Annotated in this window: 58 protein-coding genes, 3 tRNA genes and 1 pseudogene; 46 read left to right on the forward strand and 16 right to left on the reverse strand. The window is 61.7% G+C overall.

Annotated elements, in window-relative coordinates; translation table 11 throughout:
* The 19 genes from B0E55_RS23010 to B0E55_RS23100 form a co-directional block, all read left to right on the forward strand.
* A partial coding sequence (locus B0E55_RS23010) for a Tox-REase-5 domain-containing protein (protein ID WP_241896126.1) occupies positions 1-1,901 on the forward strand: 1,901 nt, incomplete at its 5' end.
* A 3-nt stretch (positions 1,902-1,904) separates the two neighbouring features.
* Entirely contained in the window at positions 1,905-2,678 is a 774-nt protein-coding gene (locus tag B0E55_RS23015; RefSeq protein WP_020905821.1) for a hypothetical protein, read from the forward strand.
* 365 nt (positions 2,679-3,043) lie between these two features.
* A complete protein-coding gene (locus B0E55_RS32660; protein ID WP_080910531.1) occupies positions 3,044-3,262 on the forward strand; it encodes an HNH endonuclease signature motif containing protein in 219 nt (72 codons plus the stop codon).
* On the forward strand, positions 3,213-3,764 hold the full coding sequence (locus B0E55_RS23025; protein WP_133053432.1) for a hypothetical protein: 552 nt from the start codon (positions 3,213-3,215) through the stop codon (positions 3,762-3,764). The genes B0E55_RS32660 and B0E55_RS23025 overlap by 50 nt, the downstream gene beginning before the upstream one ends.
* Positions 3,765-4,102: 338 nt before the next feature.
* Positions 4,103-4,381 carry a hypothetical protein gene (locus B0E55_RS23030; protein ID WP_029254246.1) on the forward strand — a complete coding sequence of 93 codons (279 nt, stop codon included), beginning with the start codon at positions 4,103-4,105 and terminating at the stop codon, positions 4,379-4,381.
* A 280-nt stretch (positions 4,382-4,661) separates the two neighbouring features.
* Positions 4,662-5,483: a hypothetical protein gene (locus B0E55_RS23035; protein WP_133053433.1), complete on the forward strand. Its 822-nt coding sequence runs from the start codon at positions 4,662-4,664 to the stop codon at positions 5,481-5,483.
* Between the two features lie 60 nt (positions 5,484-5,543).
* Positions 5,544-5,963 carry a hypothetical protein gene (locus tag B0E55_RS23040; protein ID WP_080910532.1) on the forward strand — a complete coding sequence of 140 codons (420 nt, stop codon included), beginning with the start codon at positions 5,544-5,546 and terminating at the stop codon, positions 5,961-5,963.
* 216 nt (positions 5,964-6,179) lie between these two features.
* Positions 6,180-6,875 carry an Imm52 family immunity protein gene (locus tag B0E55_RS23045; RefSeq protein WP_241896127.1) on the forward strand — a complete coding sequence of 232 codons (696 nt, stop codon included), beginning with the start codon at positions 6,180-6,182 and terminating at the stop codon, positions 6,873-6,875.
* Positions 6,876-6,967: 92 nt separating this feature from the next.
* Complete coding sequence (locus B0E55_RS23050) at positions 6,968-7,963, forward strand: squalene cyclase (RefSeq protein ID WP_080910533.1); 996 nt, start codon at positions 6,968-6,970, stop codon at positions 7,961-7,963.
* 574 nt (positions 7,964-8,537) lie between these two features.
* A complete protein-coding gene (gene amt, locus B0E55_RS23055) occupies positions 8,538-10,217 on the forward strand; it encodes an ammonium transporter (protein ID WP_230091063.1) in 1,680 nt (559 codons plus the stop codon).
* A gap of 51 nt (positions 10,218-10,268) precedes the next feature.
* Positions 10,269-10,571: an urease subunit gamma gene (locus B0E55_RS23060; RefSeq protein ID WP_020905830.1), complete on the forward strand. Its 303-nt coding sequence runs from the start codon at positions 10,269-10,271 to the stop codon at positions 10,569-10,571.
* Positions 10,572-10,600: 29 nt separating this feature from the next.
* Positions 10,601-11,038, forward strand: coding sequence for an urease subunit beta (locus tag B0E55_RS23065; protein WP_080910534.1), 438 nt, complete (start codon positions 10,601-10,603; stop codon positions 11,036-11,038).
* Between the two features lie 35 nt (positions 11,039-11,073).
* Positions 11,074-12,792 carry an urease subunit alpha gene (locus B0E55_RS23070; protein ID WP_003943847.1) on the forward strand — a complete coding sequence of 573 codons (1,719 nt, stop codon included), beginning with the start codon at positions 11,074-11,076 and terminating at the stop codon, positions 12,790-12,792.
* 9 nt (positions 12,793-12,801) lie between these two features.
* Positions 12,802-13,449, forward strand: a complete 648-nt coding sequence (gene ureE / locus B0E55_RS23075; protein ID WP_007731715.1) for an urease accessory protein UreE — start codon at positions 12,802-12,804, stop codon at positions 13,447-13,449.
* On the forward strand, positions 13,433-14,146 hold the full coding sequence (locus B0E55_RS23080; RefSeq protein WP_060939555.1) for an urease accessory protein UreF: 714 nt from the start codon (positions 13,433-13,435) through the stop codon (positions 14,144-14,146). The genes ureE and B0E55_RS23080 overlap by 17 nt, the downstream gene beginning before the upstream one ends.
* A gap of 10 nt (positions 14,147-14,156) precedes the next feature.
* A complete protein-coding gene (gene ureG, locus B0E55_RS23085) occupies positions 14,157-14,798 on the forward strand; it encodes an urease accessory protein UreG (RefSeq protein ID WP_007731713.1) in 642 nt (213 codons plus the stop codon).
* Positions 14,795-15,742, forward strand: coding sequence for an urease accessory protein UreD (locus B0E55_RS23090; protein ID WP_080910535.1), 948 nt, complete (start codon positions 14,795-14,797; stop codon positions 15,740-15,742). Before ureG ends, B0E55_RS23090 begins: the two co-directional genes overlap by 4 nt.
* 34 nt (positions 15,743-15,776) lie before the next feature.
* On the forward strand, positions 15,777-16,820 hold the full coding sequence (gene yut, locus B0E55_RS23095; RefSeq protein ID WP_020905834.1) for an urea transporter: 1,044 nt from the start codon (positions 15,777-15,779) through the stop codon (positions 16,818-16,820).
* An 88-nt stretch (positions 16,821-16,908) separates the two neighbouring features.
* Entirely contained in the window at positions 16,909-17,835 is a 927-nt protein-coding gene (locus tag B0E55_RS23100; RefSeq protein ID WP_020968163.1) for a D-isomer specific 2-hydroxyacid dehydrogenase family protein, read from the forward strand.
* Here the strand turns inward: B0E55_RS23100 and B0E55_RS23105 are convergent.
* Both B0E55_RS23105 and B0E55_RS23110 read right to left on the reverse strand, forming a co-directional pair.
* Positions 17,829-18,236, reverse strand: a complete 408-nt coding sequence (locus B0E55_RS23105) for a DUF4259 domain-containing protein (RefSeq protein WP_020968164.1) — start codon at positions 18,234-18,236, stop codon at positions 17,829-17,831. The two genes, B0E55_RS23100 and B0E55_RS23105, sit on opposite strands and share 7 nt — an antisense overlap.
* Positions 18,237-18,261: 25 nt before the next feature.
* Positions 18,262-18,882: a LysE family translocator gene (locus tag B0E55_RS23110; RefSeq protein ID WP_007731691.1), complete on the reverse strand. Its 621-nt coding sequence runs from the start codon at positions 18,880-18,882 to the stop codon at positions 18,262-18,264.
* A gap of 399 nt (positions 18,883-19,281) precedes the next feature.
* On the opposite strand from B0E55_RS23110, the gene B0E55_RS23115 reads away from it, so the two are divergent.
* Positions 19,282-20,292: an alpha/beta hydrolase gene (locus B0E55_RS23115; RefSeq protein ID WP_020968165.1), complete on the forward strand. Its 1,011-nt coding sequence runs from the start codon at positions 19,282-19,284 to the stop codon at positions 20,290-20,292.
* 20 nt (positions 20,293-20,312) lie between these two features.
* Here the strand turns inward: B0E55_RS23115 and B0E55_RS23120 are convergent, their stop codons facing one another.
* From B0E55_RS23120 to hisC, 3 genes are all read right to left on the reverse strand, one after another.
* Complete coding sequence (locus B0E55_RS23120) at positions 20,313-21,182, reverse strand: MYG1 family protein (protein WP_080910536.1); 870 nt, start codon at positions 21,180-21,182, stop codon at positions 20,313-20,315.
* Positions 21,183-21,219: 37 nt separating this feature from the next.
* Positions 21,220-22,914 (reverse strand): bifunctional metallophosphatase/5'-nucleotidase, encoded by a 1,695-nt coding sequence (locus tag B0E55_RS23125; RefSeq protein WP_080910537.1) that lies wholly within the window; start codon positions 22,912-22,914, stop codon positions 21,220-21,222.
* A gap of 100 nt (positions 22,915-23,014) precedes the next feature.
* The gene (gene hisC, locus B0E55_RS23130) at positions 23,015-24,091 is read right to left on the reverse strand and encodes a histidinol-phosphate transaminase (RefSeq protein WP_029254256.1); all 1,077 of its coding nucleotides are present in this window, start codon (positions 24,089-24,091) and stop codon (positions 23,015-23,017) included.
* Positions 24,092-24,152: 61 nt separating this feature from the next.
* Between hisC and B0E55_RS23135 the strand changes: the two genes are divergently transcribed.
* The 10 genes from B0E55_RS23135 to B0E55_RS23180 all read left to right on the forward strand — a co-directional run bounded on the left by B0E55_RS23135 (position 24,153) and on the right by B0E55_RS23180 (position 32,110).
* Positions 24,153-24,872, forward strand: coding sequence for a dienelactone hydrolase family protein (locus B0E55_RS23135; RefSeq protein ID WP_080910538.1), 720 nt, complete (start codon positions 24,153-24,155; stop codon positions 24,870-24,872).
* 96 nt (positions 24,873-24,968) lie between these two features.
* Positions 24,969-25,060 (forward strand) — tRNA-Ser (locus tag B0E55_RS23140).
* Between the two features lie 82 nt (positions 25,061-25,142).
* Positions 25,143-25,215: transfer RNA gene (locus B0E55_RS23145), tRNA-Arg, on the forward strand.
* A 118-nt stretch (positions 25,216-25,333) separates the two neighbouring features.
* Positions 25,334-26,179, forward strand: coding sequence for a helix-turn-helix domain-containing protein (locus B0E55_RS23150; protein ID WP_232816815.1), 846 nt, complete (start codon positions 25,334-25,336; stop codon positions 26,177-26,179).
* A 156-nt stretch (positions 26,180-26,335) separates the two neighbouring features.
* Positions 26,336-27,370 (forward strand): iron-siderophore ABC transporter substrate-binding protein, encoded by a 1,035-nt coding sequence (locus B0E55_RS23155; protein ID WP_029254259.1) that lies wholly within the window; start codon positions 26,336-26,338, stop codon positions 27,368-27,370.
* Positions 27,367-28,410, forward strand: a complete 1,044-nt coding sequence (locus tag B0E55_RS23160; RefSeq protein ID WP_020968171.1) for a FecCD family ABC transporter permease — start codon at positions 27,367-27,369, stop codon at positions 28,408-28,410. Before B0E55_RS23155 ends, B0E55_RS23160 begins: the two co-directional genes overlap by 4 nt.
* Positions 28,407-29,459, forward strand: a complete 1,053-nt coding sequence (locus B0E55_RS23165; RefSeq protein WP_047888775.1) for a FecCD family ABC transporter permease — start codon at positions 28,407-28,409, stop codon at positions 29,457-29,459. Before B0E55_RS23160 ends, B0E55_RS23165 begins: the two co-directional genes overlap by 4 nt.
* Entirely contained in the window at positions 29,456-30,271 is an 816-nt protein-coding gene (locus B0E55_RS23170) for an ABC transporter ATP-binding protein (RefSeq protein ID WP_080910539.1), read from the forward strand. The genes B0E55_RS23165 and B0E55_RS23170 overlap by 4 nt, the downstream gene beginning before the upstream one ends.
* Positions 30,268-30,897, forward strand: coding sequence for a pyridoxamine 5'-phosphate oxidase family protein (locus B0E55_RS23175; protein WP_080910540.1), 630 nt, complete (start codon positions 30,268-30,270; stop codon positions 30,895-30,897). The genes B0E55_RS23170 and B0E55_RS23175 overlap by 4 nt, the downstream gene beginning before the upstream one ends.
* Before the next feature lie 34 nt (positions 30,898-30,931).
* Positions 30,932-32,110, forward strand: coding sequence for a cation:proton antiporter (locus B0E55_RS23180; protein ID WP_069146645.1), 1,179 nt, complete (start codon positions 30,932-30,934; stop codon positions 32,108-32,110).
* 1 nt (position 32,111) lies between these two features.
* On the opposite strand, the gene B0E55_RS23185 is transcribed toward B0E55_RS23180, so the two are convergent.
* From B0E55_RS23185 to B0E55_RS23205, 5 genes are all read right to left on the reverse strand, one after another.
* Positions 32,112-33,356 (reverse strand): alpha/beta hydrolase family protein, encoded by a 1,245-nt coding sequence (locus tag B0E55_RS23185; protein WP_060939669.1) that lies wholly within the window; start codon positions 33,354-33,356, stop codon positions 32,112-32,114.
* Positions 33,357-33,435: 79 nt separating this feature from the next.
* Complete coding sequence (locus tag B0E55_RS23190) at positions 33,436-34,125, reverse strand: DUF998 domain-containing protein (RefSeq protein WP_029254264.1); 690 nt, start codon at positions 34,123-34,125, stop codon at positions 33,436-33,438.
* Between the two features lie 10 nt (positions 34,126-34,135).
* Entirely contained in the window at positions 34,136-34,540 is a 405-nt protein-coding gene (locus B0E55_RS23195) for a very short patch repair endonuclease (RefSeq protein WP_080910541.1), read from the reverse strand.
* 10 nt (positions 34,541-34,550) lie between these two features.
* Positions 34,551-35,426 (reverse strand): hypothetical protein, encoded by an 876-nt coding sequence (locus tag B0E55_RS23200; protein WP_019746482.1) that lies wholly within the window; start codon positions 35,424-35,426, stop codon positions 34,551-34,553.
* Positions 35,423-36,568, reverse strand: coding sequence for a DNA cytosine methyltransferase (locus B0E55_RS23205; protein ID WP_174531793.1), 1,146 nt, complete (start codon positions 36,566-36,568; stop codon positions 35,423-35,425). The genes B0E55_RS23200 and B0E55_RS23205 overlap by 4 nt, the downstream gene beginning before the upstream one ends.
* A gap of 238 nt (positions 36,569-36,806) precedes the next feature.
* Between B0E55_RS23205 and B0E55_RS23210 the strand changes: the two genes are divergently transcribed.
* The gene (locus B0E55_RS23210) at positions 36,807-37,394 is read left to right on the forward strand and encodes a putative glycolipid-binding domain-containing protein (RefSeq protein WP_019746484.1); all 588 of its coding nucleotides are present in this window, start codon (positions 36,807-36,809) and stop codon (positions 37,392-37,394) included.
* A gap of 11 nt (positions 37,395-37,405) precedes the next feature.
* Here the strand turns inward: B0E55_RS23210 and B0E55_RS23215 are convergent, their stop codons facing one another.
* Positions 37,406-38,380, reverse strand: a complete 975-nt coding sequence (locus B0E55_RS23215) for a prephenate dehydrogenase (RefSeq protein ID WP_080910542.1) — start codon at positions 38,378-38,380, stop codon at positions 37,406-37,408.
* A gap of 48 nt (positions 38,381-38,428) precedes the next feature.
* Between B0E55_RS23215 and B0E55_RS23220 the strand changes: the two genes are divergently transcribed.
* The 4 genes from B0E55_RS23220 (at position 38,429) to B0E55_RS23235 (ending at position 39,908) form a co-directional block, all read left to right on the forward strand.
* Positions 38,429-38,968, forward strand: a complete 540-nt coding sequence (locus tag B0E55_RS23220; RefSeq protein ID WP_003943823.1) for a tRNA adenosine deaminase-associated protein — start codon at positions 38,429-38,431, stop codon at positions 38,966-38,968.
* Complete coding sequence (locus B0E55_RS23225) at positions 38,969-39,430, forward strand: nucleoside deaminase (protein WP_019746485.1); 462 nt, start codon at positions 38,969-38,971, stop codon at positions 39,428-39,430.
* Positions 39,431-39,569: 139 nt separating this feature from the next.
* Positions 39,570-39,761, forward strand: coding sequence for a CsbD family protein (locus tag B0E55_RS23230; protein ID WP_003943869.1), 192 nt, complete (start codon positions 39,570-39,572; stop codon positions 39,759-39,761).
* 56 nt (positions 39,762-39,817) lie between these two features.
* Positions 39,818-39,908, forward strand: a tRNA-Ser gene (locus B0E55_RS23235).
* Between the two features lie 15 nt (positions 39,909-39,923).
* Here the strand turns inward: B0E55_RS23235 and B0E55_RS23240 are convergent.
* A pseudogene (locus B0E55_RS23240) lies at positions 39,924-40,223 on the reverse strand (tyrosine-type recombinase/integrase); the annotation flags it as partial.
* Positions 40,224-40,662: 439 nt separating this feature from the next.
* On the opposite strand from B0E55_RS23240, the gene B0E55_RS23245 reads away from it, so the two are divergent.
* On the forward strand, positions 40,663-41,679 hold the full coding sequence (locus tag B0E55_RS23245) for an Abi family protein (protein ID WP_157902087.1): 1,017 nt from the start codon (positions 40,663-40,665) through the stop codon (positions 41,677-41,679).
* Positions 41,680-42,228: 549 nt separating this feature from the next.
* Here the strand turns inward: B0E55_RS23245 and B0E55_RS31945 are convergent.
* Positions 42,229-42,402 (reverse strand): hypothetical protein, encoded by a 174-nt coding sequence (locus B0E55_RS31945; protein WP_003943953.1) that lies wholly within the window; start codon positions 42,400-42,402, stop codon positions 42,229-42,231.
* A 244-nt stretch (positions 42,403-42,646) separates the two neighbouring features.
* Here B0E55_RS31945 and B0E55_RS23255 point away from each other — a divergent pair, with 244 nt between their 5' ends.
* The 3 genes from B0E55_RS23255 (at position 42,647) to B0E55_RS23265 (ending at position 44,143) form a co-directional block, all read left to right on the forward strand.
* Positions 42,647-43,330 (forward strand): YceI family protein, encoded by a 684-nt coding sequence (locus B0E55_RS23255; protein WP_019746487.1) that lies wholly within the window; start codon positions 42,647-42,649, stop codon positions 43,328-43,330.
* Positions 43,331-43,453: 123 nt separating this feature from the next.
* Entirely contained in the window at positions 43,454-43,804 is a 351-nt protein-coding gene (locus B0E55_RS23260) for a YidH family protein (RefSeq protein WP_029537421.1), read from the forward strand.
* Positions 43,805-44,143, forward strand: coding sequence for a DUF202 domain-containing protein (locus B0E55_RS23265; protein ID WP_080910544.1), 339 nt, complete (start codon positions 43,805-43,807; stop codon positions 44,141-44,143).
* Here the strand turns inward: B0E55_RS23265 and B0E55_RS23270 are convergent.
* The gene (locus B0E55_RS23270; protein ID WP_080910545.1) at positions 44,109-45,050 is read right to left on the reverse strand and encodes a sterol desaturase family protein; all 942 of its coding nucleotides are present in this window, start codon (positions 45,048-45,050) and stop codon (positions 44,109-44,111) included. The two genes, B0E55_RS23265 and B0E55_RS23270, sit on opposite strands and share 35 nt — an antisense overlap.
* 128 nt (positions 45,051-45,178) lie before the next feature.
* On the opposite strand from B0E55_RS23270, the gene B0E55_RS23275 reads away from it, so the two are divergent.
* Positions 45,179-45,634: an RrF2 family transcriptional regulator gene (locus B0E55_RS23275; RefSeq protein WP_003943908.1), complete on the forward strand. Its 456-nt coding sequence runs from the start codon at positions 45,179-45,181 to the stop codon at positions 45,632-45,634.
* Between the two features lie 12 nt (positions 45,635-45,646).
* On the opposite strand, the gene B0E55_RS23280 is transcribed toward B0E55_RS23275, so the two are convergent.
* A complete protein-coding gene (locus B0E55_RS23280) occupies positions 45,647-46,756 on the reverse strand; it encodes a GGDEF domain-containing protein (RefSeq protein WP_070796524.1) in 1,110 nt (369 codons plus the stop codon).
* Positions 46,757-47,006: 250 nt separating this feature from the next.
* Here B0E55_RS23280 and B0E55_RS23285 point away from each other — a divergent pair, with 250 nt between their 5' ends.
* The 6 genes from B0E55_RS23285 (at position 47,007) to tgt (ending at position 55,873) form a co-directional block, all read left to right on the forward strand.
* Positions 47,007-47,636 carry a TetR/AcrR family transcriptional regulator gene (locus tag B0E55_RS23285; protein ID WP_007731646.1) on the forward strand — a complete coding sequence of 210 codons (630 nt, stop codon included), beginning with the start codon at positions 47,007-47,009 and terminating at the stop codon, positions 47,634-47,636.
* A gap of 71 nt (positions 47,637-47,707) precedes the next feature.
* On the forward strand, positions 47,708-50,062 hold the full coding sequence (locus tag B0E55_RS23290; protein ID WP_080910546.1) for an MMPL family transporter: 2,355 nt from the start codon (positions 47,708-47,710) through the stop codon (positions 50,060-50,062).
* A 114-nt stretch (positions 50,063-50,176) separates the two neighbouring features.
* Positions 50,177-51,910, forward strand: a complete 1,734-nt coding sequence (locus B0E55_RS23295) for an ABC transporter ATP-binding protein (protein WP_021332868.1) — start codon at positions 50,177-50,179, stop codon at positions 51,908-51,910.
* A complete protein-coding gene (locus B0E55_RS23300; RefSeq protein ID WP_080910547.1) occupies positions 51,907-53,838 on the forward strand; it encodes an ABC transporter ATP-binding protein in 1,932 nt (643 codons plus the stop codon). Before B0E55_RS23295 ends, B0E55_RS23300 begins: the two co-directional genes overlap by 4 nt.
* 22 nt (positions 53,839-53,860) lie before the next feature.
* The gene (locus tag B0E55_RS23305; protein WP_157902088.1) at positions 53,861-54,529 is read left to right on the forward strand and encodes a GOLPH3/VPS74 family protein; all 669 of its coding nucleotides are present in this window, start codon (positions 53,861-53,863) and stop codon (positions 54,527-54,529) included.
* A gap of 54 nt (positions 54,530-54,583) precedes the next feature.
* Entirely contained in the window at positions 54,584-55,873 is a 1,290-nt protein-coding gene (gene tgt, locus B0E55_RS23310; RefSeq protein ID WP_029254273.1) for a tRNA guanosine(34) transglycosylase Tgt, read from the forward strand.
* On the opposite strand, the gene B0E55_RS23315 is transcribed toward tgt, so the two are convergent.
* Entirely contained in the window at positions 55,864-56,598 is a 735-nt protein-coding gene (locus B0E55_RS23315; RefSeq protein ID WP_019746509.1) for a queuosine precursor transporter, read from the reverse strand. The genes tgt and B0E55_RS23315 overlap by 10 nt on opposite strands.
* Between the last annotated feature and the right edge of the window lie 9 nt (positions 56,599-56,607).

Here is a 56,607-nt window from a genome sequence, read left to right on the forward strand (position 1 = left end):
CACCGGAAGAACGTGCTGCGCTCGAAGCGCAGGCGAACTTCATCGGCCCGATGACCCCGGAGGGCGAACAAGCACGCCGGGACGCACAAAACGTCCTCGCCGCCAACCCTCCGGAGTCGGCGGATTCAGACCTCGGCCAGCTCATGGTCGGTGACCCCAACCACGAGGTCTCCGAACCACCGATCGCCGAAACAGGAACCGGAAACCCTGTCGGCGACGCGATACTCGCCGATCAAACGCAGGAGCCGATCACTTCGAACATCGGCGGGCAGGACTACACCACAGAACCTGCGGACCCAGCGGATTCAGACCTCGGCCAGCTCATGGTCGGTGACCCCAACCACGAGGTCTCCGAACCACCGATCGCCGAAACAGGAACCGGAAACCCTGTCGGCGACGCGATACTCGCCGATCAAACGCAGGAGCCGATCACTTCGAACATCGGCGGGCAGGACTACACCACAGAACCTGTCGTCACTGACACCTCCTTCACGGACGAAAACGGAACCAACTGGTCCGGCACACCCTCGAAGGTGCCGAACGTGTGGAGTTGGACGTACACCGACGCGCAGGGAGAAGAGCACGACCTGCAGGTCACCTACGACGAGCAGGGACGTCCCTACCAGGTTTTCGACCATTCCAACTCGGAACTGTCCCTGTACGACTGGAGCACCGGCGAACCAGTTCGGATAGGCGACGCGCAGCATCTGGACCCCGGTGTCGCTTACGATCAGCCTTACACCGGCGAGATCATGAGCTTCGTTCTCCCACCATTGCGTGGGGGGCGTCTGATTGCTGGCGCAGTCCGGGCCGAAGACCTGATCGTCTCGAACCGGACAGCACCGACCCGCCCCCCGGTTACTTCACCGGCTGTTCCGGCGCAGAGTGTTCCCCGGCCGGGCACAGTGCCACCGCGCGGCATACCCGTCATCGACGGCACCGTTCCACCTGCCGAACATGACCAACCCACGATCCCTTCCGTGAATGAACCTGCACGCCCGGATCCCACGATTCCGGAACCCTCGCAACCCACTTCGCCCGGCGATCCCGATCGTGGCGAGTGGGAATCACCCTCGCCCGGTGAGGTTGCTGATCCGGGGTCGAACCCAGAACCGAAGGCTCCCTCGCCAGGTCACGTCGAGGAACCGAGTGTGCCGACTTTGCCCGATGTCGGTCATGTGCCGGTGAATCCGGATGCTCCCGGCGCTCCGCAGCAACCCGGACCACCGGAATTCGACCCCTTCGCCACCGATCCGAGCACGATCGAGCAGCCAGGTGTTATTCCAGGTCCGACAGACCGGCCGACTGTCGCTACCCCGCCGCTACAGCCCGATTCTGGCGAACCAGGCGTATCGCTTCCGATTACCAACACGCAGACGGATCCTGGCGGAATCGAAACCGGTGAACCCGCAGACGTTCCTGCAGGTCGTATTCCGATACTCGGAGATCCTGAGGGCGGTCACGGTATTTGGGACAACGCCTATCCATCAGAGATCGCGTCGATGTTCGACCAGAACGGCAATTTGACACCCAACGCAGCTTTTCAGCAGTTTGTTACCGGAGTTGACCCAGCGTTCACTTACTACCTTCCGGCGCCTTTCAGACCAACCGGGCGCATCAGTATCGACAACTGGATCCAAGAACTCAATATGCTTCAAGAGGTCAAAGGTAATTACGACATGCTGTTCAGACCGCATGTACCAGACTTCATGCGCGACAATATTGTCGATGGCATGCTTGAGCAAGCTGAGCGACAGGTCCGAGCCATAGCTCTTGCGGGCAGCGATGCACACCTCCAATGGGTGTTTCTGCAAGAACAAGCTGCGCAGATAATGGAGGATGCGTTCGACGAGGTCATCGGGCTGGAGAACATCAACATCATCGTATTTGGAGGGGAGTGAAGAGTGCCTACATCATCACTGCGCCGCAATCCTACGGCGGGCTTGACAGTGAAGGTCATTCCACGAAAGGGTGCGCCTGAAAGCGAGGCCGTCACGGCCGCGCTCGTTGCACGTTCGCTACGATTGCTTCGCGACATCGATCCTGTCTTCGACGTCGACTTGTACCAAACAGTAGGCGATGCCCTCCCCGACGGTGCCGGAGTCGAGCAAGCCTTGGCGTCGAATATCCGTCAGATCCTTGTACCTCCGACGGAAAAATCGATCGAAGCCGCATTGATCGAGCGCAGACGATCCCCTGATGCCACCGGCGGTATGTATCCCCTCTCATTGGGACGACATATGACCCTGTATTCACCCGCTGGAGACGTCAAAGTCGTTGTTAGTTTCGGGGGCACCTCAGGGTCCGGCGCATTCGCATGTGCCTTTGCCGACGAATCACTGATTTCGCTGGCATCGAAGCTCGTACAGGGACTAGCCGACATCTGGGACTCGCGTGTCACCGTGCTCTACCGCCGAACCGAATCATCGCCTCAGCGCAACGTACCGGGTGACGCAATCGTGGGCAGTTGCACCTACTTCGGTCCTGAGTTGCCGATCAAGGAAACGCAGCTCCCGCCCAGCGTGGAGGCATTTCCCTACCAGGACGGCACAATCGTCATCCAGAAGAATCTGTCCACGCCGTTAACCGTCGAGGACATCCGAAGCATCCGCGCAGCAGCAGGACTGCCGACCGAACGACCGGAGATTCCTCTACCCAAAGGTTTCAGACGGCTGTGAGCCCTACGTTGGGCGCACTCGGGGCTGCCTGCAGGTAGGATGGCGCGGACCGACCAGCCTGCCCGCAATTACTGCGCCACGATCCCGATCCGGCTACGCACCAGCTGATCGACGCTCCGGGTGGAGTGCCACCGCGCGGCATACCCGCCATGGACGGCACAGTTCCACCTGCCGAGCATGATCAACCCTCTGTTCCGTCCGTGAATGAACCTGCACGCCCGGATCCCGCGATTCCGGAACCCTCGCAGATAGTGCTTGATACTGAGGGATGATGTCCGGACTGCCAGGTAGGCCGGGGCTAATTGTGCGGATGATTCGTGGGTCGGTAGTGAGGCGGTCAGCGGAGACCATACCGTTTTCGAAGGCTGGCGGCCGGCTGCGGCCTTTGTCTATGGCGTCGAACCCTTCGGCGATCCAGTCGATGTGGGAGATTCCGGCGCGGTCGAAGGCGCTGGGAGGTGCATCACATACTTCCCCGAAAGTACGGAGGTACGAATGAATTCTGGAATCTAGTTCCCCTGCCCACTTCTATACATGCACTCTTCACTCGATGGTGGGAATTTTATGCCGATATCTATAACTGATGCGCTGGAGTCCTATTCCGACATCCAGCGGTTCCTAGTCCCGACGCATCCAGGCCGATCATTCGACATCTGCAACACCTACGACCCGCCGGCAGAGGCTGAAGAGGTGTCTCAGTATTGGAATCTAGATACCCTGCCGAGAGATCTCTTCGATTTATGGAGAAGCGCGAGAGAATGCAGACTTCACCACGATAGGGGCTCAGGAAAGGGTGGAATAACACTCCTTTCTCCGCCCAAAGCTCGAGAAGTTACGGAACGCGAGCTGGAATTCTGGGATGACGAGGATGGGCGCTTCTTGAAGAGTGACATAATAATCGGCACAATGGTGGTCGAGCCAGATTTCATTGTATTCGACACAAGAAAAAACGACTTCAATGTTCTGTTAGCTTCAACTCTCGACGGACGTGGGGACTGGCCTATCGTGGGGCGGAATATTTCCGACTTCTTGCTGCGTTATCGTGATTTACCTGGAGAAGGCCACTGGCAGCGCTCGATCGTTTGATGCACCGGAGAGCGAAGTTGGCTTCCATCCTCGAGGGAATCGATGGCTTGGCCATGGCGACCCCGAGGAAGGTGCGCGGTTCTGCATGGGAGCGGGTGTTGAAGGCTGCGGCGAGCAACCTTGGCCCATAGTGGGTTGTGGCACGATCTGGCACCTAGGGGGAGTTGATCCATTTACCAGTGCGATGGTGGTTCAATTCCATTGGGTTGGATCCCAAACCGAACCGGGAAGAGTTGACCTTCAGTCATGTGCCCCTGATGAGAGAATTCACGCCGGGCACTATCACCTTTCGGCAGAGTTCATATCAATCTGGTCCCACAGATTCTGGACCACCGAACATGCAGATGGACATCTTCGATACCCGCGGTGCTGCGGAGATCGTGCGCTGGTGGGCGCTCGGTCCGTCCACCAAGTTCTTTGCTGCACCGCCGCTTCCCGACTCGGTAGCTGCAGACGAGCAGGCTTATGCCGACCGCAAGGAAGAGCCTTGCCGGGATTGGATGATTTCGGCTGGACTGCGGGTGATAGCTGACACCGGTTCGCCAATCGAGGTCATCGACAGCGTCCTCTGGGAGTTGGCTCGCCGTGACGTCGGTGGCCACGTCCAAAGTTTCTGACGAGAATTTCGCGCGGTCGCGGAAAACAGAGACCGACTAGCGACATTGCAGTGGCTGGACGAAGAAAGACGTCGTTCTGTAAAGGATGCATACGGGCTTCGGGATTCTGCGTTTGCCGATGTGATTTTCCGTACTGAGGACTCGTAGCCGAGGGAAGTAGGCGTGAGGGAGTGGAATCGGATGGATCGCGCGCCGCGTCGGAGAAACCGCTGTCGGTGCGCACAGTCGCTCCTTTTCGTCTACCAAATAATATGAATGGTCCTTTATGGCAAGCATGCACATGAGCGATGACAAGCCTAAGCCACCGAAATCGGTCACTGAGGTGCTCGAGTCCCTGGGAACGGACCGGGATCAGTTGCGGGAGATGGCGAAAGATGCGATCGCAGACTTGACTCCGAAGAAAGGAAGAGGCGCTGCGTGGGAGAAGGTGCTGGGCACGGCGGTGAAGAAGCTCGGGCCCAACTGGACGATCATCGGTAGCGGTTTGCGAGCGGAACTGCTGCACACGCCAGTTCGGTGGTGGTTCGACACCGTCGGGATCGATCCGATCCCCAACAGAGAACAACTGACCATCGGCCATGTCCGGCTCTTCGAACCGCTCATTCCTCGTGCCATCACTCTGAGGCAGGACATTCCCGACAGTAGGCTTCAGGACCAGGAGTTCCGCCGACTGCAGATCGACATCTTCGACACCGCCTCCGCTGCGGCAACAGTGACGCAGTGGGCTCAGGGCCCAGCAATGCAACTATTCGACACCAAGCCTGCTGAGCTTTTCTCGGCATTTCTGGAGGAGAAGTATCTGGTCCGAGACCAGTCGCGTAGCACCAGCTGGAGGTTTCTGGCGGCGTATCGCGTGATCACCGACACCGGGTCACCGCTCGAGGTCATCGACAGCCAACTCGACTATCTCCGCAGCCGGGCTGCCGACCCGGCAGGTCCACTTGTGATGTTCTGGGAACAGTTTCGTGAGGTCGCTGCTGCCGGTGATCGAGAGAGGACACTGCGGTGGCTCGACGAGCATCGACGTGCCACGGTGCGTGAGCACTACCCGTTACCGGATTCGGTGTTCGCCGATGTTCTCGAAGACCTGGGCGACGGTTAGTCATGTGAGTGCAAGAATCTCGGATTTGCTTCGACCACAACACTTCAAGGGGAGAAATTAATGGACTACTGGGTCGTCGTCCCGGAAGAGCCAGGGTTTGTCGGGGATCGTACAGTTGTCGATACCGCAACCTTGCCGCCGACGGTGGAGAGGGCGCACTTCGTGTTCACGCGGCAACCTACCGACGGACTGATCGGTGCGGGCCCGCTGGTGTTGGTGGACCGTGAGACCGCGGAAGCGCTCGAGAACAACGTCTTCGGTGAAGTGTCCCTTCATCCGGCGGACCTCGATACGGACCCGGCGTCGGGGTTGTTGCGGGTTCCCGACTTTGTGTGGTGTCAGGTGCATGGGCAAGCGGGGATGCTCGATATCGGCCTCACCGAGGACGGTCGCCTGGTGATGTCGGGGCAAGCGTTGCTGGTGTTCCACTCTTTCGGTGGCGGTATCGACAACGCCACCATCTCCGAATGGCTCGGCTGAACCAACTTGCCCAACATATGCTTTGCCGTGGTGAAACTATGTGATGGCATGCCATGAGCGCAGCGCGCTCCCCCAAGTCGCCGTGATCGAGGAACTACCCACTGACACGTTGATCCGGTTGGGAGACAAGCCTATGCACGTCGGTGCCGCCGACATCGTGGCAGTGCGCGCAGTGTCGGGCTATGGAGATCAGGTCGGATTGGAAAGGACGGGGCGATGAGCATGTTTGGGCGGCGGCCGACGGTAGCCGGATATTGGGGCACGCGGGTGCAGTCGAGTCTGGAAGTGGCGCAGACGATGCGCGCTTTCCTCGACGACCTGGAAGCGATCGACCCGGAGTTGGCGTTGTCGTTGGTCTCGACTGCCGAGTTCGACAAGGTGCCAGCAGATCTCAGTGTGGACGGGTTGGTGCGTACCTTCGAGCATTCCCGCTCGAAGGAGATGGGGTATTCGGACACCCCGGGACCGGGCTACGACATCGACTTGTCACCCGAAGATGGGACCGCGCGCCGGGTCGGTGCCTGGGTCGGCGGGCTGGAAACCAGTGCTCCCAACAGTGTCCTGGTGTCGTTGCCGACGGAGACGCAGCTCACCGACAGTACCCGGCGGTTGCTCGACCCGGATATCGGAGACGCGATCATGAGAGTGATCGTCAAGCATTGGGAACCGGAGCGAGCTCGGTGGAGCATCGGAGACTACCGGCACCTTCAGAATCGGTCGAAAGGTGAGGTCGAGGTGGGATGGGAAACGTACTTCCATTCCGGAGTTACGTTCGATCGCAGCGCGCTGCCCCAGTCTGCGGTGGTAGAGGATCTGCTCAATGGCACGTTGATTCGGTTGGGGGACAAGCCAATGGAGGTCGCTGCCGCCGACATTGTGGCGGTGCGGGCGGCGTTGGGTTACCCGGTGTAGGCCCCGCAATGGGTCCGGAGTTCACCATTGCATCAGACGTCGAGAAATGTGTTAACCGGATGGCCTGCTTCGCCTTTCGATAGTATCGTCAGATGGCACTCCGAACCGACTTGCTCGCGTGGCTCCTCGATTCGGATCCGGCGATTCGGTGGCAGGTGGAGCGCGATCTGTTGAACGAAGCGCCCACTGTGTGGGTGGCGACGCGCGCGTCGATCGCTACCAAAGGATTTGGTGCACGCCTGCTTTCATTGCAGGATCGAGACGGCCAATGGGCGGGTGGGGCGTTTTTCCCGGCAGAATTCGACTTTGCGGGACCCGAAGCAGCAGAACAAGGTCCGCAACCCTGGACGGCAACTACTTGGACGCTCAACTCCTTGCGTGAGTGGGGCCTCGATGCCGGTGTTCTGCGGGAGCGTCGTACCGCAGAACTGCTCGCGGAGAACTGTCGCTGGGAGTACGAGGGCCGGCCGTACTGGGACGGTGAGGTCGATTGCTGCATCAACGCCTGGACGGTGGCAAACGGTGTGTGGCTCGACATGCGTGTTGATGAACTGGCTGATTGGTTTGTGCAGCATCAACTTCCGGATGGCGGGTGGAACTGCGAGTGGATCGAAGGTTCGACGCGATCGTCGTTTCATTCGTCCCTCAATTCACTCAAAGGGCTTCTCGCGTACGAGATCGCGACCGGGGGAACAAAGGAGACGAGCGCGGCTCGACGATCCGGTGAGGAATTCTTGCTGCAGCGCGGTCTGTTCCGGCGACTCTCGACCGGCGAACCGGTGGGGCCTTGGGTCGGCCGGTTCGCGTACCCGTTCCGGTGGCGTTACAACGTGCTCAACGCAGCCGACTACTTCCGTGAAGCGTCGTTGTCGTATGGAAATGAGCCTGATCCGCGAATGGCGGACGCGATCGAGATGATCCGGGCCGCTCGAGCCTCGGATGGGACGTGGCTCCAGGCCGGTCGCCAACCGGGGCGGGTGTGGTTCGAGGTCGACACAGAGGCGGGGGAGCCGTCGAAGTGGCTGACTTTGTCCGGCATCCGAGTGCTCGCCTGGTGGGATCAATCCTCCCCTCTAGGTTCTGCATAACAAAAGAGTTACAGCGAGAGTTTTTCACCTTTAAAGGTTATCGAAAGGTGATCTTCGACTTTCCGGTCGAAATATCCAGTACGGATGAAGAACATATTAACGACAGGATTGCCCTCAGTGCGGTGAAGGTTAATCATCTGAACAGGTGAGAAGATGTTCGGTGAAATTACCTACCCGATTGGATAGGCGGGTCACCGACGTTGGTAATCAAATAGGGCGCTCGCGGCTGTCTTGGTTAGGGAGCTAAGTCCCGAGCTGGAAACGGCATTTCTGCTTCGAAAGTGTCGCTCACCTGCGGCTACGTTCCCCATTTTGCAAGACTTAAACCACTTTCGGCGAGAATTGGTCCCGCAATTGTAGGTTGTGGAGCGTCCGCAATGTTTAGGCAAAGTCCCATCTTTTCCCAGAACAATGCTCTACTAAACGTGAAAACCGGATGTTCCCCCGATTTTGCTGAGAAGGTGCAACTATGGGGCGTAGCGTAACTGTCGCAGCGAACCGGAACATCGCGAATTGCTGCTCTAACCAATGACTTTGTTCAGGTCCGAATAATGCTCGGAGGTCGTCGATGTCGATGGAAATGGTGTTAGCCGAAGCAGTGATAGACAGTGGGGACACGGCATGGGTGCTGATCTCCGCGGGCCTGGTTCTGTTCATGGTTCCCGGACTCGCCTTCTTCTACGCCGGTCTGGTGCGTGGTAGCAGTGCGCTCGTCATGTTGCAGCAGAACCTCGTCCCACTCGGACTCGTCTCGATTACCTGGGTCGTGTTCGGATACAGCTTCGCGTTCAGTGGAGACTGGGGTTCCGGCTTCCTCGGTGACCTCAAATTGTTCGGCTTGCAGGACATACACACAGCCGCCGCCCCGGGCTTCCACCTGATCGAAGGTGCAGTCGCGGTACCGACTCTGGCGTTCGTGGTCTATCAGATGATGTTCGCGATCATCACGCCCGCGCTGATCACCGGTGCGACCGCAAACCGGCTCAAGCCCTTGGGCTGGGCCGTTCTGCTCGTGCTGTGGTCGATCATCGTCTACCCCCCGATTGCGCACTGGCTCTTCAATCCCGAAGGCTGGCTGGCGCTCCGCGGAGCTCAGGACTGGGCCGGCGGAATTGTCGTCCACGCATCCGCCGGTGCCGCCGCCCTGGCAATCTTACTGGTGGTCGGTAAACGCCCGGGATGGCCCAACGCCGAGGCAGTCCCGCACTCGGTGCCCCTGGCGTTGATCGGCGCAGGCATCCTGTGGTTCGGCTGGTTCGGATTCAACGCAGGCGACGGATTGGCCGCCGATGGTGTTGCGGCACAAGCCTTGATGAACACTCACATAGCCGCAGCGGGCGGCATGGTCGTCTGGCTCGTCATCGAAAGGTATACCGAGGGCAAGGCCACGGCGATCGGTGGGATCACCGGCGCGGTAGCCGGTCTCGCGACCGTCACCCCCTGCGCCGGCTTCGTCAGCACCTTCTCCGCGTTGGCGATCGGCGCGCTTGCCGGACTGGTCTGCCACTTCGCGCTCGCGCTCAAGTCGATCTTCAAGTTCGACGACGCGCTCGACGTCATCGCGGTCCACTTCATCGGCGGCATCCTCGGTTCACTCCTCCTCGGTTTGTTCGGCGAAAAGGCGATCAATTCGATCGGCCGCGACGGACTCTTCTTCGGCGGCGGCGCCGGACTACTCGGCGAGCAGGCGTTGGCGTTGATCGTCGTCATCGCTTTCTCGTTCGTAGTGACCTGGCTGATCGCCACGGGCATCGAGAAGACCATCGGTCTCAAGTTGGCCCCGAAAGACCAGGTGGACATCGACCGTCGTCAGCAAGGCATGGACGCATACCGCTACAACGCCGCGTTCGTCGACGCCGGTGGTGCGCCGCAGACCAGCGGGTTCGACTCGGGGGTCCTGGTCGAGGGGACAAAACTTGTTCCGAACCTCGCCGCCCCGAAGCACGAACTCATCACCGCGGTATTGCAGACCATCGAGTCCGAGAAGCTTCGGGAGGCGCTGCTGGCTGCCGGAGCGGAGTCGATAGTCGTATCGGAAGCGCATGTCTCCGCGAGTGACTCGGCCTCGCTCAAGTTCCGCGGGCAACGCAACGACGTCGTGTTCACCGAGCGGTTGCGTGTCGAAGTGTTGGTCGCCTCGGAACATGCCCAGGCGGTCCTGGACGCGATCAACGAGTACTCGGGCGGCAGGAGGAGCGGTTTTGTCCAGCAAGCGGCCGAACCACTCACCGAAGCGACGGAACAGGGGAGCTGACATGTATTCGACGACAGGGAGTTACCGCATGATCGACAAGGAGCGTTCGGAATGCATCTGACACCGCGAGAACTCGACAAGCTGACAATTCTCATGTTGGCGGATGTCGCACTGAGGCGAAAGGCAAAGGGGCTCAGACTCAACCATCCGGAGTCCGTCGCAGTCATCACTGCAGCCGCTCTGGAGGGAGCTCGGGAGGGCAAGACTCTCGAGGAGGTCATGGCCGACGCATCGCACGCCTTGACGGTCGACGACGTGATGGAAGGTGTCGCGGAGATGATTCCGCGTGTGCAGGTCGAGGCGGTGTTCCTCGACGGTAGCCGGCTCGTCACCGTGCACTCTCCGATCCAGTAGCCCGACCGAGATGTCAGGAGCACTCCAAGATGGCAAGCAAATCGACGAAGAAGGATTCCGGCGGCGAGAAGAAAGTGCCGGTCGGCGGATACGTGTTGCGGGACGAGCCGATCGAACTGAACGAGGGCCGTCCCCGTTTGAAGTTGCGAGTCCGAAACACCGGTGACCGTCCCATCCAGGTGGGTTCGCACTATCACTTCATGGAAGTCAATCGCGCGTTGTCCTTCGATCGTGAACAGTCCTTCGGCTGGCGCCTCGACATTCCAGCGGGCACGGCGGTCAGATTCGAGCCGGGCGACGAAAAGGAAGTGACGTTGGTGCCGTTAGGCGGCAAGCAACGGGTTCAAGGCTTCAACGGACTTGTCGACGGTTGGGCGCCGACCCACGCCGCCTACCGCCCTCGGCTTCCCGGAGCCGTCCAGCGTGCCGAAGAACTCGGCTTCCTGTCCGAACCTCAAACCGACTGATTCTCGTTCACGGCGGACGAAGGAGAGCAACACCCATGACAAGCATTTCGAGACAAGAGTATTCAGGTCTGTTCGGGGTCACCACAGGTGACCAGATCAGACTGGGTAATACCGACCTGTACATCGAGGTCGAGGAAGATCTTCGAACCATCGGAGACGAGTCGATCTACGGCGGCGGCAAGACGCTGCGCGACGGCATGGGCCAGGATCCGGAGTCGTGCAGCATCGACGGTGCGCTCGACCTCGTGATCACCAACGTGGTCATCGTCGATGCGACCATCGGGGTCGTCAAAGCTGACGTGGGAATCAAGGACGGCAAGATCGTCGGCTGGGGCAAGGCGGGAAACTCCAGCACGATGGAAGGCGTCACTCCGGGGCTGACCACCGGTCCGGCGACCGACGCGATCTCCGGTGAGCAGATGATTCTTACTGCCGCCGGCATCGATCCGCACGTGCACCTCGTGTCACCACAACAGGCGTACCACGCACTCAGTGGGGGAGTGACGACGCTGATCGGTGGTGGTATCGGCCCGACCGACGGAACCAACGGCACCACCATCACTTCCGGTATCTGGAACATGGAGATGATGCTCAAGGCCAATGAGGGTTTGCCGGTCAACGTATGCATGCTGGGCAAGGGCAACTCGTCCGGGCATCAGTCGTTGGTCGAACAGATCAAGGCCGGTGCGGCCGGACTGAAGGTCCACGAGGACTGGGGCGCAACCCCGGCCACAATTCGTGAGTCTCTGCGGGTGGCAGACGAAATGGACGTTCAGGTCGCCATTCACACGGACACACTCAACGAGGCCGGATACGTCGAGGACACCATCGCGGCCTTCGAAGGCCGTACCATTCACACCTATCACAGCGAGGGCGCGGGCGGCGGTCACGCACCCGACATTCTGCGGGTGACGGGAGAGGACAACGTACTTCCGGCGTCGACCAATCCGACGTTGCCGTACGGCATCAATACTCAGGCCGAACTCTTCGACATGATCATGGTCTGTCACAACCTCAATCCCAAAGTGCCCTCCGATGTTTCGTTTGCCGAGTCCCGCGTTCGCGCCGAGACGATCGGGGCCGAGAACGTACTGCAGGACATGGGCGTCATCTCGATGTTCTCGAGTGACTCACAGGCGATGGGCCGCGTCGGAGAAAACTGGCTACGCGCGATCCAAACAGCGGACTGCATGAAGCGGTCCCGCGGGAAGCTGCCCGAGGATTCGCCGACGCACGACAACTTCCGCGTGTTGCGTTACGTCGCGAAGGTCACGATCAATCCCGCGTTGACGTTCGGTCTTTCGCATGTGGTCGGGTCGATCGGTGTCGGGAAGATGGCGGATCTTGTTCTCTGGGAGCCCGCATTCTTCGGTGCGAAGCCGAAGACGATCATCAAGAACGGTCTGATCAGCTGGCACGCCATGGGAGATCCGAATGCGTCGCTCCCGACACCACAACCGGTGATCTACCGGCCGATGTTCGGTGGATTCGGCAAGGCGTTGCCGCAGAGTTCGGTCTCGTTCGTCTCGCGAGCGGCACTCGACGACGGCATCAAGGACCGGCTCGGTCTCGAACGTCAGGTTGTTGCTGTCGAGGGGACCAGAACAGTCACCAAGCGTGATCTGGTTCGCAACTCGGCCACTCCGGAAATCAAGGTGGACCCGGAGACCTTCGCGGTGACTGCGGACGGCGTCCACGCATACGTCGAACCTGCCGAATCCATTCGCTTGAACCAACTTTACTTCTTCAGTTAGGGGTCTCCTGTGTCGGGAACAATCACACACACGCACGGCGCCGATGCGACGCCACACACGCACGGCGAGATGACCGCGCCGAGCGGAAAGCCGACGCGAGTCGACGCGCTGCTCGGGAAGGAGACCGACGAGGAGTGGGCCGGTCGACTCGACAATGCGGTAGTCGACGTCTTGTCGCTCGATCAGTGGGAAGCGCAGAAGAGTCGGTTACGACGCACCACGATCGGTGGCCGTGAATTGGCCGTCTCGCTCGATCGGGGTATTCAGTTGCAGGACGGCGACATTCTGCTGTGGGACGAGCCGGCGAACACCGTGGTCGTGGCCAGGATCAACCTCAAGGACGTGTTGGAGATCGACCTGAGCGCGCTGGTCGACGTCACGCCCGAGAAGATGATTCAGACGTGCCTGGAGTTGGGACATGCCGTGGGTAACCAGCACTGGCCTGCGGTGGTGAAGGGAATGAAGGTCTACGTTCCGTTGACCGTCGACAAGGCGGTCATGGGCTCGGTGATGCGGACACATGCTTTCGAGGGCATCGAGTACACCTTCATCCCGGGCGCCGAGGTCATTCCCTACATCGCTCCACACGAGGCACGCCGTTTGTTCGGTGCGGCCGCGCGTGAGGGCGAGGGGCATACCCATGACCCTCTCGTCTGAGGGATCCGGGCTCAGCATCAACCGCGCGATGCGGATGATGCAGTTTTCCGATTCCATGTTCCCGGTCGGTTCCTTCTCGTTCTCCAACGGTTTGGAATCGGCCGTGGCGCAAGGAATTGTCACGGGCGGTCCGTCGCTGCGGGAGTTTGTGCTCTCGGCCACCCATCAGGGTGCGACGTGCGACGGTATCGCCGTACTCGCGGCGCACCGGGGCGCGACCGCCGGTGACTTCTCGGCGATCCTCGCCGCTGATCATGCAGTGATCGAACGCAAGCTCAACGAAGAAGCACGCACGATGAGTACCCGGATGGGTAAGAAGTTGGCCGAACTCGGCGGGCGCTTGGCCGGTGAGACCCTGTTCAACAAGTGGTTGGCCGCGATCGCATCGGGGGAGACGCCGGGTACCTACCCCGTCGGCCTCGGAATTGCTTTCGCGGAGATGGGTTCTCCGGAGGAGGACGCTTTCACGGTCAATCAGTACGGTGTCGCGATGACGTTGCTCGGCGCTGCCCTTCGCATCGTCCGAGTAGATCACCTTGCGACACAGGAGATTCTGTTCGAGGTCAATCAGAGCGCCGGCCGTGAGTACGCCGCAGTGCGTGATTACGGACTCGACGACATGTCCAATTTCGCCCCGATGATCGACATTCTGGCTGCGGTTCACGTCAAGGCGCACGTCCGAATGTTCATGAACTAGAAGGAGAACGATGAAGAAGACAACGCGCATCGGAATCGGCGGACCCGTGGGTTCGGGTAAGACCGCACTCATCGAGGCGATCACGCCGGAGTTCATCAAGCGGGGCACCAGCGTTCTGATCATCACCAACGACGTGGTCACCACCGAAGATGCCAAGCATGTGCGCAAGGCTCTCAAAGGTGTTCTCGTGGAGGAACGCATCGTCGGCGTCGAGACGGGGGCCTGTCCGCACACCGCCGTTCGCGAAGACCCGAGTATGAACCTCGCGGCCGTCGAGGACATGGAGAAGACGTTCCCTGACACTGACGTGGTCTTCATCGAAAGTGGTGGCGACAACCTCACACTGACATTCAGTCCGGCTCTCGTCGACTTCTTCATCTACGTCATCGATGTGGCCGCAGGCGACAAGATTCCGCGTAAGAACGGTCCGGGAATCTCGCAGTCCGACATCCTGGTCATCAACAAGACCGATCTCGCACCGTACGTCAACGCCGATCTCGGAGTCATGGATCGCGACTCCAAGGGAATGCGGGGAGACAAGCCGTTCGTCTTCACCAATTGCATGACCGGGGAAGGCATCAAGGAAGTGGTGGACCTCATCGTGCACGGAGTCCTCTTCGACGAAGAGGAAGTGGGAGCGAGCGCACCGTGAGCGCACCGCCCGCCCCGGGAGCATCGCGGGCGCTCCCGGGTCCGATCCCGACCATCCCGGAACTCGACCAGTACCAGGACCAGCCGAAGCAGGCTCCGGCCGGCAAGGTCGGGAAGACCGGCGTTCTCGAGATGCGATTTGTCGACCGTGGCGACAAGACGATTCTGCGGGACATGTACCGCAAGACACCGTTGCTCGTTCAGCAGGCGCTGTACTGGGACGAAGCGTTGCCGACCATGCCGTGCGTCTACATGATCTCGACGTCCGGCAGTGTGTTGCAAGGTGATCGACTGTTCCTGACCATCGAGATGGAGCCGGGTTCTCTCGCGCACGTGACCACTCAGTCGGCCACCAAGGTTCACCGGATGGATGCGAATCACGCGTCGCAACTCCAGAAAGTGGTGCTCGCGGAGAATTCGTATCTCGAACTGATGCCGGGGGTGACGATCCCACACCGCAACGCGAGGTACTACGCGCGCACCGACATCACGGTGGATCCGACTGCAACGCTGTTGTTCTCGGAGATCGTGATGCCGGGTCGCAAGTACCACGACGGCGGAGAGATGTTCGTCTACGACCTGTACTCCACAATGATCAAGGCGGAGCGTCCGGACGGGAAGAACCTCTTCACCGAGAAGTTGGTGATCGAACCGGCACGCTTCCCCGTGCGATACGGCGGAATCATGGGTGACCACGACGTGTTCGGCAATGTCATCTTGTTGACACCGAAGGAGCATGCCGACGCGATTCTCGAAGAGGTAGTTCCGGGCCGTGACGGCAAGGTCGTTTCCGGAGCGAGTCGGCTACCGAACGACGCCGGTCTCATCTTCAAAGTCCTCGGTCCGGAGAGCGAACCCGTCAAGGCAAAGGTTCGTGATTTCTGGGCTCTGGTGCGAAAGGCAGTTCTGGACACCACCATTCCGCCCGTCCCGCTCTGGGGATGACGCGGATCGCCGGAGAAGGATCGAGGGACGTGCGATGACCACCATCACCAAACCGTGGGACGACGTCGCGGACAAGAACGTCGTGCTCAGATTCATCGACACCAATCTCAAAGGCTCCGGGCAGGTGATGTTCCAGGGCAATGCGCTGACGGGCCTGCTGTTTCTGGTCGGTATCTTCTGGGGAGCGATAGCCGCGGACACGATCACCGTCGCGATCGGTGCCGTGGTGGGTCTGGTGGTATCCACCGTCACCGGCATGATGCTGCACTCCGACGACGATTCGATGCGTATCGGCCTGTACGGATACAACGGAATTCTTGTGGGAGCTGCCTTTCCGACGTTCCTTGCCGGTGGCGTGATGCTGTGGATCTACCTCGTGGTGGGAGCTGCCGCGTCGACCATCGCGTTCCTGGCTGTCGCCAATGTCTTCAAGACCTGGGGCGTACCGGCGCTGACCTTTCCGTTCAACCTCGTCAACTGGTTTTTCCTCCTCGCGGCGTTCCAGTTCCTGCGGATCGAAACGTCGGACCTCAGCGCCGGCCAGTTTCCCCAGCACATCGGGGACGCGTCGGTTCATGCCGACATCACTTTCAACTTCTTGTGGGACACGCTGTTTCGCAACGTCTCCCAGATCTTTCTGATCAACAACACTGTCACCGGCATTATCTTCGTGATCGCGCTGCTGGTCGCGTCGCGTTGGGCGGCGTTGTTCGCGCTCATCGGTTCCGCGATAGCGATGGGTTCGGTACTGGCGCTGGGCGCCAACACCGTCGACATCGGGAATGGTCTCTACGGGCTCAGTTCGGTGCTGACGGCAATTGCTCTCGGATCGGTGTTCTACAACCCGTCGTGGCGTGTGTTCGTCTACACCGTCTTCGGAGTGTTGGTCACTGTTGTCATCCACGGCACGCTGGTGTCTGCGTTCGCTCCGATCAGCCTGCCGGCCGGAACGGGCCCGTTCGTCTTCGCGACGTGGCTGTTCCTGCTGCCGAAGAAGAAGTTCGTTCCCATCCAGCACGACACCATCGAGGGCGGAGCGGCCGAAGGCAAGGATTCGATCGCAAAGGCGAACGGCTAGACGGGCCGAATTGGCGAGGCGCCCGTACGCTGGGGCACACCGATGAGTTGATCCGATCGCCCCGCCACTCTCGAAGGAACGCACCTAAATGACAGACTCCAGCGCCCCTCGCATCCATCTCGGCCCCGTCGAGGATCCGCACATTGCCGACGGAATTCGCGGAGTCGGTGGGGTTCTCGTTCCACTCGCCGAGGCAGAGGGCGTGGTCTGGGTACATGGTCCGGACACGTTCCCGTCGTCGCTACCTGACTCGGTTCGTTGGGTGCAGTTGCCCTTCGCCGGGATCGAGCCATGGTTCGATGCCGACGTGATCGACGACAAGCGGGTCTGGACGTCCGCTGCCGGGGCTTACGCGGGCAATGTGGCCGAACATACGATGATGCTCCTCCTCGCCGGAGTGCGTTCTCTCCCCGAACAATTGGTGGCGCAGTCGTGGCGAAAAGAAGAGTTCGATCCACGGGTGGGCACCTTGCAGGGCTCGACAGTGGCGATCATCGGTTGCGGCGGAATCGGCCGTGCGCTGATCCCGTACCTCGCCGCGTCCAAGGTCAGAGTCATCGCCGTCACCCGCTCGGGATCCCCCGTCGAAGGTGCCTCCGAAACGCTCTCGGCCGATCGAACCGGTGAAATCTGGTCCCAGGCGGATCACTTCGTGATCGCAGCACCGTCGACGTCCGCGACGCGGCATCTGGTCGGCAAGGCTGAATTGGACCAGATGTCGGAGTCGAGCTGGATCGTGAACATTGCACGCGGCAACCTGGTCGACACGGACGCGCTGGTCGATGCTCTCGAAGCTGGTTCGATCGGCGGGGCGGCACTGGACGTCACCGACCCCGAGCCGCTGCCGGACGGGCACCGGTTGTGGAAGCTGCCCAACGCGATCATCACTCCGCACGTCGCCAACCCGGCTACGACGCTCACGCGTGTGCTGGCAGATCACGTGGCCGCCAACGTCGCTCGATTCGCTGCGGGTGAGGACCTTGCTGCGGTAATCGATCCGTCGGCGGGCTACTGAACCGACAGAACACGCAAATCCTCGAGACCGTCCACGACGGGAACGCGCCACGAGGCAAGCTCTTCCGGTCCCTGCTCGTCCCACAGTTCGAACAGTTCCGAATCGGTCGAGGAGATGGTGCGCTCCACCATCTCGATCAGCCAGGTGAGCCGTTCGCTGGTCAGGGCCGAGGTGAAGGAATCGAGATCGAGGTCCTGGGCGGCGGGGTCGCGTTTGCGATCGGCGCGCACGATCAACACCAATTCGAGCAAGGCGACGGCGATTTGGCCGCCGTCCACCTCGAGGTAGTCGTCCTCGAATGCCCACTCCACCGATTCGAAGGTGAAGTCACCGTGTCCGATGGACGCGATCAAATCCCCTGCACCGTCGTTATCGAACGGTCCCGATCCCCACGCGCCCACTGTCTACTCTTTTCCGATTGCCGTGTCAGCGCGCTTCGAGCGCGATCTTCGCTCCGAATCCTAGAAGAACTGTTCCGGTTATGCGCTCGAGTGCCTGTCGCACTCGGGGCTTCTCGAAGGTGCTACGCGCTCGCGAGAGAAGGACAACGTAGCCACTGAGCCACACGATGGTGATCGCTGCGTGGATGAGCACCAGCAGCGCAAGCGATGGTCCCGTCGGCCACCCGGCCGGAACCAGCTGCGGCAGCAGTCCGGTGTAGAAGACGGCGATCTTGGGGTTGAGCAGGTTGGTGGTGAAGCCCGTCTTCCACGTTCCGGCCTTCTGCGACCGTGGAGCGTCGGCATTGTGTTGCATCCGCGACGTCCGGCTCTCCCACAGTGCTCGCACACCGAGATAGATCAGATATGCAGCACCGGCGAGCTTGACCACGGTGTACGCCTCGGCTGACGCGGCCAGGATCGCCGACAACCCGAGGACGGTCAGCAGCCCCCACACCAGAAGGCCCGAGACGATGCCGGCCGCTACCCGGAATCCGGCGGATCTTCCGGCGCCGAGAGCAGCCTGCGTCACGACAGCCATGTCGGGCCCCGGGACCAGAGTCAGTAGGGCGAGCACAGCTGTGGCGGCGAGGAGAGCGGTCAGCATGCACCAAGTATGAAGCCGGGGTGGGGAGCGTTCTCGGTTGGTGGTGTCGTCCCTGTGAACAAAGAGTGGCGCAGTGAAGTGAACTGCGTGGACACGCCCGGAAACCGCTGTCTTGCCCAGCCTGTTCGTCAAAGTTATGCACACTGTGGGGAAACGAAAAGATGCAGGTAGAAGGAATGACTTCGGTGTAATTCATTCTTTAGTCCACAGGTTATGCACAACTGGGAAGTGGATGTGAATGAAGTTATCCACACCTGTGTGTGCATCGGTGGAAAACTGTCCAACTCCATTGGATACCCGCGAGTAATAAATCCCAACCAGTGGGTTGACCTCGGGACGTTCGTCCTGTCCAATCGAGGGTTAGCGATAGTCGTGCGATGCTCAGGGGGCGCTTGACGGATGCGGAGATTTGGGTTTGTCGGGATTGTGTTGGTCGTGCTCGCGCTTGTTGTGGGCGGAGTGGCGTATGCCGAACCGGCGCCCGAAAATCCACCAGGAGATCTGACAGGTCAGACCGGGGCTCACATCAATCGCATCGAGCAATTGTCGCCCACTCGTAGCGCCGTGTTCGTCGATTCGCCGGCTATGCGGCGCGAGGTGCAAGTGCAGGTTCTGCATCCAGCGTCGAGCGCCGGTTCGCGTCCGTCCTTCTACCTACTCGACGGCGTCAGTGCCGGTTCGGAATCCGGATACTCCGAAAGCACCTGGACTCAAAAGACCGACATCGAAGCGTTTTTCGCCGACAAGAACGTCAACGTCGTTCTCCCTGTTGGCGGTACCGGCAGTTTCTACACCAACTGGAAGAACGACGATCCGAACCTCGGTGTGAACAAGTGGGAATCGTTTCTCGCTGAAGAGCTTCCGGCGTTGATCGATTCTGCGTTTTCCGGAAATGGGACGAATGTGGTCGGCGGGGTGTCCATGGGTGCGCTCGGCGCGGCCAACCTCATCACACATCACCCGAAGCTCTACACCGGATTAGCCTCGTACAGTGGCTGTCTCGACAACTCCGAGTCGTCTTCGCAGGATTCCGTGCGGCTCACCGTGGCCAGTAAGGCAGGCGACGCCACCAACATGTGGGGCCCGTCATCGGACCCCGACTGGCAAAAACACGACCCGTCCACCAATGCTGAAACGCTGCGAGGAAAGACGATCTACGTTTCCTCGGGCACGGGCGCACCCGGAGAATACGACAACGTTTTCACCCCGGGCGGCCTGCAGACGGCCATCGAAGGCGGGCCGCTCGAGGCACTGGCAAACACGTGCACGCAACTGTTCGAGGCGAGGTTGGGGGAGTTGTCGATTCCCGCAGTGTTCGCGTATCGAAACGTCGGCACCCATTCATGGCCGTACTGGCAAGACGCGCTTCACGATTCCTGGCCGACAGTGAAGACCGCCCTGGGAATGTGAACTGGGCTGTGAGCTGAGAACTACTCGGCCAGTGCCAGTTCGAGCAACTGGAGGGCGCCGTCACGGGTCTGCGCAGCCGCGATGAACCCAGCTTTGTGGCAGAAGACCGAACTGTCGACGCCCGTCTCGGCGGCAAGGTCCGAGCCGTTCAGGCCGCGCCACGGCTCCGGCAACAGCTTTCGTGAACCGAACTTGGAGTCAGCGGGCTTGACCGTCTGAATCGACCAGCCGCCGTTGGTGTTCGGGAAGATGGTGAACAGAAGTTCTGGCTGGGCCGACGCGGCGCGGCCGTGGGGAACGAAGCGTTCCAGCACGACGAAGCGCGGATCCGTTGCTTTCTCGTAGGTCTCGGTGAACTCGCGCTCGGCCGCAGCGTCGCCGGCGTACTTGGCGCGCAGGCGAATCAAGACCTGAGTTGCGAGAACCACGGCCAGCTCGAACTGGGTGTCGAACTCTTCGTCGGTGGACGAGATCGGATTGAACAGGTCCAGCACGGACGACAAGTCAAAAGGCTTGGTGCCGTAGTCGTTGAGGGTGTAGATCTCCTGGCCGTTGTCGACGGCGTCGATGCCCTCGACCAGACGACTGTCGATTCGGCGGAAAACGGAGGCGTTGCCTTCGCAGAACTGCAGGCCGTATTCCTGCCAGAGCAGACCGAAAGCGGAGTACAGGATGCCGTTGCTGCGCTCGCCGGCATCGCGCTGGTGATGGTCGAAGCGACCCTCGGCCGGGTTGTAGCGACCGCCGACGTCGAGCACGATGTCCGCACTGTCGAGGACGGACTCGTCACGGCTGCGAACGACGGTGGCGTCGGGGTACAGCTGCTTGAGCAGCGATACGCCGAAGACGTCGTCTGCATGGAACTTGCCGTTATGGGTCGCGATGATCACCCGTCGAGACTAGGCAATCAAGCGGGGGGATGCCTATTCAGCCGACGGTGCGGATGCGATCGGTGGCAGGCGGCGAGACCGGGGACCCGGCTGCGAACAGGGCAGTCAAGGCGTCGAGGTCGTTGCCCGCGCCAGTCATCTGGGTGGAGTTCTTCAGTGCGGTGAAACCGTCCCCGCCCTCGGCGAGGAACTTGTTCACCACGACGCTGTAGACGCCGTCGGGGACGATGTCCTGCCCGTTCAAGCGCATTTCCGAGATTCGCGAGCCCGGCGCTGCTCGCCGGTCCATGGCGTAGGTGAAGCCCGCGGACGGGGAGAGGATGCGCTCGGTAGCGGTGCCGTCGAGGTCGATCTGGAATTGCTGTTCGAGAGCGTCCTTCAACACCGCTCCTGTGACGGAGAGCACTTCGAGGCTGTTGCCGAACGGTTGAACACCGTAGGCCTGGCGGTAGGTGACCTGGCCGGAAGTGCCGAAGTCCAAGTCCTCGCGCATGCCTCCCGGGTTCGTCAACGCGAGTTGAGCGCCTCGTGTCGATCCGGCCGCGAGTTGAGCGTCGGCGACCAGGTTGCCGAGTGTCGATTCACCGCTGGGTACGCGGTCCCGTGTCAGATCGGCGGTGATGGTCCCCACCGGTCGCTGAGCGCTTTCCGACGCCTCCGACCAGGCCCGGTCGGCGAGAGCCTGAATATCGGGATCCGGCGAAATATCGTGTGTCACTATCTGATTGAAAGCGGACGTCTGATCGCGAACGACCTCGCGTGTGTTGCGGTCGATGGTGACGTCTGCGACGGACACGATCCGGCCGTGCGAAGCGCCCTGCATGACGACTCTGGGATTGCCTGCGGGATCAGGGAATTCGCAGTTGTACTGCTGGTGGCTGTCGGCGGTGAAGATGACGTCCACCTTCGGTGAGGCACGAAGAGCGATGTCGCGGGCCGGGCCGGACTCGACGTTGCAGTCGTTGGGCCCACCTTCGACGGCCGGTTCGTCCCCACGGTGCAGGAGAACGGTGATGGCTTTGACGCCGAAGAAGTCGAGGACATCGGCGGTGCGGTTGATCGCTTCGACCTCGTCGCCGAACTGCAGATCGGCGATCCCGCCCGGTGTGACGATCTGCGACGTGTTGGCGGGGGAAATCGCGATGACTCCGAGCGGAATGCCGTCGACCATGTTCACGGTGAAGGGCAGCGTGGCCGGAGTGCCGTTGGTGTACGTCATGTTTGCGGCCATCAGAGGGAAGTTGGCGCCGCCGAAGGACGGACTGAACGTGCACGCGTCGACGGCGGAGCAACCGCCGGACTGCATACGACGGAACTCGGCGAGCCCTTTGTCCAGTTCGTGGTTGCCGATCGCGGAAGCGTCGATCTTCATCCGATTCAGCAGTTCGACCGTCGGTTCGTCGTTGAACATCGCCGATTCCAATGCCGACGATCCCCAGTTGTCACCGACCGAATACAGCAGCGAGTTGGTGGCTTGGCTGCGAAGTTGCGTCACGTATGCCGCGAGATACGCCGCGCCACCTGCGGGGGTGAGCGAGCCGTCGGCCTGCCTGATCTCGCTGCGAATGCCTTCCGGCGGGCGGAGGCTGCCGTGCAGATCGTTGAAGGCCAACAGACGTACCGACACCGTGTCCTGGGACTCGGCGGTGGCGACGGCACTCAGGGAGGTCGCGGAGGTGGCGAGAAGGGTCGTTGCGAGCACGGCACACGTTCGTGTCATGCGTCGCGTCATGCGTCGTGCTCCCTCACTCGGACCGGCCTCGAACCTCCCTGAGTGTGCCCGTCCGCCGAAACGAATTCCAGTCCTCGGCGTAACAGTTATGTATCGAGTGTCACGCGGTGACGCCGATGCCCGCAGCCTGCTTCGCGACGTCGGTGTTCGCGAAAGCGAGGAACGCGTCGTTCTCGTGTGGATCGCCGATGGTCATCCGGACGCCCTCGACGCCGTACTGACGGATCAGAATGCCCGCCTCGGTACTCGCCTCGGCGAAACCGGGGGAGAGCTCTCCGAGGGGGAGATAGACGAAGTTCGCCGACGACTCGGGGACGGTGTACCCGGCTTCGATCAGTGCACTGCGCACTCGCGTCCGCTCGGCGATGACGCCTTCGGTGCGGGCAAGCAGTTCGTCTGCTGCAGCCAGGGAAGCGATTGCGGCGGCCTGCGCGACAGCGCTCACGGTGAACGGGGTGTGCACCTTGCCGAGGGCCACGATGATCTCCGGATCCGCGACCGCGTAACCCACGCGGATTCCCGCGAGGCCGTACGCCTTCGAGAAGGTGCGCAGAACAACCACGTTGGGGCGGCTGCGGAACAGTTCGATGCCGTCGGCGTCCGAGCGTGAGTATTCGAAGTACGCCTCGTCGAGTGCGACGACGACGTGCGTCGGGACCGCGTCGAGGAAGCTCTCGAGCTCTGCCTTCGACAGCGCGTTGCCGGTCGGGTTGTTGGGGTTGCACACGAAGATCAACCGCGTGCGATCCGTGATCGCGGCCAGCATCGCGTCGAGGTCGTGGCCGAAGTCCTCGGTCAGCGGAACCTTGACCGAGACGGCATGGCCGACCTGGGTGACCACGGGGTACGCCTCGAACGAACGCCACGCGTAGATGACCTCGTCACCCTGATCGCAGGTGATCTGCACGAGTTCCTGGCACAGCGTCACGGAGCCACAACCAGCGGCGACGTTGGCCGGCTCGACTTTCAGGAAGCTGGCCAGCGCCTCGATGAGTGCGACCGCGGCATTGTCCGGGTAGCGGTTGGCATTGGCGACCGCGTCGGCGACGGCGTCACGCACACCGGGCAACGGCCCTACGGTCGTTTCGTTGCTCGCCAGCTTGATCGCACCCGGAAAATTGCGTCCGGGAACGTAGGCGGGGATGGAGGCGAGGTCAGGGCGAATGTGTGCGGTCACGAGTCGATTATGCGCGCACCGATTTGATGCGTAGCGGCCGTCTGCGTGTCAGAGTTAGAAGATGTCGGAAATCTTCCGGGCCACTGCGTTTCTGCGCGGAGCCGAAGGGGAGGTCGCCACGGCTGTTCCGCTGACGGTGGTGGAGCCGGACGGCCCGACGCGGGGCGGGATCGTCGTCCTGCATGAAGCCCGCCAGTTCAGCCCGGCTCTGCTGAATCTGATGTGCGCACTCGCCGGCGAAGGGTGGGTGAGCGTCGCACCGCACCTGTTCCACCGCGAACCCGAACACATGCAGGGCGAGGTGTTCGGTGACAACCTCTTCGCCGACTTCGACGCGACCCTCGATTGGCTCGTCGGACGCGAAGTTCTCGCGGACACCGTCGGGGTGCTCGGATTCGACGACGCCGGGACCGCCGCGATGCTCGTGGCCACCAGCCGTCCCGTCGGTGCCGCGGTGAGCGTCGCCGCCCGGGGAATCGTCGAAGCCTTGTCGGTGGATGCTCAGGCGCTCGTCGATGCGGCCACTTCCCTGCAGGCGCCGTGGCTGGCGCTGTACGGCGAGGACGATCCCAGCACGCCGCGTGAGCACGTGACCCTGCTCCGGGAAGCGACCGCCAAGGCCGACGTCGCGACACTGGTGGTCAGCTACGCCGGACTGGCCCACCGGGCGGACGAGCCGCCACAGCTGTCCGAGGACGCCGACCTCGACGACCCTGGCTCGGCCTCGATCGTCGAAGCTCAGACCCGGATCTTCGACTGGTTCGACAGCCACCTGCGGTAAGCCGACAAATCAGGGCGCTGACCACGCGTTTTGCCTTTGGTGGCGAAGGGTGTGTAATCTTTCGATCCGGCGGTCCGAAAGGATCGGAACCCCCAGGGAGGCGTGCCAGAGCGGCCGAATGGGACTCACTGCTAATGAGTTGTCCCTTTTACGAGGGACCGGAGGTTCAAATCCTCTCGCCTCCGCCAAGCCGGTGATTTTGACCGGCGGGTTAGAAATGATAGAAAGTACGACGGCAAGACACGCAAGATCAGCAAGACAACAGAACATGCGCCCGTAGCTCAACGGATAGAGCACTTGACTACGGATCAAGAGGTTAGGGGTTCGAATCCCTTCGGGCGCACAAGAAAGAAGGTCACAGACTCCGGTCTGTGACCTTCTTTTTGTTGTGGTGCATTCGCAATTTTTGAATGTGTGTGACGTCACCTCGGCGAATTTCGGTCGGTGACCCTCGCGATCGTATGAACCAACAACCGATCCCCGCGACCTATGCTTTCTCCGGAGCAGTCGCGCGAACCGAGGAGAACCCGTTGGAGACCGTCGACAGTCGGACGCTCCCGGTCTACTCGGCCGGGGCGGTCGAGGTGCCCTTTGTCATCGCGGGCATGGACGAGCTTGTCTCCCGCGAGACCCGGTGGGAGGCGCACTCGCACCCGACCCACGAATTGTTGTGGAACGAGCGGGGAGCGTCGAGCGCCACGGTGGGATCGCGCACGTGGACGATCACCCCGACTGTCGGTCTGTGGATGCCCGCCGGCGTCCTGCACTCGGCGATCGCGCCCGCCGGAACCTGGTATCGGGCCGCTCAGCTCGACATCGCATCGGTTCCGTCTCTGTCCGACGTGCCGGTGGCGATCGAGGTGACTCCGCTGCTGCGGAACCTCCTCGAGCGACTGGCAGACGATTCACTCGGAACCTCTTCGCGCTCGCTCACAGAGCAGATGGTGATCGACGTACTGGCGCCGTCACCCAACGAGTTGCTGGTTCTGGTGCCGGACTCGGCGCTTCTGCAACCCATCGTCGACGCGATCGGTGACGATCCGAGTGACATGCGAACGCTGTCCGACTGGGCAAGGCTCCTCGGCGTCAGCCCGCGAACCATCACCCGGGCATTTCGGTCGGAGACCGGGATGAGTTTCGGGCAGTGGGTGTCAGCGGTGCGCGCCCAACGAGCGGTGACTCTTCTTGCACACGGCTTGGATCTGCAAGAGGTTGCCGAGCGCGTGGGCTATCACTCGACCAGTGCGTTCGGTGCGGCATTTCGGCGCACTACCGGCGCTACACCAGGGATGTTCCGGGCTAGCTGATCGGCCATCACACCTTGTCTCGATCGCTACACCGGGTGTCCCAAACACGCGATTGCGCCACATTGCCCTCCCGTATACGGTTTAGGCAAACCTCACCTAAGTGCCTGATTGAGCCGGGTTGAGGGCCGTACCCCTTCTCGAGAGAGTTCTGTTTTCATGCGTTCAAAACGCTTCTTGGCGGTGGCCGCAGCAGCGGTCGCAGTCGCCCTCGGCATGACAGCTTGCAGTTCCGGCTCCTCGGAGACCGCCGACGGCGGCAGCGCCGGAAGCGGATCCAGCTCCTTCCCTGTCACGATCGAGCACGCTTTCGGAACTACGACGATCGACGCCAAGCCGGAGCGAGTTGCCACCGTTGCCTGGGCCAATCACGAAGTGCCCCTTGCTCTCGGCGTGGTTCCCGTCGGAATGGCAGCGGCGACGTTCGGCGACGACAACGGCAACGGAATGCTGCCGTGGGTCGAGGAAAAGCTCGACGACCTCGGCGCGAAGCCGCCGGTGCTCTTCGACGAGACCGACGGCATCGACTTCGAAGCCGTCTCCGATACGAACCCTGACGTCATTCTTGCCGCGTACTCCGGATTGACGCAGGAGGACTACGACACTCTCAGTGAGATCGCTCCGGTTGTGGCGTATCCCGAGGGGCCGTGGGCGACGTCGTGGCGTGACGTCATCAAGTTCAACAGCATGGGCCTCGGCATGGAATCCGAAGGGCAGGAACTGATCTCCACCATCGAGAAGGAGATCGCCGACGAGGTTGCCTCACATCCGCAGCTTGCCGGCAAAGCAACAATGTTCCTGACGCACGTCGACACTGCCGACCTGAGTCAGGTCAGCTTCTACACTGCGAACGACACACGTGCCGCGTTCTTCGAGGACCTCGGACTTTCGACGCCGAAGAGCGTTGCCGACGCCTCGACGGGTGGTGAGTTCTCGAAGAAGGTCAGTGCCGAGCGTGTGGACGTCTTCGACGACGTCGAACTGATCGTCACGTACGGTGACCAGGCACTTGTCGACGCACTCAAGGCTGACCCGCTGCTCTCGCAGATGCCTGCCGTCGCCAACAATTCGATCGTGTTCCTCAACGGAACCGGCCCGATGGGAACGGCGGCCAACCCGACTCCGCTCGCCATTTCGTGGGTACTCGGCGACTATGTCGATCTGCTCGCCGGGGCTGCTGGAAAGTCGGAGTGACTGTAACCTCGCAGGATTCGACGTCGGGCGCCAGCGATACGCGGCGCCCGACGTTCGGCAATTCGCTGTGGCTGATCGCCCTTCTCGTGGTCCTCGCGGTGCTCATGTGCGCCTCGATCGTCATCGGCTCTCGTGAGGTCGATTGGTCCGACATCGTTGCCGCACTTGGCGGTTCCACCGACAATATCGGTCAGGGTGCGATTGCCAAGCGCATTCCGCGGACGGTGCTCGCGATCGTCGTGGGTGCTGCGCTCGGTCTTGCCGGCGCGGTGATGCAGGGGATTACCCGAAACCCTTTGGCGGATCCCGGAATCCTGGGCGTCAACATGGGCGCTTCGCTCGCCGTGGTGATCGGAATGGCGTGGTTCGGATTGTGGACCCAGACCAGCATGATCTGGGTGGCCGTACTCGGTGCAGCCGGGGCGGCATTGTTCGTCTACGTAGTCGGGTCACTCGGGCGAGGTGGAGCCACGCCACTCAAGTTGGCTCTTGCCGGGGCCGCAACATCGGCTGCGTTTGCTTCGTTCATCACTGCGATCATGCTGCCGCGAAACGATATTGCGGGCAACATTCGTTCGTGGCAGATCGGCGGCGTCGGTGGCGCGAGTTTCGAGGTGATCCGGCAGGGTCTGCCTTTCCTCATTGTCGGCTTCGTGATCTGTCTGCTGTCAGCGCGCAGTCTCAACTCTCTTGCGCTCGGCGACGAGGTTGCGTCAGGTCTCGGCGAACGCGTCGCGGTGGTTCGTGCAGTGGCAGCGCTCGGTGCAGTGTTGCTCTGCGGTGCAGCCACTGCCATTGCCGGACCGATCGGCTTCGTCGGTTTGGTTGTCCCGCATCTGTGCCGGTTGCTGATCGGTATCGACAACCGTTGGCTACTACCGTTTTCTGCGCTGACAGGTGCCGGCCTTCTCGTCGCCGCCGACATTCTCGGACGAATTGTCGCCCGGCCGAGCGAAATCGACGTCGGCATCATCACCGCGCTCGTCGGAGCGCCCTTCTTCATTTACATCGTCCGCCGTCAGAAAATACGTGAGCTGTGACCACTACATTCGTTACTCCCGAAGTCGAGGTCGACGCAGTCGGAGCAAGCCGTATCCGACGAGGTAGACGCCGCCGCATCGTGATTGCCGTGCTGACGGTCCTCGTCGTCGCCTCCTTCGCGGTCACTCTGATGGTGGGAAAAACCTTCTACCCGCCGTCAGATGTGCTTCGCGTCGTGCTGGGGGAGAACGTGCCTGGTGCCTCGTTCACCGTCGGCCGCCTCCGGCTGCCTCGCGCTGTCCTAGCTGTGGTCGCCGGAATCTGTTTCGGCTTGGGTGGCATCACGTTCCAGACGATGCTGCGCAACCCGCTCGCGAGCCCCGACATCATCGGGATCAGCTCCGGCGCAAGCGCTGCAGCGGCTTTCGCGATCATCTCGCTTTCGCTCGGCGGCTCGCAGGTCTCGATCTTCGCCATCGCTGTCGGTCTGGGCGTCGCAGTCTTGATCTACGTTCTGTCCTTCCGAGACGGTGTAGCAGGCACTCGGCTGATCCTGATCGGTATCGGCATCGCCGCGATGCTCGACAGCGTCACCGCCTACCTGCTCAGTACCGCCGCCGCGTGGGATCTGCAGGAGACGATGCGTTGGCTCACCGGCAGCCTCAACGGTGCCAACTGGGGTTCGACGGTTCCCGTACTCCTGGCGCTGGTTGTCCTCGGACCTGTGCTGCTGAGCCAATCGCGCAACCTTTCGACCATCCAGCTCGGTGACGACGCAGCACAAGCGCTCGGCGTCAGAGTGGAACGAACGCGCATTCTGACGATCATTGCGGCCGTCGGACTCATCGCCTTTGCCACTGCCGCTGCGGGGCCCATCGCCTTCGTCGCATTTCTGTCAGGGCCCATCGCCGCCCGCATCGTCGGTCCGGGAACATCACTTTTGATTCCGTCGGCGCTGGTCGGAGCGCTGCTGGTGCTAGTTGCCGATTTCTGCGGACAGTACGCCTTCGGCACCCGCTACCCCGTTGGCGTGGTGACTGGCGCGCTGGGAGCGCCGTATCTCGTCTACCTCATCATTCGCTCCAACCGAACGGGAGGTTCGCTGTGACCGAATCCCATACTCTGACTGTCGAAAACCTCGAACTCGGTTACGGAGGACGGACCGTCGTCGAATCGCTCGACCTCGCGGTGCCGCCGGGAAAGATCACGACCATCGTGGGCGCCAACGCGTGCGGCAAATCGACCCTGCTGCGGTCGATGTCGCGGCTACTCAGTCCCCGAGGCGGTCATGTTCTGTTGGACGGCAAGGATGTTCATCGCCTACCCGCGAAGAAGCTCGCTCGCACGCTCGGTCTGCTGCCGCAGTCACCGATCGCACCGGAAGGGATAGTTGTCGCCGATCTCGTCGGCCGAGGCCGACATCCACATCAGCGGGTGCTGTCGAGGTGGAGTCGAGAGGATGACGCAGCCGTCGCCGAGGCGCTTGCGGCAACGGACACAACCGAATTGGCCGAACGATCGGTGGACGAACTTTCCGGTGGTCAGCGCCAACGTGTGTGGATTGCGATGGCGCTCGCCCAACAAACCGATCTGCTTCTTCTCGACGAGCCGACTACCTTCTTGGACGTGAGCCACCAGGTTGAGGTCTTGGACCTGCTCACCGACCTGAATCGGACTCGGGGTACAACGATTGTCATGGTTCTGCACGATCTCAATCTCGCCGCCCGCTACGCCGACTACCTCGTCGCCATGGCCGATCGTCGGGTCTACGCGGCGGGTGATCCTGCCGAGGTGCTCACGAGCGACAACGTCCGCACCGTTTTCGGTCTCGAGAGCCGAATCATCCCCGACCCCATCTCGGGTAAGCCGTTGGTGTTGCCGCTCGGGCGCCACCACGTTCTCGACGACGTGTTGACGTGACGGCGTCGAACGCCACGGGCGGGCGGATCGAATCCGTGGAACAACTCAATGCGATTCTCGGACAGCCCCATCCGACGATCATGGAGAAGCAGACCGCCTACACGACTCCGTTGATCCGTGAATTCATCGAGCAGGCACGGTTTTTTGTGCTCGCGACATCCGATGCGGCCGGAAATTGCGATTGCTCGCCGCGCGGAGACTTGGTCAGTCAGGTTCTGTTTCCCGACGAGAAGACGCTCGTGCTCCCGGATCGTCCGGGCAACCGGCGCGCTGACTCCTACCGGAACATGATCGAAAATCCTCACGTGGGGATCCTCTTTCTCGCGCCCGGGCACGACGAGATCGTGCGTGTCAACGGCACGGCGACTCTGTCCACCGATCCTGATCTGTTGGACTCGATGGCGATGAACGGCAAGCCGGCACAGCTTGCTGTGATCGTGAAGATCGACGAGGCGTATCTGCATTGCGCGAGAGCGATTCTGCGGGCGAAGCTGTGGGATCCGTCGACGTGGCGCGCATCCGATGACGTACCGAGTCTGCGCGACATGATGGCCGAGCAGCACAGCCTGCTGGTCGAGGATCTGGAGCCGGCTCGGCAGGAGGCGTACCGCAAGTACCTGTACTGAGCGCAGATCCGTCACCTATGTCCGATAATGATCCGTGCCTTCAATTGCCTCCTCGCTGTTCTGGATTGCGCTGATCGCGGCCATCGCGCCGATAGTCGCGGGCTTGATCCCGCGTCGACTGGTTCCCGAAGTGGTGTTGCTACTGGTCGCGGGCGCAGTGGTCGGGCCGTTCGCCCTCAACATCGCCGCTGACAGCGAAGCGATCGGAATCCTCCGCGAACTCGGCCTCGGCATGCTGTTCCTGCTCGCCGGCTACGAGATCGACCGACAGGAACTCAGTGGGCGCGGCGGACGTCGAGCGCTCTACACGTGGCTGTTCTGCCTCGCGTTGGCGTTCACGGTGGTCGCGCTGCTTGGCATGAGGAACGTGATCTCCGCGGAAGCCGCTGTTGCCATCGCAATGACGTCGACCGCACTGGGCACGCTGTTGCCGATCCTCAAGGACAACAAACTCCTCGACACACGCTTGGGCAAGACGGTCCTCAATCACGGGGCCGTCGGCGAACTCGGGCCGGTCGTCGCGATGGCGGTGCTGCTGAGTGCCCGTGGTGCCGTCCTGTCGCTCATCGTTCTTGCCGTCTTCGCCTTGATCGCCATCGTCGTGGCGGTGCTGCCCGGCAAGCTGATTCACGAAGGCTCGTGGACACATCGGCTGGTGCGGGCAGGAGCGGACACCACGGCGCAGACGACGGTCCGCCTCACCGTTCTGTTGTTGGTCAGCCTCGGAGTGCTGTCGGCCGTGTTCTCACTCGACGTCATTCTCGGCGCGTTTGCCGCCGGCTTCATCCTGCGGCGACTGATGCCAGAGGGCGACGAGCGCCTCGAGATCAAGCTCGACGGGATCGCCTTCGGGTTCCTCATCCCGATCTTCTTCATCACTTCAGGCATGGCAATCGACGTCTCGGCGGTCGCCGCCAGTCCCGGCACACTGATTGCGTTTCTGATCCTGATCGTTGTCGTCCGCGGCGTGCCGGTGTTCTTCGTGACCAAGTTCGAGAAGGTCGAGCCGCCCTTCACCACGCGCGAAAGTGCGCAAGTCGCGTTGTACGGGGCTACCGGTCTGCCCATGATCGTGGCGGTCACGGGCGCTGCCGTCGACGCGCATCAGATGTCCTCGGACAACGCGTCGATTCTTGTCGCGGCCGGTGCGATCACCGTTCTACTGCTGCCGATGCTCGCCACTCTCTTGACGAAAAAGGAGAAAGTGTCCTGATTCAGAGATCCAACTGCTCGTCGAGCCAGTCGAACATTCGCTGATCCGTCAGACGCCTCGCCATGGGCTGGCAGTGGAAGTTCGCGCCCTCGGCAGCGGTAAAGGGAACCACCGTCGTCGGTCCGCCGGATAGGGCGGCAAGCCGCTTGGATTGACCGGGCCAGAACTGCTCGCCTTCCGGATCGGTAATCAGCAGGGGAGTGGAGATCGAGCCGGCGACGTGTTCGAGGTGGTACTTCCGAACCTCGGCGAGAGTGTTGTAGTAACCGTCGGCGAGGTACGGACGCGCTCGGAAGCGCCAGATCCGGGCGCTGTCCTTCGAGAATTTCATCCCCAGCCCTATCGCCATGTCGCGGTCGAAGGCCTCCGACTTCCCCTCGTCGAGCAGCTTCTGCATGTTCTTGGGGATATGGGCGAGCCACGACGCGGCCACGTCCACGACCCCCGGATCGGCGATCGCTGCCGCGATCCGATGCTCGAACGCCAACGACTGCGGTACCCAGTAACCGCCCTGACTGATCCCGTAGATCGCCAGCTTCGACGCATCGACGTCCGGCCGGTCCACGAGATAGTCGACGACGGGCGTGATGACGGATTCCCAGTCGTGACGGAACGGGATGTTGCGCTCGAAGAGCATCGACTGCTGACCGGGACCGTCGAACATCAACACGTTGTAGCCCCGCTCGAGGGCCCCGGCGCCGCCGCTGCCCCACAGTCCGCTGATCGGGCCGTCGCTACCGTTCACCATGATCAACGTCGGCCGTCGCACGTCGCCGGGTGGCCGGAAGAAGTACCCGGGCAGGTACGTGTCCTCGTAAGGGATTCGGACGCGCTCGACGGGCTGGGCGGTGGTGTCGACGAAGCGGTCCCACGCTTGTCGGTGACGTTTGAAAGTGGGGACCAGAACCGAATCGTCGCTGAGACCGTCTACGGCGTTGATCGCCACACCGAAGTACGACGCCGCCCGCAGGTACGCGTTGGACGCGCTTCGCGAATGCCCGGCCGCGGCTGCCTCATCGGCCTGCCCGAATACTCGTGTGCCGAGGTCGAACCAGGCCTCGTACCAGCCCTCGAGGTCTTTCTCGCCGACATGAGCGATGGCCGAGAGCACTTCGCCGGTATCTGCCGCGCCGTAGGTGGCTTGCCCGAGAACGACTCTTAGCTCGAAGTCGAAGGACTCGTTGCGGTAGAAACCGGCAGTGAACGCCTGGTGTGGATGGGCGAAGAACGACGACGCGAGAGACATGGGCACACCTTCGCTAGTTCGGGGCAGCCATTTTCAGTTGTAGTTCCAGGATCGCCCGAATCGCTTGCCGGAAAACCTGTCAGCGTGGCGACGCCGGGAGCCCGGTGGATGGCGGCCTCGACATCGCAAATGCCAGGGTGCACAACCACAACGACATCCCCAGCACCTGTGCGCGTTGAGCGATACCCAGTCCGAGATTACCGCCGCCGGAGACTTCGATGCTGTTGGTCGTCAACATCCACACCGTCGCAAGGGAAGTCAGGATCAAAATGGTCAGGCCGGTCGTACGCAACGACCGGTGTTCGCGATACCTGAACGCTCCCACGGTGAATGCGATCATCGCGGTGAAGATCGCGAACACCGCCACGCTGCTCGTCAATGCGTGAACATGGTGGAGCTGCGGAAGTAGACCGTCGGGTGCGCTCGACGGGCAACCCTCGCCCGAGCATTCGAGAGGGAACGACGCGTCGGCGATTGTGGCGATGCCGAACACTGCAAGTGCAATCCAGCCCGTGACGTAGAGCCTGCGCCTGGGCGTGATCAGCAGACCCAGCGCTCCGGAGATCAACATCAAGATCGCGGACAGGACGTCGGCATTGCCGAAGACGTCACGGTATTTCTGGTTCTCGGCATCGAGTTCGCTGAGGAACGATGTCACCGGGTCGAGGCCGGTGTCGAGGAAAAATTCGAGAATCCACGACGAGTAGACGATTCCGCCCAGAGCCAGCGCAGCCACCAAACCCCACCGCGCAACGTTGCGTTCCTTCACGAAATCGAGCTTACGGACCGAGCAGGGCTTTCTGGACGCGTTCGGCTGCTACCAGCGGATCTTCGTGCTCCCAGATGCGGATGACGGTCCAACCCTGCTCTGCCAGACGTGCATCGGTGTCGCGGTCTCGAACCACGTTGGCGGCCAACTTGTCCGTCCACCACTGCGCGTTGTTCTTGGGAAACGTCGCATGCTGCGGGCAGCTGTGCCAGAAGCATCCGTCCACGAACACCGCGACTTTGCGGCGCGGAAACACCAGATCAGCGCGTCGGCGAACACCTTTGACAGGCGTCCGGTCCACGAAGTACCGGAGTCCGCGCCGATGAAGCTCGCGTCGAAGTGCAATTTCAGGTTTGGTGTCGCGCCGACGCTGAGCGCTCATCCGAGCGCTGGTGGCAGGATCCGTCGCAGGCACCGTGGTTCCCTCAGCCGTCGGAATCGTCGCTGTCTTCGGGATCGGACCAGGTGGGCGCAAACCTGTTGCGACGCTCCACTTCACCGTGCACGACGGTCACGAAGTCGGTGAACGAGAGCGTCTGAGCTTCGGTGGGCCGGCCGTTGCGCGGCGGCGGCTCGTCGACGTCGAAGAACCGAACCGCGCCATCGGGTTCGTAGAGTCCGATGTAGACCTTCTCGAAGAGGTCGTAGCGGGTGTCCTCGGCGCCGAGATCCACCCAGGCCTTTCCTGGAACGCCGACCACCGCGCGCTTGCCCCGGCCCGAGCGCTTCGAGAGCGTCGTGACGTGGTGTGCAAAAGAGGATTTGCCGGTGTCACTGGTCTTGGTCGGGTCGCCGTCGTCGCAGGTGGCGTACGGCTCGAACATGACGGCGACCAACACGCTGTACGGCTGGCGCTGATGCAGAACCATTGCCTCGCCACGCAATTCGTGGTCGTTGCGGACGATGTTCTTGGTCCACCGTCCAAGTTTTCCGCTGCGGGGACTGTAGTCCTGGAAGTTGTACGTCTTGATGGAGACGCAGAGGATCAGGCCCAGAGTGGGGTCGAGGGCCTTGACGTCCAAGCGCTTTCGGCCCTTGGCGACATCAACGGTTGCCTCCTGGCCTTCGCCGGACGCTGTCGGGGTGATGTTGGGATACAGCGGACGCAGAGCGTCGGCCACCGTCTGTGCCAGTTGATTGGACAGTCGCTGGGCGTAGTTCTTCTTCTCGCCGCGATCGGCGTCGGCCGGAGGCTTGTCGCCCGCGAGTTGCAGTGCGCTCCACAGTGGTTCGTGTTCCGGTTCGGAAAACAGGGGTTCGGGGAATAGCGTTTCAGGTTCGGGGAACAGTGATTCCGTCATGCCGCGGCCTCGGGGTATCCGCCCATCCGCTCGAGATGGCTTTCGACGTCCTCGATGAAACCGGGGATGAACCGAAGATTGCCCATGCGTGCGCGCTTGAGGAAGCCGGCCGTGGCCCGCGCCGACAGCAACCGCGTGTCCTCGAGGAAACCGCTCAGATCCTCGTAGTCGTACTGGACCGGCCAGGTCGAGGTATGGACGCGGAAGGCTTGGCGGTTACGGCCCCACGCCGCACTCGGCCAGGCGTCGCCCGGTTCGAGTGGCGTCTCGCCCGCGGCGTCGTATTCGATGGGATCGTTCAACCGGCCACCGACCCACGATGCCATCCGCACGCTCACGGCATTGCCGACGAGCTTCCATCGGTGGCTGTGGCGAAGCCCAGGAACCTCGACGGACGGCAGCGTCCAGTCGGGATCGAAACCCTGCAGGCGTTCGGCGTCGACGAGGCCGGGAGTAACTATCTCGCCGGACGGCAGTCGCACCGCCGGCTGGCTGGGGATGCCGACGGACGAGCCGCCCTTGAGTGTCGGCACGGCATTGACGGCCCATCCGAGTCCGCGGGTGCCTTCGGTCCAGTAGAAGCCGCAGGGGTAGTCCGCGGGATCACCTCCCAGGCGCTCGCCGGCGTCCTGGCCGAACAGGATTTCGCGAGGATCGTCCGTGCGCGAGGCAAGCATGATGACGCGCTGGCGGCGCTGGGGGAGTCCGAAGGCGCGGGCGTCGACCACCCGGTATGCCCAGGTGTATCCGAGGTCTTCGAGAGCGTCGGTGATGTGCCGCATGGCAGCGCCCTTGCCGAGTTGCAGCATGAACGGAACGTTCTCGATCAACAGCCAGCGCGGGCCTTTCTTGCGCTTGACCAGACGGAACACCTCGTCCACCAGGCCTGAGCGTGCGCCGGTGATGCCCGCCGTTTTGCCGGCTTGAGAGAGGTCCTGGCAGGGGAAACCGGCGGCCACCAATTCGATGTCGCTGGGCAGCGCGCGCAGTTTGGTGACGTCGCCGTGCAACGGCACGTCGGCGAATCGCGAACGGAGAACTGCCTGGGCGCCCGGATCGATTTCACACAGCAGTTCGGTGTTCCACCCATGTTCCGAGAGCCCCAACTCGAGCCCGCCGATACCGGCAAACAAACCCACCATGCTCCGCGACGACGTCACAGCACCCTTCCTCACGAACCGACCTAGAAGCACGGTACTCGAGAACTCCGACACCGTTTGCCAACTATTCGGTCTGCGGGGTGCTCCTTACGGAAGAACCGTTGTGAAACGCCTTACATCGAGATCTTCGGGGCCGATCGAAGTCCCTAAAAGGTCCCTGATCGAAGCAATAACCCGAACCAGCGGTGCTCCGCGCCCGTTCGTCCATTACCGTGGTCGGGTGAGCATCCAACCTTCCGGTGACGCGTCCTGGCCCGCGGTATTGACCTGGCAGGCCCACAACGCTCCTCGTATGGAGTCTGTTCGTGTGCAGCTGAACGGAAATCGCATCAAGGCTTCCGGCCGGATCATCGGTGGAGCCTGCAGTGAGCACCCTGCATTCAGCGCGTCATACGACCTGGTCACCGACGAGGCCGGCATCACCCGCAGGCTGTCGGTGCGGACCGCCCTGGCCGCCGGTGAGCGTCAGATGTCGATCAGCCGGGACGAAGAAGGCACCTGGATGGTCGAGAACGGCGCCAGTCACCAGCGCTCTGCGTTCGATGGCGCACTTGATGTCGACGTGATCCTCAGCCCGTTCTTCAACACGCTGCCCATCCGCCGCGTCGGCTTGCAGAACGACATCGAAGACGCCGAGGTCCCGGTCGTCTACGTCAACCTTCTCGACCTGCGCGTCGAGGGTGCGACCATCACCTACAGCAGCGGCACCGACGGAATCAGTGTGCTGTCCCCGGTGTCCAGCTCGACGCTGGCCGTCGATACCGAAGGCTTCGTCCTCGACTACCCGGGTCTGGCAACTCGAATCTAGGTTTCGTCCTTCTAGGTTTCGGATCGCCGGATGACACCACCGCGTCGACCGGCGTCCCGCATCCGCTCGATCCAGTCGGGTTCTCCGACCCGAAGGTCTTCGATGTCCCAACGCTCGTGCGACTCGTAAGCGCCGCGCGCAGCGAACCCTGCGTCCACCAATCGTGCCGTGGAGCCGTTGTCGAGCAGATCGGTGCGTGCACCCTGCAAAAGGTCGAGCGCTTCGTCCAGCGCGACCAGCAGGGCGTCACGGTTGCCCTCGCACATCGCCCGCACCAGGCCAGGAGCGCTCCCGGCTACGCGGGTGCCGTCGCGAAATGACCCGGCGGCCAGCCCAAGAGCCAGTTCGCCGCCGGCAGCTCCGGTGATCGCGAGTGTTTCCGCCAGTAGGTGGGGGAGATGCGAGATACGAGCGACTGCTCGATCGTGCTCGAGAGATTCGGCCGGCACGACTACCGAGCCGCAGTCGAGTGCAAGGTCGGCGACCTGCGACCACACGTCTGCGTCGACGCCTTCGTCGGTGGCAACGACCCACACCGCGTCGACGAACAGATCGGCATCGCCGACCGCCCAACCCGAAGCTGACGTCCCCGTCATCGGATGACCGCCCACGAACTTGGCGCTCAAGCCCGCTCGTTCGACCGCGGCCTTCACTTCACCCTTGACACTGACGACGTCGGTGATCGGATTGTTCGGCGCATGCGCGGCGATTGCCTCCAAGGTGGCGTCGACGGCAGGCATCGGCACGGCGATCACAATGATCGCGCCGCTCTCGTTCGCTCTCTGCAGCACTGAATCCAGATCGGTGTCGGCGTCGAAACCGTCGGCTCGGGCCGCGTCGGCGGACTCGCTGGAACGGTTGTAACCCCACGCCTGACGACCGGATCGGACGGCGGCGCGAAGTAGCGAACCGCCGATCAATCCGAGGCCGAGAACGCAGACTGGTGGGGCGGAATCGATCGCAGACACCGGTTCAGGTTGGCACATCGATGCTCGGACTTCACTCACTGGCACCAGGCGGGCTACCGTTGCGCCATGGGTGCACAGCGCGCGGGTAACAAGAGCGCCTCTTCGAACCAGTCGGAGGAGCTTGAAGGCTTCGGTGTCGCGGTGGTCCGTGAAGAGGGGCGTTGGACGGTCAAGGCACTGACGCCCGACGCGTTGACCTCGCTCTCGGCCGCCGAAACGCAGCTGCGTGAGCTGCGAAGTTCGGGTGCCGTCTTCGGTCTTCTCGACGTCGACGACGAGTTCTTCATCGTGTTGCGTCCGGCGCCGTCGGGCACGCAGTTGCTGATTTCCGACGCGACCGCCGCCATCGACTACGACATCGCAGCCGACGTCCTCGACGCCTTGCACATCGAGATCCCCGACATCGACCCGGACGACCTCGACGATGTCGAACCCTGGGAAGAGGGCGATCTGTCCGTCCTGGCCGATCTGGGCCTGCCGGAACCCGTGCTCGCTGTCATCGCGGCCGAGACCGATCTTTATCCGGACGAGCAGTTGGGGATGATCGCGCAGCGACTCGGGTTCGCGTCCGAGTTCGGCGCAGCGCTCGACAAGCTCCCGCGCTAGATGACTCTCGCTGACGATCAGCGCATGATCCGTGCGGCCATCGTGGCCGCACGTTCCGCCTCCGACGCAGACGTCCCGGTCGGGGCAGTGGTGTTCGACGCTGACGGCGTCGAAGTTGCTCGGGCCGCCAATGCCCGGGAAGCGTCGTCCGATCCGACCGCGCATGCCGAAATCCTCGCGTTGCGCGCTGCCGCAAGAATCTACGGTGACGGCTGGCGCCTGGAAGGTGCGACGCTGGCCGTCACCCTCGAGCCATGCACGATGTGTGCGGGCGCTCTGGTCCTCGCCCGGGTTTCTCGGGTCGTTTTCGGGGCGTGGGAGCCGAAAACCGGAGCCGTCGGATCATTATGGGACGTAGTTCGAGATAAAAGATTGACCTATCGGCCGCAGGTGCGCGGCGGGGTCCTCGAGGACGAATGCGCTGGGCTTTTGGAAGATTTCTTCCGCGAGCAGCGGGCCTGAAATCGGTATTCCCCATCGAGAGTGATCGCACACTCGGGTAGCCGGAACCGGTAATCACGGGCATGGTGGAGATCAGATGCCGTCAGGGTATCGGCGAATCGCCGGAAGGTGATTCGTTCGCGTTCACAGAGGAGTACTCATGGGAATCGCAGACAAGGCTCAGAACAAGGCCGAAGACCTCGGGGGCAAGGCCAAGGAAGCTGCTGGCAGCGCTACCGGTGACCGGGACCTCGAAAACGAAGGTAAAGGCGACCAGGTGAAATCGGCCGTCAAGGATGCCGGCGAGAAGGTCAAGGACGCCGCATCCAGCATCAAGGACAAGCTCACGTAATACCGCTCCACCTGGCGATTTCGGCCACGGGCACTCCATCCGGTAAAGTCACCAACGGTGGCGTGTCCGAGCGGCCTAAGGAGCACGCCTCGAAAGCGTGTGACGGGTAACCCCCGTCCGAGGGTTCAAATCCCTCCGCCACCGCCAAAGCTCCCCACCTGTTCACGCAGGTGGGGAGCTTTTTTGTGCCAAATCGGGTGAATCTCCGCCCGTTTGTGGCCACTTTTTGGCCACACTCGCCGGTGAGTAAGCCTTATCCATCGTGACCGCCACGTCGTCGAGATCGGTATCGAACAGGTCCGCGTATGTGTCAAGGGTGACCTTCGCCGAAGTGTGCCCGAGCATCCTTGCCAGCGCCAGAACATTCACGCCAGAGCTGATCGCCAGGCTCGCCGTGGTGTGCCGCAGATCGTGGGGAGTGATCGTCTGGACACCAGCGCGCTTGACGGCGCCGACGAACCAACGCCGAGCAGTTTGCCTGCCTCAACAGCGTTAAGCAGACGTGGTTCCCCCGTCCTGAGTTCGACTTGCCCTGTTCGCTCAGACTCGATTCGACTGAGGCGATTGCCAGCCAGTTGGCGGACAACGTCTCGAAGGAGATCGACAACGGCGGGTGGAATAACAATCGCTTCGGTTCCAGTCATGTCCTAACTAAACCCCGCAACCCCGCAGGTTTGAACTCGTTTCCCGGCATACTCAGCGGTGATCTACGCGTGCCTACGCCACCTTGCGTGTCGTGAGACGAGGTCTGTCGGATGATCTGCACTGATGCTTTGTTATGTAAATGTGATTACTACTCGACGTCGGACATGCGCTACAGTCGAGTCATAAACACCGACCCCGCTGTTAGCCCTTGGGCTATCAAGGGTCGGTTTTCCTTTGGGTGGGCATGAGTATGGGCATGGACTACGACAAACCGCACCTGACCTACGCCGATCAGGTTGCGAAGATGCAGCAGCGAGGCATCGTTTGCCCCGACCAGGACGCAGCTATCGGGTTGGTGGAGATGGTCGGCTACTACCGACTCTCGGCGTACATCTATCCATTCCGCGAGCTCCTGCCTCCCGACCAGCGCCAGAAGGTTAGCCGAGCCCACTTTCGCGCGGAGGAGATCCGGTGTGACACGCATGTTTCCGACATCGAGAGTCTGTGGAGATTTGATCGGAAACTGCGGCTGAAATGCCTCGATGCCCTCGAAACGGTCGAGGTCGGCTTACGAACACGGCTCGCTTACGTGCTTGGTAGGCGAGATGTGTTCGGCCATGTACATCGGGAGTCGCTTGAGCCGGATTCGTGCGATGAGCCCTCGAAGCGTCCCGCGCTGGGCGCCCATCACGCTCCGGCTGACAGGTTTGACGAATGGATTGAGCGGTACCGGAAGCTCGAATCAGATGCGAAAAACGAGGACTACGTCGTACATCACCGAGGAAAGTATGGCGGTGAGTTACCGATCTGGATCGCAGTAGAGTTCCTCGATTTCGGTGCACTGGCCAGACTCTTCCAGCTCCTACGCAAGGTCGACCAAAACGAGATTGCGTCCGCAATGGGGGTGAAGGGCGGACCACTCCTCGGCCGCTGGCTGCGGGACCTGAACTATTTGCGTAACCTGTGCGCCCATCACAGCCGTTTATGGAACAGAACCTTGACCTACAAGGCTGGGAACTTCAACAAGACTCAGGTTGGCGAGGATCTGCAGCATGTTGCGTCGGGTGGGTCACGAGAGAAGTTGTACGTGCCAATTGCGTGCCTAGCGTATTTGACTCGCAGAATTTCACCTCGCTCTACCTGGCCCCTTGACCTGAGGAGTCACGTCAAGAAGTTCCCAGTCATCGAGGGGATCTCTCCAGGGCGTGACATGGGCTTTGTAGAAGGCTGGGAGTCGCTTCCTCTGTGGAGCGCGGTCCCGGCCAAAGGTTGACCGGCACCTTTCTGCGGAGCCCCGTCAAAAAGTGCCGGTGGCTTGCTCAGGCGTATCGAACTCTATGGGCATGTCTCGGGAGGATCTGAGATAGCTTCCCGGCTCCGGGAAAGGTCAACCGTGGGCGCTACGCCAACAGTTGGCGTCTACTGGCGTAACGCTAGTAGTTGCCCAGGGTGTTTTCGTGGCCACATTTTGGCCACACTTCACCTCAAAACCGGGTGATTCAGCGTTATCTCCGGTGATGTATTCGGCCAGTTCAGGCGGTGTTTACGCCTCTGGCCAGGCGGTCGATTAGGGTTCAAATCCCTCCGCCACCGCCAAAGCTCCCCACCTGTTCACGCAGGTGGGGAGCTTTTTTGTGTGGTAAACCTGGCGTGCGAGCGCTGCCGGCCGTCAGGACGGACACGCTCCGACTGGACCATCGGACGACCGGCCAGTCCGCCATTCGGACGAGGACAGCGCTGGACTTCGGAGGAGATCGGAAGCCGCACTAAGTCTTATGGGGGAGGGGCCGTCCTCCGGTGGACATTCACAGGTTGACGAAGTTCAGGAGCGGCGAGCGATCCACTCTGCAGCGGCGGCATCGATGTCCTGCTTCAGCTTCTCGAAGAACGAGGGTGGCGGGGTGGGGATCAAATCTGCTGCGGTAGTGAGGGATCGACTGAGGGCGATCCGACGCTCGCGTAACTCGTCGTCGGTCAGGAGCGTCAGGTCCGCCATTGCGAGCTCCCCCGATCGGTGTGATTCGTGTTTCGGGCAGACCGTGCGCATCGGGATCGATGCATGATTCGATGCGCACGGCCCAGGCACTCCAGGCTGGGGGCCGGAATGCAAAAACCACTTTACCAAATGATTACTAATGGCTGTGGGTGTGCCCGCTTTCGGTGTTCGTGGAGCGCTTTCACAGGGTTCTCCCAGGTCGTAACTCCTGACAATCGTTGAAGCTGCAACTATCGTCGAACCCATGAAAAAGATCTGGTGGATCGGCGGAGCAGTAGTTGTGGTCGTACTCGCCCTGCTTGTGGGGCCGTGGGCGTACGGGAAATTCATCGCTGAAGACGATGCGCCGGCGGCCGTGGTATCCACTCAGGGTGCAGAAGCGGCGTCCGGATCGATCGACGGGCAGTGGACCGTCGTCGCCGGGCAGGGGGACAACCAGACGGCAGCGGGGTACACCGTGCACGAGATTCTCAACGGATCGAGTGTGACCGTCGTCGGAACCACCGGCGAAGTGAGCGGAAACGCGGTTGTCGAGGGTGAAAAGCTCACGTCAGGCGAAGTGACGGTGCAGGTGGCAAGCATCAAGACCGACTCGGATCGGCGCGACGGCCAGTTCACGGGCAATGTGATGGATACCAGCACGTATCCGACGGCGACGTTCACGATCGACTCGCCGGTGGACTTGGCTGCTGTGCCGACGGACGGAACAACGGCGACGGTCACGGTGTCTGGCACCTTGACTCTCAAAGGTCAGTCCAAGCCGGTGTCGGTCGACATGACCGTGCTGCATTCGGGTGATTCGCTGATCGCATCGGGCTCGATTCCGGTCACCTGGACCGATTTCGGAGTTGAACCCCCGTCCCTCGGTTTTGTCACCGTCGACGCCAGTGGATCGGTGGACTTCCTCGTCTCACTCGCCGCGAGCTGAATTACGTCTACCCGATTCGCACTGCTTCGGGGCGGGCAGGGAAGATTAAGGACATGACCTTCCTTTCTTGTTGTCCGTTCCGAAGGCAGTGTGTGATTTCTGCCCGGACGGAATGAACAGGTGATGCCCCGGTGGAGACCGTTCCGAACGGGTGAAGACCCCGATCCACGGTTCACTCTCGCCAATGAGCGGACGTATCTGGCCTGGATCCGCACGGCGACGGCCTTCGTCGCGTCGGGCGTCGGACTCGAAGCGTTCGGCGGCGACATTCTCAACCCGACGGTTCGTGCCGGCTTGGCAGCGTTGTTACTCGTCGGCGGCGCTCTGATCGCCATCACTTCTTTTGTTCACTGGATCAGCGCCGAGCGCGCACTGCGTGCTGAGCGCTCGTTGCCGGTACCGCTGATGGCGCCGGTGGTCGGCATCGTGCTGGTGATCTGCGCGACCGTCCTGGTGGTCGAGGTCGTGAACTGATTGACCGCGCTGGAACCGTCGGAAGGTGTCAAGCCTCCGGACAAGGGCTTGCAGTCCGAGCGCACATCGCTCTCGTTCGTACGGACGAGTCTGTCGATCCTCGGCTTGTCTGCCGCCTGTTTGAGATGGTTGCCGCCGTTCGGTTCGCTAGCACTGATCGGCCCGTCCCTCGCTGCCGTGCTTGTCGTGGCGGTGACGGTCTACGAACGTCGGTCGCGGCCCAGGCGGTTGGCCCAGTTCTCAGCCGAAAAGGCAACGTCAGCTTTGGGTATGGGTGCAGCTCTCGCGGTCGCCCTGCTCCTGCTCAGTGCGACGGGGCTGTGGATTCTGTTGAAGTAACCTCGGCTTTGGGTGCCCAGCCGGGTGGGCCGAACACGTAGCCTGCGCGCTGGCGCCACGACTTCGACGCTTTCCAGTCGCGAGCGATGGCAGCGTATTCGCGTGTTTGGAGCTTCCAGATGTTGTACGTTCCGACCGGCGTCGTGAGTCCGTAGGTGGGCCGGTGGGTTTCGGCTGCGAATGTTCCGAACATCCGGTCCCAGATGATGAGGATTCCGGCGTAGTTGCGGTCGAGGTACTCGGCGTCGGACCCGTGGTGGACGCGATGGTGCGACGGCGTGTTGAAGATGAATTCGATGGGCCGCCAGAGTTTTCCGACACGTTCAGTGTGGACGAAGAACTGGTAGACGAGGCTGACGGAGAAGCCGACGAACACCATCCACGGCGGAATCCCGAGGAACGGCAACGGCAACCACATGATGATCTCACCGCTGTTGTTCCACTTCTGCCGCAGTGCGGTGCTGAAGTTGAAGTACTCACTCGAATGGTGAGCCTGGTGTGTGGCCCAGATGACTCGAACTCGGTGCGCGATGCGGTGATACGCGTAATAGAGGACGTCGATTCCGAGCAGCAGGATCACCCAGGTGTACCAGGCCGTCGGCGAGAGGTGCCACGGAGCGAGGTACACCCAGATTGCGGAATAGCCGATCAGCGCCAGCACTTTCCAGAAGGTGCTCGTTGCGATCGACACGAGTCCGAGCAGAACGCTGGTTCTGGCGTCGACGCTTCGGTAGCCGCCTTCCGCGGGTCGTGCGCGTCCGTCGGCGTCGTCGGGATGATCCTCGAGAGCGCGGGCCGCGAACCATTCGATTGCCAGGAAGATGACAAACGCGGGGATTGCGAGCGTGACTGGATCATGGAGCGGTTCGAGAAGTGACTTCCATGATTCGAGAAGGGTTTCCCACACGCGATTTGTCCTGTTCTCTAGCTTCGATCGTTACATCATGCATCAAAATGTAACGTCACGGAACCCTTTGCGGCGAAGAACTCGCAGGTTTGTTGCGACTATTCATAGAACGATGGTAGGAATTGCCGGTGCATATCACCGCGAAGGTGGACTACGCCGTGCGGACTCTGGTCGAGCTCGCGGCAGTAGGTCCTGACCCGGCCAAGGCCGAGTTTCTCGCCAAATCCCAGGTCATACCCCACAAGTTCCTGGAAGCGGTGCTCTCGGACCTGCGGCGCGGCGGCTTGGTCAACAGCCGTCGAGGCCCGGACGGGGGATACTGGCTCGCTCGGTCCGCGGACGAGATCACGATTGCAGACGTCATACGAGCCGTCGAAGGACCGCTTGCTTCGATTCGGGGTCAGCGACCGGAAGACGTCGACTACGGGGGGCCGGCGACGCCCCTCAAGGAGGTGTGGATTGCAGTGCGCGTCAACCTCCGTGCTGTGCTCGAAAATGTCACACTCACCGATGTTGCAGGTGGAGAGTTGCCCGAGTTCATTCACGAACTGACGGCAGATCCCGAGGCGTGGAATCGGCGCTGATACAGCCCGGTTTCAGGGTGCCCGTCGACGTGGAACAGTCATAGGAGCAGTGTTCGCAGTGTTGCCTCCCGCGGATTTTGCGTCGTACATCAGATGATCGGCCGCAACGATTGCTCGGGAGAACTCGTTGTAGTCGAACTCTTCCTGATGCGGGATGAAAGGTAGCGTCGCTGCTCCGACGCTGACCGTGGCCAAGGGGTCGTCGGAAGCGTTCACGACGGCTTTGGGCAGTGTCGCGATTCTTTTGCGAAGTCCGTACGGGGTGCCGATCATCACAACGGTGAACTCCTCGCCGCCGGTGCGCGCGGCGTAGCCGAAACCGTTCACATGCTCCTGCAGGCGCGTTCCTGTCCGGATGATGACGGCGTCACCGACTTCGTGACCGAAGGTGTCGTTCACAGCCTTGAACTTGTCGATGTCGACGACGGCAACAGCAATGTCGGCACGATTTGCCGACGCGACCGACCAGATACGCTCCGACATGTCCCACAGCCCTCGCCGGTTCAGGAGTCCGGTGAGTACATCCACCTTGGATCCCGTTGCGCGCGAGAGTAATTGCCGCCAGGTGAATTGAATGGTGGCCGGAATGAAGATCACGGCACACAGTACGACGTCGGTGCGTGCAATCACGCTGGTTGCCGAGTAGTCGCCGTTCGTCAGGCCGAGCACGGTCAGGGCGATGACAAACGTCGTGGCAAAGGCGAGGTGGAATGCCAGCCAGCGGCGGTCGAGAAAATAGGTGAAGTAGGCGCCGGTGGCCACAAAGAGTGCCGCGCCGAAAAGGGCGGCGTTATGGCTGGTGAAGGTGATGAGAATCGAGGCAGTTCCGAGATCCGCCCACAGACCGTAGAGCTTGAGCATGCGTGAACCTCTGATTCGGCCGACAAACCAGAGAATCGTGGGGATCAGGTTGACGGTCGCAATGCCGACGAGCCAACTGCGCGCAAACGGTCCGTCCGGGCCCTCTCCGCTGAGGAGAAACAGGAACGCCACGATCGAGAAATTGAGTGAGCAGAATCCGATGGTGAGACGGACGAGACGTAGTACGGAGCCTCGTCCGGACTTCGATCCCCACAGCATTACCGTGGACGAAACCGGCCAGGTATGCAGGAGCGGGTCCATCAGATTCCTTCGCCGAGCACATTGCGGTTAATTCACCGCAAAGTATGTCAGGCCATGTTGATTCACGCGTCAGCTTGGCAGTGGGCGTCACGCCGTGGAGCTGCTCACAACTCTCTCTGTCGTGCTGTTCAGGCATTTGCCGTGCGTGAGTGTGAGGTACGCCTCGAGTTTCCGCGCTGTGTGTTCGATCGCACAATATTGCAGAGCTCTGCAAAGTTGCAGAGCTCTGCAAGTTGGGTACCGTGTTGGAGTGATCATCGAACAAGGCCTTCGCGACCGCAAGAAGGCAGCAACCCGTGCCGCACTCAGTGGCGCGGCAGCACGGCTCGCTCGTGCGCTGGGGATCGAATGCGTCACCGCTGACGCGATCGCCTCCGAGGCCGGAGTGTCGACGAGGACGTTCCACAACTACTTCTCCAGCAAGGAGGAGGCAGTGCTCGCCAGTTTCGAGGAATCGGTGAACCTGTGGATCGAGGCGCTTGCCTCGCGGCCCGCGGACGAACCAATTCTCGACGTCCTCGAAGAACTTGTGGTCGAAATCGTGAACGACTCAGGTCCGAGTGGGAGTGAGAAGGCAAGTATCTGGCTGCTGTCGGATTCGAGTCCCGCGCTCTACCGGGATGCCGCAGACATGCATCAGCGGATCAACCGTGCAGTCGTTCAGGCATTGGCGGAACGCACCGGTACCGACGCCGAGAAGGACCTGTACCCGACGCTCCTCCTGGGAGCGGTGGGCGGAGCCGCTAAATCGGTGATCGACGTCTGGACTGGCGGAAAGTCGGAGGCTTCCAGTCCGGAGGAGTTGGTTCACGACGCTTTTCGGCAGATTCGTGCCGGATTGCCCGCGCCGCCGCCCGCCCCTGAGATGTCGCGTCCCTGAGATGTCCCGTCTCTGAGCCCCACACGTAATACCTGTCCACGTACACGCACCGAAACAGCAAGGAGCCCGTCGTGGCCACCTATCTTTATCGGATCGGCAAGTTCGCCTACCGGCGAAAAGGCGCGGTCCTCAGCGTTTGGCTGATAATCCTGGTCCTGATGGGCGTCGGGGCAGCCACCCTGTCCGGCCCCACCAAGGATTCGTTCTCCATTCCGGGAACCCCGGCACAGCAGGCGCAAGACCTGATGGCGGAGCGTTTTCCCGACGCGCCCAACCCGATGGATTCGCTGAGCGCACGATACGTAGTGCAAGCTCCGGCGGGCACGACGCTGGCCGATCCGGCGAACGTCAAGGCCATGGACGAGATGCTCGAGAGTATCCGTGGCATCGACAAGGTCGCCGACTCCGCCAAGGTGGACCCGGCGACTGCCACTCCGGAACAGGCCGCGAAGGCGTTGGTCAATCCGGTTACCGGCAACGACTCCATGGTTGCGATGTTCAAGGAAAAGGCTGCTGCGGCTGGAACTTCCGAGACGCAGGCCGTGGACGACGCGCGCGCGTTGTCGCCGCTCAGTGCCGACGGCACGGTCGGGTACGTCGAGGTTCCGTTCAGCGGTGACTTCGCCGATCTCGATCAGGCGTTACGTGATTCGATCAACTCCGCAGCCGATGTCGGTCGGGCCGAGGGACTCAACGTCCAGGTCAGTGGTTCTGCTGCACAGGAAGCGGAGATGCCCGGTGGTGTCACCGAGCTGATCGGTATCGCCGTTGCCGCTGTCGTTCTGGCCATCACGTTCGGTTCGCTTGTGGCCGCGGGGCTTCCGCTCCTCACCGCGATCATCGGTATCGCTATCGGCAGCCTTGGAATCACGGTTGCCACCGGATTCATGGATCTCAGTTCGATGACTCCGACGCTGGCGATCATGATCGGTCTGGCCGTGGCGATCGACTACTCGCTGTTCATCATGTCCAGGTTCAGGCATGAGCTCACCCTCACCGACAACCGTGCCGAAGCAGCAGGTCGCGCCGTCGGAACTGCCGGTTCCGCAGTGGTATTCGCCGGTTTGACAGTCATCATCGCGCTCGTTGCCTTGCGTGTCGTCGGCATCCCGTTCCTCTCGGACATGGGTGCGGCAGCGGCCTTCACCGTGCTGATCGCGGTACTGATCGCATTGACCTTGCTGCCCGCGATCCTGGGTATGTTCGGACGCAAGGCTTTTGCCGGCAAGATTCCCTTCCTCAGCAAGCGTGCGGAGGAGTCCGAAAACAATGATTCAGGCAAGCCGAAGCTGGCTCTGCGCTTCATCACCGCCGTCGTTCGTCGTCCGCTCGTGCCGCTGATCGGTGGAGTAGTTCTTCTGGGCGCATTGGCTCTGCCCGCAACGGGATTGAGCCTGGCATTGCCGTCGGAGGCCACCGGTGACCCGGCGACCAGTGCGCGTCAGGCGTACGACCTGATCGACGAGGGCTTCGGTGACGGCCGCAACGGACCGCTGATCGCGGTTGTCGACGCCAAAGATGCCAGCGTCCCCGCCGGGGAGGCCTTTGCGGAGGTCGTCTCGACCATCTCGAGCTTCGGTGACGTCCAGAACGCACAGGTCGTGAGGGTCAACGAAGCCGGCGACACCGCGCAGGTACTGATCACTCCGAAGAGCGGACCGACCGATCCGGCCACGATGGACCTGGTGGGCAGCCTCCGCGGAGCAGAAGGCGGACTCAACGATTCGATCGGCGTCAGCTACGGCATCACTGGTCAGACCGCACTCGAAGGCGACGTCTCGGACACGCTGAAGGATGCATTGGTGCCCTACCTTGCCGTAGTGGTCGGCCTTGCATTCATTCTGTTGCTCTTGGTGTTCCGTTCGATCCTGGTTCCGCTGACCGCGACGCTCGGCTTCCTGCTCAGCGTGCTCGCGACATTCGGTGCGACGGTGGCGATCTTCCAGCACGGTTGGTTGGGCATCATCTCGAACCCGCAACCGCTCGTGAGTTTCATGCCGATCTTCCTGATCGGCGTGGTGTTCGGGTTGGCGATGGACTACCAGGTGTTCCTCGTGACGCGTATGCGTGAGGAGTACGTCCACGGTGCGAGCGCGAAGGAGGCCGTGACCATCGGCTTCAACCACGGTGCCCGCGTGGTCAGTGCGGCCGCGGTCATCATGATCTCCGTGTTCGGTGCCTTCATCGCGGAACCGAACTCGTTCATCAAGTCGATCGGATTCGCGCTCGCCGCGGCGGTGTTCTTCGACGCCTTCATCGTGCGCATGGTGATCATCCCGTCCGTCATGGCACTGCTCGGCGACAAGGCGTGGTGGCTGCCGAAGTGGCTGGACAAGATTCTGCCGAACGTCGACATCGAGGGTGAGAAGCTCAGCAAGGCCCTCCGTGACGAGAAGGAAGCGGAACTGCAGTCCGCATCTGCTTGATCTCTGCTGTGCGCCTTTATTAACCCCCCGCGGTTAATAAAGGCGCACAGCTGTTTTTGCGTATCGAAATATCCAGCGGCACATGTCGGCCAGGATTGGTAACCTTCGCTCACTATGCTGATCAGGCTGCTGCGCACTTATCTGACGCCGTACCGGGGTGAACTCACGGGCGTTGTCGTCCTGCAGTTTATTTCGACTATGGCGGCCCTTTACCTTCCGAGTCTCAACGCCGACATCATCGACAACGGCGTGACCAAAGGCGACACCGGCTACATTCTCTCCACCGGCGGAATGATGCTGATGGTCACGCTGACGCAGATCCTGTGCTCGGTGGGTGCCGTCTTCTTCGGAGCGCGAGTCGCCATGGGTGTCGGGCGCGACCTCCGAGCGTCGGTGCTGCATCAGGTCGGGACGTTCTCGGCCAGGGAAGTCGGGCACTTCGGTGCGCCTTCGCTGATCACCCGCAATACCAACGACGTCCAGCAAGTACAGATGATGGTCGTGATGAGTTGCACCATCCTCGTCATGGCGCCGATCATGTGTATCGGCGGCATCATCATGGCTCTGCGCCAGGACCTGAATCTTTCCTGGATCCTCGGGATCAGCGTCCCGCTCCTCGTAGTCTCGATGGGTTTCCTGATCGCCCGGATGGTCCCCGGATTCCGGGTCATGCAGGGCCGCCTCGACGCCGTCAACCGTGTTCTTCGCGAACAGATCACGGGCATCCGCGTCGTCCGAGCGTTTGTACGGGAACCGTACGAGGTAGAGCGTTTCGGCGACGCCAACCGCGAACTGACGGAGACTGCACTCGGCGTCGGCCGCCTCATGGCACTGATGTTCCCGCTCGTGATGCTGATCAGCAATGTCACCAGCGTCGCGGTCATCTGGTTCGGTGGCCATCAGATCAACGAGGGCTCGATGCAGATCGGCTCGCTCACCGCGATGCTCAGCTACATCATGCAGATCCTGATGGCCGTCATGATGGCCACCTTCATGGCGGTGATGCTGCCGCGTGCGTCGGTGTGCGCCGAACGTATCTCCGAGGTACTCGACACCGATTCCTCGGTGATTCCGCCCGAGAATCCGGTCCTGGAGTTGAAGGACCCGGGCGTCGTCGAGCTTCGTGGGGCTCAGTTCCAGTTCCCCGGAGCCGAGGAGCCAGTGTTGCGCGACATCACCTTCCGCGCCGAACCAGGCAAGACGACGGCGATCATCGGCGGCACCGGATCGGGAAAGACCACTCTGCTCAACCTGATTCCGCGTTTGATCGACTCCACCTCCGGATCGGTATCGGTGGGCGGCGTCGACGTCCGCGACATCGACACTGAGCTGCTCTGCTCGGTGATCGGTCTGGTCCCGCAGAAGCCGTATCTGTTCTCCGGCACTGTCGCCACCAATCTCCGCTACGGAAACCCCGAAGCTACCGACGAATGGCTGTGGGAGTGCCTCGAGATCGCCCAAGCTGCCGACTTCGTCCGCGCCATGCCAGAAGGCCTGGACACACCGGTGGCACAAGGCGGTACGACGGTATCGGGCGGTCAGCGTCAGAGACTCGCCATCGCGAGAGCGTTGGTGCGTAAGCCGCAGATCTATCTGTTCGACGATTCCTTCTCGGCACTCGACCTCACTACCGACGCAAGGCTGCGTGCGGCGCTCCGGCCGGTCACGCAAGACGCCTGCATAGTCGTTGTCGCGCAGCGTATCTCCACTATCGTCGAGGCCGATCAGATCATCGTGCTCGACGACGGCGCCATCGTGGGGATCGGCACGCACGACGAACTCGTGGTCAGTTGTCCCACCTACGGCGAAATCGTCGCCTCTCAGCTAGCCGTACAGGACGCATCATGAGTAATCGACCGACTTCCTCGCCTCCCATCGGCCCGCCCGGCGGCGGCGATCCCACCAAGAAGGCCATGAACTTCGGCCCTTCGCTCAAGCGTCTCCTCGGTCGCTTGAGCCCGGACAAGCCGATCGTCATCCTGATCTTCGCTTTGGTGACGGCAAGCGTCGTACTTTCCTCGATCGCGCCGAAGATCCTGGGAAACGCCACCAATCTGATCTTCGACGGCATCGTCAGTAAGCAACTCCAGCCGGGGACGACAAAGGAACAGGCTGTCGAAGGATTGCGCGCTTCGGGGCAGGGTCAACTCGCCGACATGGTGTCCGGCATGGCCGTTGTGCCCGGAACCGGAATCGATTTCGACGCCGTCGGCAAGGTCTTGATGATCGTGCTGCTGCTGTTCGTCTGCGCGTCGCTGTTCAGTTGGCTGCAGGCGTATCTGCTCAACATCGTGGTCCAGCGAACCGTTCGTCGTCTGCGTGAGGACGTCGAGCAGAAGATTCACCGACTTCCCTTGCGGTACTTCGATACCCATGCCCGCGGTGATGTTCTCTCACGCGTGACCAATGACATCGACAACGTCGCGCAGAGCTTGCAGCAGACGCTCAGCCAGTTGGTCATGTCGGTGATGACCGTCCTGGGCATTCTGGTGATGATGCTGTGGATCTCACCGCTGCTCGCCTTGATCGCGGTGGCAACTGTTCCGCTGTCGATCATGGTGACGGCGTTCATCGCGAAGCGTTCACAGAAGCACTTCGTGGCGCAGTGGAAGAGCACCGGCGGAATCAACGCGCAGGTCGAGGAAGCATTCAGCGGCCACGAGTTGGTCAAGGTGTTCGGTCGCCAGCAGGAGGTCGAGGAGCGCTTCCGCAAGCAGAACGAGGATCTGTACGAGTCGAGTTTCAAGGCGCAGTTCATCTCCGGTCTGGTCATGCCGGCCGTGATGTTCCTCGGCAACCTCAACTACGTCGCCATCGCAGTGGTGGGTGGCATGCGCGTCGCATCCGGAACGATGACCCTCGGCGACGTGCAAGCGTTCATCCAGTACTCGCGGCAGTTCACCCAGCCGCTCACGCAGATCGCGTCGATGACCAATCTGCTGCAGTCCGGCGTCGCTTCGGCCGAGCGGGTCTTCGCGCTGCTCGACCAAGAGGAGCAGTCGGAGGACCCGAAGAGTGCGAAGTCGCCCACGGTCGACAAGGGTCGCGTCAAGTTCGAGAACGTCACCTTCAGTTACAAGCCGGAACAGCCGCTGATCGAGGACCTGTCCCTGACTGCCGAGCCGGGCCAGATGGTTGCGATCGTCGGACCCACCGGCGCCGGCAAGACCACCCTCGTCAACCTCATCCTGCGGTTCTACGAACTCAATTCGGGCCGAATCACTTTGGACGGCATCGACATCGCCGACATGACGCGAGACGATCTGCGCTCACGGATCGGCATGGTTCTGCAGGACGCGTGGCTGTTCGGTGGAACCATCCGCGAGAACATCGCCTACGGCAAGCCTGGTGCCACCGACGAGGAGATTCGTCGTGCGGCCGAGATGAGCTACGTCGACAAGTTCGTGCACTCTCTGCCTGAGGGTTACGACACGGTCATCGACGAGGAAGGCAGCAACGTCAGTGCCGGTGAGAAGCAGCTCATCACTATCGCCCGCGCCTTCATCTCGCAGCCGTCCATCCTGATCCTCGACGAGGCGACCAGTTCGGTGGACACACGCACCGAACTGCTGGTCCAGAGCGCCACCGCGGTTCTGCGCAACGACCGCACCAGCTTTGTCATCGCGCACCGTCTTTCGACAATTCGTGATGCGAACCTGATCGTGGTGATGGAGGAAGGCCGGATCGTGGAGCAGGGGAGCCATGAGGATCTGCTCGAATCCCGCGGCGCGTACTTCCGTCTGTACAACAGCCAATTCGTGGGAGCGGAGATCTAATCGCACTACTACGGTGGTGAGCATGCTGATTGCCGAGGATCTGCTGTTGCTCGCCACCGACGACGTCAGCGGAAAGCTGCTGCGTTCGTCGTCCTACGTCGATGTTGCGCTCGGAGGCGCCTTGTTGGTCGAGCTTGTGCTTGCCGACCGCGTCCGCCTCGACGGCGCCGGATGGCGGGCGCGGACAGTCGTCATCGACAATCGGCCACTCGCGGATCCCACTCTCAACGCTGCATTGGCACGGCTGGCCGAGAAGCCACCGGCCCGGCCGACTGCGGTGGTGAACCGACTTGCGAAGGGCGCAAGGAAGGCGCTCTATGCGGGTATGGGAGCCCGCGGAATTGTGACGGCCGTGGAACATCAAGTGCTCGGGTTCTTTCCGAACGTTAGATGGCCGGCGACCAATCCGCGGTACGAGGATCAACTACGCTTCGTGCTTCGTGAGATTCTGCTGGGGGTCCGCCAACCCACCCCAACCGAAGGTGCATTGGTGTCGATCTTGGCAGGCGCGAACATGCTCAAGGTGGTCGTTCCGGCCGATCAGTTCAAGGCGGCGAAAGCGCGAGCGAAAGTGCTGTCGCAAGGAAACTGGGCGAGCGAGGCAGTGCGGCAGTCGATCGCGGCGACGCAGGCAGCCACCACTGCGGCGCTCACCGCAACAATTGCCGTGTCGACATCCTCGGGATCGTGACGGAGCGATACTGCACGACGTGGCCCTTTCTGCAGCTGTGACAGGATTGAGCCCGTGACTTCTGCAGTTCCGACACCGCCCGTGCCCGCCGTCGACAAGCGTCCCGAGTCGATTTTCACCATGGGGACCAGGCTCGAGGACCGACTCGGACGAACCGGCACGATCCACACACCACACGGCGATATCGCGACTCCGTCGTTCGTGGCCGTCGGAACCAAGGCCACGGTCAAGGCCGTGCTGCCCGAGTCCATGAAGGAACTCGGCGCGCAGTCGTTGCTCGCTAATGCGTACCACCTGTACCTGCAGCCGGGACCCGACATCGTCGACGAGGCCGGCGGGCTGGGCAAGTTCATGAACTGGGACGGGCCCACCTTCACCGACAGCGGCGGCTTCCAGGTCATGTCGCTTGGTGTCGGGTTCAAGAAGGTGCTCGCGATGGAGGCCGTCGGTGTGCAGTCCGACGACGTCATCGCGAAGGGCAAGGAGCGTCTCGCGACAGTCGACGACGAGGGCGTGACGTTCAAATCGCACCTCGACGGCAGTAAGCATCGCTTCACCCCCGAGGTGTCGATGCAGATTCAGCATCAGCTGGGTGCCGACATCATGTTCGCGTTCGACGAGCTCACCACGTTGCTCAACACCCGCGGCTATCAGGAGCGATCGGTCGAGCGCACGCAGGCGTGGGCGATCCGCTGCATCAACGAGCACGAGAAGCTCACCGCTGAACGCGCCGAGAAGCCCTATCAGGCTCTCTTCGGGGTGATCCAAGGCGCGCAGTACGAAGATCTGCGTCGTCAAGCCTGCCGTGGCCTCGAGTCGATCGAAGGCGAGAACGGATACGGCTTCGACGGGTACGGCATCGGCGGCGCCCTCGAGAAGCAGAACCTCGGCACAATTGTGCGTTGGTGTAACGAGGAACTACCCGAGACCAAGCCGCGTCATATGCTCGGCATCAGTGAACCGGACGACTTCTTCGTCGCAATCGAGAACGGCGCGGACACTTTCGACTGCGTCAATCCGTCGCGTGTTGCTCGCAATGCCGCGATCTACGTCCGCTCCGGCCGGTTCAACATCAATACCAGCCGATTCCGTCGTGACTTCACGCCTATCGACGACGAGTGCGACTGCTACACCTGCGCCAATTACACCCGCGCGTACATCCATCACCTGTTCAAGGCGAAGGAAATGCTCGCGTCGACGCTGTGCACGATCCACAACGAGCGATTCACCGTGAAGTTGGTCGACGACATCCGAGCCAGCATCGAAGGCGGATACTTCCACGACTTCAAAGCGGACATGCTCGGAAAGTTCTATGCGGCGAAGACGCCTGCACCTCAGACGTAGGTCGGTTCGCGCTTCTTCACGTAGGCGATGACGCGGTAGGTGATCGGCATGACCAGAACCTCGACAAGCGTCTTCCACAGGAAGCCGACCAGCACGTAGTTGATGAAGTCTTCCCACGTGCTGATGCCGATGACACCGGCTGCGATGGAACAGAAGATGAGGGTGTCGGCGAATTCGCCGACGACGGTCGAGCCGATCAGCCGCGCCCACAGGTGCTTCTCCTGCATGCGCTTTTTCATCATGACCAGGACCAGGGAGTTCAGCAGCTGGCCGACGAGGTAGGCGGCCAAGCCTGCAACCAGCAGCCGGGGAATGACGCCGACCACGGTTTCGAGGGCGGCCTGGTTCTCGTAGAACTCTGCCGACGGGAGTTGCACAGCGATCCAGAAGCACGCGGCGGCAAGAATCAGTGCGCCGAAGCCCAGGTAGATCGCGCGTCGGGTCGCTTTGAAGCCGTACACCTCGCTGAGTACGTCACCGAGGACGTAGGCAAGCGGGAACAAGAAGAATCCACCATCGGTGATGATGGGCAGAATCTGCAAGGGACCGAGCGAGAAGTCGGAATCCGCAAAGAAGGCGACCCCCTTGGTCGCCGCCACGTTCGAGATCAGCAGCGTTGCGGTGAAGAGCGCGACGATTGTCGGGTAATAACCCCGGCTGACGTGCGCAAATTTGGTTTCGTGGGTCGATTCGTCTTGCTGATCCTGAGCTGTCACGTCCGTCATCCAAGCACC

Source organism: Rhodococcus sp. 66b, assembly GCF_002076325.1.
GTDB classification, from domain to species: Bacteria; Actinomycetota; Actinomycetes; order Mycobacteriales; family Mycobacteriaceae; genus Rhodococcus_F; species Rhodococcus_F erythropolis.

What these genes read in the sequence shown, in the direction of transcription:
- B0E55_RS23260 (WP_029537421.1), top strand. Translation starts at nt 43,454, where the DNA reads ATGCCCCGGTGGAGACCGTTCCGAACGGGTGAAGACCCCGATCCACGG.
- B0E55_RS23060 (WP_020905830.1), top strand. Translation starts at nt 10,269, where the DNA reads ATGCATCTGACACCGCGAGAACTCGACAAGCTGACAATTCTCATGTTG.
- B0E55_RS23300 (WP_080910547.1), top strand. Translation starts at nt 51,907, where the DNA reads ATGAGTAATCGACCGACTTCCTCGCCTCCCATCGGCCCGCCCGGCGGC.
- B0E55_RS23110 (WP_007731691.1), bottom strand. Translation starts at nt 18,882, where the DNA reads ATGCTGACCGCTCTCCTCGCCGCCACAGCTGTGCTCGCCCTACTGACT.
- B0E55_RS23030 (WP_029254246.1), top strand. Translation starts at nt 4,103, where the DNA reads ATGCAGATGGACATCTTCGATACCCGCGGTGCTGCGGAGATCGTGCGC.
- B0E55_RS23255 (WP_019746487.1), top strand. Translation starts at nt 42,647, where the DNA reads ATGAAAAAGATCTGGTGGATCGGCGGAGCAGTAGTTGTGGTCGTACTC.
- B0E55_RS23045 (WP_241896127.1), top strand. Translation starts at nt 6,180, where the DNA reads ATGAGCATGTTTGGGCGGCGGCCGACGGTAGCCGGATATTGGGGCACG.
- yut (WP_020905834.1), top strand. Translation starts at nt 15,777, where the DNA reads ATGACCACCATCACCAAACCGTGGGACGACGTCGCGGACAAGAACGTC.
- B0E55_RS23230 (WP_003943869.1), top strand. Translation starts at nt 39,570, where the DNA reads ATGGGAATCGCAGACAAGGCTCAGAACAAGGCCGAAGACCTCGGGGGC.
- B0E55_RS23280 (WP_070796524.1), bottom strand. Translation starts at nt 46,756, where the DNA reads ATGGACCCGCTCCTGCATACCTGGCCGGTTTCGTCCACGGTAATGCTG.
- B0E55_RS23215 (WP_080910542.1), bottom strand. Translation starts at nt 38,380, where the DNA reads ATGTGCCAACCTGAACCGGTGTCTGCGATCGATTCCGCCCCACCAGTC.
- amt (WP_230091063.1), top strand. Translation starts at nt 8,538, where the DNA reads ATGGAAATGGTGTTAGCCGAAGCAGTGATAGACAGTGGGGACACGGCA.
- B0E55_RS23150 (WP_232816815.1), top strand. Translation starts at nt 25,334, where the DNA reads ATGAACCAACAACCGATCCCCGCGACCTATGCTTTCTCCGGAGCAGTC.
- B0E55_RS23125 (WP_080910537.1), bottom strand. Translation starts at nt 22,914, where the DNA reads ATGACGCGACGCATGACACGAACGTGTGCCGTGCTCGCAACGACCCTT.
- B0E55_RS23040 (WP_080910532.1), top strand. Translation starts at nt 5,544, where the DNA reads ATGGACTACTGGGTCGTCGTCCCGGAAGAGCCAGGGTTTGTCGGGGAT.
- B0E55_RS23155 (WP_029254259.1), top strand. Translation starts at nt 26,336, where the DNA reads ATGCGTTCAAAACGCTTCTTGGCGGTGGCCGCAGCAGCGGTCGCAGTC.
- B0E55_RS23080 (WP_060939555.1), top strand. Translation starts at nt 13,433, where the DNA reads ATGACCCTCTCGTCTGAGGGATCCGGGCTCAGCATCAACCGCGCGATG.
- B0E55_RS23295 (WP_021332868.1), top strand. Translation starts at nt 50,177, where the DNA reads ATGCTGATCAGGCTGCTGCGCACTTATCTGACGCCGTACCGGGGTGAA.
- B0E55_RS23205 (WP_174531793.1), bottom strand. Translation starts at nt 36,568, where the DNA reads ATGGTGGGTTTGTTTGCCGGTATCGGCGGGCTCGAGTTGGGGCTCTCG.
- B0E55_RS23025 (WP_133053432.1), top strand. Translation starts at nt 3,213, where the DNA reads ATGCACTCTTCACTCGATGGTGGGAATTTTATGCCGATATCTATAACT.
- B0E55_RS23200 (WP_019746482.1), bottom strand. Translation starts at nt 35,426, where the DNA reads ATGACGGAATCACTGTTCCCCGAACCTGAAACGCTATTCCCCGAACCC.
- B0E55_RS23070 (WP_003943847.1), top strand. Translation starts at nt 11,074, where the DNA reads ATGACAAGCATTTCGAGACAAGAGTATTCAGGTCTGTTCGGGGTCACC.
- B0E55_RS23185 (WP_060939669.1), bottom strand. Translation starts at nt 33,356, where the DNA reads ATGTCTCTCGCGTCGTCGTTCTTCGCCCATCCACACCAGGCGTTCACT.
- B0E55_RS23245 (WP_157902087.1), top strand. Translation starts at nt 40,663, where the DNA reads ATGGACTACGACAAACCGCACCTGACCTACGCCGATCAGGTTGCGAAG.
- B0E55_RS23100 (WP_020968163.1), top strand. Translation starts at nt 16,909, where the DNA reads ATGACAGACTCCAGCGCCCCTCGCATCCATCTCGGCCCCGTCGAGGAT.
- ureG (WP_007731713.1), top strand. Translation starts at nt 14,157, where the DNA reads ATGAAGAAGACAACGCGCATCGGAATCGGCGGACCCGTGGGTTCGGGT.
- B0E55_RS23115 (WP_020968165.1), top strand. Translation starts at nt 19,282, where the DNA reads ATGCGGAGATTTGGGTTTGTCGGGATTGTGTTGGTCGTGCTCGCGCTT.
- B0E55_RS23220 (WP_003943823.1), top strand. Translation starts at nt 38,429, where the DNA reads ATGGGTGCACAGCGCGCGGGTAACAAGAGCGCCTCTTCGAACCAGTCG.
- B0E55_RS23225 (WP_019746485.1), top strand. Translation starts at nt 38,969, where the DNA reads ATGACTCTCGCTGACGATCAGCGCATGATCCGTGCGGCCATCGTGGCC.
- B0E55_RS23050 (WP_080910533.1), top strand. Translation starts at nt 6,968, where the DNA reads ATGGCACTCCGAACCGACTTGCTCGCGTGGCTCCTCGATTCGGATCCG.
- B0E55_RS23315 (WP_019746509.1), bottom strand. Translation starts at nt 56,598, where the DNA reads ATGACGGACGTGACAGCTCAGGATCAGCAAGACGAATCGACCCACGAA.
- B0E55_RS31945 (WP_003943953.1), bottom strand. Translation starts at nt 42,402, where the DNA reads ATGGCGGACCTGACGCTCCTGACCGACGACGAGTTACGCGAGCGTCGG.
- B0E55_RS23135 (WP_080910538.1), top strand. Translation starts at nt 24,153, where the DNA reads ATGTCGGAAATCTTCCGGGCCACTGCGTTTCTGCGCGGAGCCGAAGGG.
- B0E55_RS23305 (WP_157902088.1), top strand. Translation starts at nt 53,861, where the DNA reads ATGCTGATTGCCGAGGATCTGCTGTTGCTCGCCACCGACGACGTCAGC.
- B0E55_RS23065 (WP_080910534.1), top strand. Translation starts at nt 10,601, where the DNA reads ATGGCAAGCAAATCGACGAAGAAGGATTCCGGCGGCGAGAAGAAAGTG.
- B0E55_RS23035 (WP_133053433.1), top strand. Translation starts at nt 4,662, where the DNA reads ATGAGCGATGACAAGCCTAAGCCACCGAAATCGGTCACTGAGGTGCTC.